Origin of the sequence: Nonomuraea endophytica, from assembly GCF_014203235.1 — a bacterium.
Taxonomy (GTDB): domain Bacteria; phylum Actinomycetota; class Actinomycetes; order Streptosporangiales; family Streptosporangiaceae; genus Nonomuraea; species Nonomuraea endophytica.
On sequence record NZ_JACHIN010000032.1, the window covers coordinates 1 to 45259 of the forward strand.

A 45259-nucleotide genomic window follows, 5' to 3' on the forward strand; every position below is an offset into this window, starting at 1 on the left:
CCTTGACGACCGCGTCGGTCGGCTCCTTCACGGCCGGGTCGGGCGCCTGCGCGACGCGGACGTCCCGCCTGCCGTGCCAGGTGACGGCTTTCACGATTGTCTCCTTCGCATAAGCGCTGCTCAGCCCTGGTGCGCTACACGGACGAGAAGGGCTAAACGTGACCGGCGCGGGTAGGGCAGGCGGCGAGCGGCGGTTTCGCCGTGAAGAGGGGGACAGATGCGCGTCGTCGTCATAGGAGCCACCGGCAACGTCGGCACGAGCGTGATCACTGCGCTCGCGGCCGACCCCGCCGTCACCTCTATTCTCGGCCTGGCCCGGCGCCTGCCCGGCCTGCAGGCGGACAAGACCACCTGGCGGGCCGTCGATGTGCGCGGCGATGATCTGCGCCAGCATCTCGACGGCGCCGACGCTGTTGTGCACCTCGCGTGGTTGTTCCAGCCGACGCGCGATCGCGTCGCCACGTGGAAGGCCAACACCCTTGGCAGCCTGCGGGTCTTCGAGGCGGTCGCCGCCTGCGGGGTGCCCGCGCTCGTGTACGCCTCCTCCGTCGGCGCGTACTCGCCCGGCCCCAAGGACCGGCGGGTGGGCGAGGACTGGCCGACCCACGGCTGGCCCGCCGCCGCGTACGGTCAGGAGAAGGCCTACGTCGAGCGCGCGCTCGACGTCTTCGAGCGCGACCATCCGGGCATCCGCGTGGTACGGCTGCGCCCCGGCTTCGTCTTCAAACGCGAGGCCGCGACCGAGCAACGCCGCCTGTTCGCCGGCCCCTTCCTACCGAACGCCCTGATCCGGCGCGGCCTGATCCCCATGGTGCCCGACCATCCGCTGCTGCGGCTCCAGGCCGTGCACGCCGCCGACGTCGGTCACGCCTACCGCCTCGCGCTCACCCGGCAGGTGACCGGCGCCTTCAACATCGCCGCCGACCCGGTGATCGAGCCGCGTACGCTGGCCGACCTCCTGGACGCCAAGGTGGTACGCGTACCGGCGGCGCTTCTGCGCGGCGCGTTGGCCGCCGCCTGGCGGATGCGCCTGGCTCCCGCCGCACCCGACCTCCTCGACATGGTCTTCCGGGTGCCTCTCATGGACACCACCCGCGCCCGCACCGAACTCGGCTGGACCCCGGAACACACCGCCGTCGACGCCGTCCGGGAACTCCTCGAAGGCATCAGGACCGGCGCCGACGCCGACACCCCGCCGCTGGCGGCCGAGACCAGTGGCCCGGCCAGGACACACGAGTTCAGCACCGGCATCGGCAAGCGCCCATGACCTTCTGTTTTGTCCGCCGCCTCGGGGGCAAGCGGCAGAGATGACAACCTCACGCTCAGGCATGCGCCGACGCGGTGAACGATCTCGCGCGCGGCATTGGTAGCGCCGCAGTTGCCGGGCGCGCACAGCAGGGCTCGACGTGCTGGTAACAGCACTGCCACACGCCCCAAACCAGGGTCCGCCACGACCGCGCTCTGCCGGTCGGCCAGGTCCCGCGCGGCGTGGGTGATCTGCTCGATCAGCGACCGCCCGTCCGGCGCTTCCTGCGGTGGCTCAGGCGGCGGGGTGAAGTACTCGGCGGGGAAGCTTCTCCAAGTTGATCGCGCCACACAGGTCCGCTGTGGTCGGTGTACCAGTGGTCGTTAACCGGTGCGGTGGAGTTGTGTGTGCAGCCAGGGGATCCATTGGCCGGGGCCGGCTGGTAGGTCGGTGTGTTGGGTGATGGTGCCGTCGGGGTGAGGACGACTTGTGGTGCGGACCGGTCCGATGAGGACCAGTTCGGGGCCGTCGAAGTGGCCGAGGTACTTGTTGCCGGTCTCGTCGTAGCCGCCGAGGTTGGTGAAGAAGTGTGAGCGATAGGCGTCAGTCTCGGGGATGTAGTCGTAGAACTCGTAGCCGATGTCTTGCACGAGGTGGCCGTCGAGGTGGAAGGTGCGTGACCAGTGGTGCACGAGGAAGAACCCGCCGGGGAGCCAGCGGAAGGTCGCGGTGCCGCGCAGCTCGGCGCCGGTCTCGCCGGTTGAGTCGAACTGGCCGGTGAGCGACCAGGTGCCGACCAGGAAGTCGAGTCGGCGCAGCGCTGGGTCTGGTCGCGGTGGGGTGAACTCATCGCCGGCGTGCACGGTCTCAGTGTGGACCCGCGGGTGTCTGGCTGGTATCCGTGGCGACCACGTGCTCGTCACGTGGTAGACACCTACCGGGGTGGTGGCATGATCGTGAGGATGTGGCGGTGAAGGTGTCTGTGCCGGTGTCAGCGCGTGAGAGTGAGGTGCTCGCGGCGCTTGGTGCGGGGTTGTCCAATGCTCAGATCGCCCGCCGGATGCAGATCTCGGTGCGCACGGTCGAGGGCCATGTGTCGTCGTTGCTGCGTAAGTACGGGGTTGCCGACCGGCAAGCGCTCGCCGCACGGGCCGGCGGTGTGGGTGCGGTGACCTTGCCCGGCGACATACCCGGGTTGCCGCGCTCGCGGACCAGCTTCGTCGGGCGTCGGGCCGAGGTCGAGGCGGTGCGGGCGGCGCTGGCGCGGGGTCGGTTGGTGACGCTGGTCGGGCCGGGTGGGGTCGGCAAGACCCGGCTCGCGGAGGTGGTCACGACCGCGGTGGCGGCAGAGTACCGGTATGGCGCGGCGTTCGTGGATCTGGTGCCGGTGCGCGACGGCCGGCTGGGGCATGCGGTGGCGGCGGTGTTGGAGGTGGCCGAGCACGCGGACGGGCAGGAGGCGGTCCTGGCCCGGTTGCGTCGTGGCCCGTCGGTGCTGGTGCTGGACAACTGTGAGCACCTACCCGACGCGGTCGCCGAGTTCGTCGAGCGAGTCCTGGCTGCGAGCCCGGCGACGATCCTCGCGACCAGCCGGGAGCGGCTCGGGCTGTCCGGTGAGTTGGTTCACCCGGTCGCGCCGCTGCCGTTGGGCTCGGACGCTGAGGAGTTGTTCCGCGACCGCGCGGAGCTGGCGCACCAGGCTGGGATGTGCGACGCCGCGACCGTTGCCGACCTGTGTGCGCGGCTGGACGGCCTGCCGCTCGCGATCGAGTTGGCCGCGGCGCGCAGCGCGTCGCTCGGCGCTACCGGGCTGTTGACCGGGTTGGGTGACTATCTGCGGCTCTTGGCTGGTGGGCGCGGTTCGGTGGTGCGGCACCGGTCGCTGCGCGGGGTGATCGGGTGGAGCCATGACCTGCTCACCGAGGACGAACGGGCGGTGTTTCGTCGGCTGTCGGTGTTCGTCGGCGACTTCGACCTGCCGGCGGTGGCCGCGGTCGTCGGGGTGGGCGCGGCCGAGGCCGCCGACGTGCTGGGGCGGCTGGTCGACAAGAGCTTGGTCCAGCACCGGGACGGCAGTTGGCGACTGCTGGACACGATCCGGGCGTTCGCCGCCGAGCGACTCGCGGACGAACCCGAGCACGCCGAGGTGCGGCGGCGGTACCTGCGCTGGGCAGCCGACCTGGCCACTGACCTGGCCGTCGCTCTCGCGGGGCGGGCCGGTGCGGCCGGGCACGGCGAGTTCGACGCGGTGGCGGGCGATCTTCGGGCCGCGCTGACCGGCCACGAGCAGCCCGACGCCGAGGCTCACCGGCTCGCTCGCACCCTCGGCCGGCTGACGTTCGCGCGCGGGTACCTGTGGCAGGCGCCCGATTGGTACGCCCAAGCCGCCCGGTGCGCGCCGGATGCGAGCGAGGCGGCTCGGGATCTGGCCAGCGCGGCGGACTGCGCGCAGGTCGGCAACGACGCCGATCGAGCGTTCGAGCTGCGGCTGGCCGCCGCCGACCGGGCGCGGGAGGCGGGCGCGGGCAACGCGCGCGCCATCGCGCTGGCGCAGGCCGTCGAGCTGACCGGCCGGTTCCCGATGGCCTTTCGCGACGAGATCCCGTTCGAGCGGCGCCGCGCGTTGCTCGCCGAGGCGACCGCGGCCGGGGATCCGGACGATCCGGCCGTCGCCGCCCGGCTCGCCTGCGCGGCGGTGTGGACCGCCCACCCGGACACCCTGCGGCCCGAGGCCGGGCTGGCCGCGGCTGCCGTCGCGGCCGCTCACGCGACCGGTGACCCGGTGCTGATCAGCGCAAGCCTGGACGCGGTGCGCGTGGCCGCGATCAACGACGGTCGCGTCGCGGAGTGGCACCGGATCGCCGCCGAGCGGCTCGAGCTGCTCGCCCCGCTCGACCCGCACCACCCGGAACACGCGGTCGAGATCAGCGACGCGCGTGGGCTGTCCTCGCTGACCGTGGTGGCCGCCGCCGACCTGCCGGCCGCCAGGTCGACCGCGCGGCTGATCTCTGACGCCGAGCTGTCCGGCGACAGCGTGTACCTGGCGGCCAGCAAGGCCGTTCCGGTGCTCGTCCTGTCCGGCGACCTCGACGACGCGGTGCAGCTCGCCGAGGACATGTGGGCGGGCTGGCAACGCGCCGGCCGACCCCGGGCGTTCTTCGTCTGGCTCACGATGCCGTTCGCCGTGCTGGCGCATGGCCTGCGCGGTGACCGGGAGCGCGTCGCGCAGTGGCGGGCCCGGGCCGCGGCGATGGGTGACCCGGCGAGCATGGGCTGGCCGGAGCTGGACCCGCTGATCACCTTGGTGGACGCCCGGCTCGCGCTGCGGCTCGGTGACCTCGACCAGGCCACCGAGTTGGCCCAGCGCGCCCGGCGACAGCCGGCCAGCTCCTGGTACCGGGTGCTCGCCCGCGCCGCCACCGTCGAGCTCGCGGTGGTCGCCGGCGCGCCGTCGGCCGAGGCCGATCTCGCCGCCGCACAGGCCGACAGCGCCGGCAACGACTGGGCCACCGCCACCCTGCTGCGGGCCGCCGGCCGGCTCCGGGGCGACGCCGACGCACTCGCCAGGTCAGCCGGACTGTGGCAACGGATGGGTGCCCGGTTCGAGCACGAGGTCACGGTAGAGCTGCTCGCCGGGTCGAAGCTGTCGTAGGTGGTGCTCGCGTGCCGGGCACGTGGTCACCACGCATGTGGGGGTCGCCCCACGACGGCGACGCTGTGCTGCATGGCCGACCAAGCCACAATGCCTGGTCGGGTTCTCGACAGCGAAGGAGACAACGCGATGGGCAAGGTCACCACTGGCGCCACGATATCGCTCGACGGCTACATCGCCGGACCCGGAGAAAGCGGGTTCGACCTGCTGTTCCAGTGGTACGGCAACGGCGAGGTCGAGATTCCGCCGCGGCTCCGCATCTCCGCGGCCAGCGCCGCGCTGGTCAAGCCCGAATGGGACGACACCGGCGCGCTGATCGTCGGCCGGCACCTCTTCGACATGACCAACGCCTGGGGCGGGCGCCACCCGATGGACGTGACCACAGTGGTGCTCACCCACCAGCGCCCCGACGACCGTCCGGACGACGATGACAACTTCGTCTTCGTCACCGACGGCATCGAGGCGGCGGTGGCCAAGGCCAAGGAATTGGCCGGCGACAAGAACGTCGCCGTCAACGGTGGACAAATGGCCCGGCAGTGCCTGGAGGCCGGTCTGCTCGACGAGGTCGGCGTCGAGTTGGTACCGGTCGTGCTGGGCGGCGGTAAGACGCTGTTCGGCGAGCTCGGCACCGCACCGGTGCAGTTCGACGGGCCCATCGCGGTCGTCGAAGGCACCGGCGTCACCCACCTGCGGTACCGGGTCAAGAAATAGGGACCCCGACAGCGGCCTCGCCCGCATCGGTGTTGCGCACCAGTGCTCCGTACCCGGACCACACTCCGGTGGGCTGTGGCGCGGCGCTCATCTCGTCTGGCTCACCGAGGTGTCCTTGCGGCTGCCCGCGGAGAACGCCCAGCCGACGACCCGATCGCCACCTGATTTCAGGAGAGTCCCGACATGCGACGTGATGAGATCCTTGCCTGGGTAAGGGCCGAACGACTCGGCCTGCGGGGTATGCGGCTGGGCGCCGCCGACTGCGACTGGTCCGCCGGCGAGGGGCCGGGCTGGGCGTCGAGCGGCTTGGGGGTGTGCGGTGACCGAGCATGCTGAACGGCTCGCCCGGTTGGCCCAGGGCTGGGACGAGGCCGCCGACGGGTACGAGGCATATTACGTTCCCCGCTTCGCCCCCTGGGTGGCCACCGCGGTGCGGGCTCTCACCCACGGGCCACTGCCCGAAGGGCCGGTCCTGGTCCCGTGCTGTGGGACCTTCCCGGAGCTGGACGCGCTGAGCGAGCACCTGCCCGGGCGCGAGACTGTCGGCATCGACCTGTCCGCCGGCATGGTCCGCCGGGCCCGCGAGCGCGCCGCCCGCCATCGGCAGGCGGCTGTCGTCCAGGGCGACGCCTCAACCCTCGACCCGCGGTGGTCGGGCACATGCGCGGCCGTGGTGTCGGTGTTCGGGCTTCAGCAGTTGCCCGAACCCGACCTCGCCATCCGATCGTGGGCCGCCGCGCTGTGCCCTGGCGGACGCCTGTCTGTCGTCTTCTGGCCCGACATCACCGAGGTCGACGGGCCGTTCGCGCTCCTTGCCGACGTCCTGCGAGCACGTGTGCCCGCCGGGGACAGCTCCTGGGAACGCCGGCTCCTGCCGGCGTCGAGCGCGCAAGGCCTCGTGATCGAGCGAGATGAGCATCTGTCCTACCCCATGTCCCACCCGGACGCGACGACGTTCTTCGACGCCCACACCCGATCCGGGCCGCTCCGGGCGCTCGCCGTGGCCCGCGGCGAGGCCTTCGTCAACCAACTGCGCGAGGAATTCCTCCGTCGCGCCCCGGCCGGTGAATGGCACCACCAACCGCGTGCCCGCCACATCGTCGCCCGCCGCTGATCGACAACCCGCCACGGCCCCGCGTAACCCACTCCGCGAGCTGTCGGCCCAGTTCGAGTGCGGTCGGTGCGCTTGAGAGCTGGGCCGTGGGGGAGGGTGGTGTCAGCGGGCGCCTTCCAGGGCCGTCTTGACGAACCACGTGATCGAGGGTGACCGGCTGTCGGCCGGCCAGAGGGCCAGGGTCCGGTACGGCGCCGCGTCGCGCACCGGGCGGTAGGTCACCTCGGGGCGCACGTTCCTGGCGGCCAGCGAAGCCGGCACCAGCGCGACGGCCTGGCCCAGGGCGATCACCTCCAGCAACTGGGCGGTGTCCCGCACGACAGGGCCGCCAGCCGGGAGATCCGCGACGATGTTCACGAAGCTCATGACCCTCGCCGCCGCGATCATCTGCTGGCCACGCCTCGTCCGATAGACCCTTTGTTAGGACCTCTAAGCCTCAGTCAACGGGGGTATCAAGCCAGGAGCCGTTGAGCATGAGGGTACGGCCGCTGAACTCTGCCAAAGAATTCCATGCGAGTATCCGCTTGGGGACGAGGCGGATGTACAAGAACATGTCCGGGGCATTGCGTGGGTCTGTCGATACCTTTGCGTACGTCTCGGCTGAGGCGACGTCGATGTTGGGCACGTCGAGCAGGATCGTGTAGGCATCGATCAGGACGACGTCGGCGGTGTCCCCGGTCGCCAGCCGCGCCGTTGGCCTCGCCCGCAGGTTTGAGACCGTGCGGCTGCGGCGGAAGGTCGCGGTAGTCAAGGTCGAGCCGTTCCAGACGTAGGCGACCGGGATCAGGTGTGCCCCGTGACCGTCGCTCCCAGTGGCCAGCCACATTTGGAATCCGCTGCCCAGGCGGTCAAGGGTGTCGGCTCGTCGCTGTGGGAGGTCACGTGCTGGCGGCAGGGTTGCCGAGGACATGGCTACTCCTTCATGAAGGCTCATATCCAGAAGACGAACGGGCGAGGGACAGATCCGACACTGCCCATGAACTGTGCGGTGCCGGGCTCGTCCTGCCCTCCGATGGGAGTAGCGCGCACGGACAACTTGGCTCCTCGCTCGGTTTCGCGCCACCAGCAGTAACAGTGGGCGAGCAGCACGATCTCGCTGAACGCCTATCTGCTGGGCCACGCCCATGCCGTGCTCGATGTGCTGCTGAGGGATTCAAGAACACGGTCGTCGTCCATGGCGCCGGGCTCGGGATCGACGTGGAGATCGTCACACGTAGCCCCGCCGACCAGGGGTTCATCCCCCAGCCCAAACGGTGGATCGTCGAGCAGACCTACGGCACCTTGATGCTGCACCGGTGCCTGGTCCGCGACTATGAGCACCTGCCGGCCAGCTCCGAATCGCGGGTGTATTGGGCGATGACCGATGTGATGTCCCGCCGGTTGACCCGCGCTCCCGCCCCGTCATCGCGCACGACATGAGCGGGCCAGAGGGGCGGGAGCCGGACCCCGGCACGCGGCTGCTGCACAAGATCGATGCACGCGAACAGGCCGTGACCTGCCAGGTCGAACAGACCCAGGCCGAGATCGACACCTTGATCACGCGGCTACGCGAGCTCGAAGAAGCAGCCGAGCACTTACGGATCACCCGCAAGACCCTGCTCTCTCTCGCCGACGAACCCGAAGCCGAACGCCTCACCGGCTCCAGCGCTCCCCGACCACCCCGCCTACCGGCAGATCCTGGGCATCTTCACCGACCTCGGCCACGCTCTACGGGCCCGCGACCTGTGCCAGGCACTGGACCTGCCCATCATCCCGAAGAACACCGAGAAGATCCGCGCCAAGCTCAAACGCCTGGTCAGCCAGGGCATCCTCGTCGAGACCGAACCCGGATTGTTCGCTCAGCCGCACCCATAGCCCCGACCGCGACGCTCCCGACCAGCCCGCCCTACCCAGCCAAGCGGTGAATGGGACGTCGACTGGCGCAACGCCTACTTAGAGGTGGTTCCGCTCGTGGATGCGGGGTGGACTCTCAAGTATGAATCTGCACTGGAAGTCCATTCTCGGTGCCGCGGCTGTGGTCGCGGCCGTCGTGACCATTCCCGCGACAGGAGCCCAGGCCGCCGGCTGCGGCGTCAACGGCAAGGGCGTGCTGTGGTGCGGCAATGAGGGCAACGCTCCGCTGTATGACAAGCCATCCACTTCCACCCCGGTCGGCTACGTCGTCGACAACCTGTGGACCACGAACAGCTGGTTCACCTGCTGGTCGGAAGGCCAGTACCACAAGGGCGGCAACACCACCTGGTACAAGACCCAGGGCGACAGGAAGGGCAAGTGGGGCTGGGTGCCCGCCGGCTACGTGTTCACTTCCGACGGCTTCGACGCCAACCCCAGCAGGCACGGCCTGCCCAAGTGCCAGTACGACTGGGACTAGAAAGGGTCGTGGCCCTCATCGACGTACGCATGCCGTTCCGTCAACGAAGAAGGGGATCTGGGCCACAGTGCCTGTGCAGCTCCGGTCAGGCCGTAGATGTCGTAGGGCGGGGAATCGGCGGGGGCGCCTGCGGATGCGAGGCAGTGACGCACGCCCCGGGCCTCGGAACCGATGGCGTAGGCCGGGGTGGCGCTGTGTGGGGCGGTTAGGGTCGCTGCGATGAGCAGGGCGGCCGCTGCCGCCTGTGGTACTCCCATGAGGTTCGTCTCCTCGATGCCGGAAGGACATTCCCGCGTCAGACGGGGTGGCGGGTGAGGGTGGGACTGGATGACGGTTCGACAGCGGTTGACCCACATGCCTGGACGGTAGACCGCGTCCGCGGGGCGGCAAGTCTTCAGGCCAGGCTGCTCAGGGCGCGGACCAGTTCACCTCGTTCTTCCGGTTCACGGTGACGAGCTGGCCGGTCTCGGTGAACCTCGCCGCCGTCACGTCGTCTCGTTGCCCGCTGACCTTGCCGTTCCGGTCAAGCAGTTCCAAGCGGCCGTGGCTCACCACGGCGATCGTCGCGCTGGTGGGGTCGGCGGTGACTCCTGCCTCGGCTTGGAGGTCACGGGACCAGGTCTGCCGCCCGAGCGCGTCGACTCCCCGGACCGAGGTGTGCGGTTTCCCTCGGCCATCCATCCAGCGGGAGATCAGCGCGCCGCCGTTCTTTCCGGCGACGCATTCACCCACCTGAGGAAGGTCGCTACGCAGGGGGATCGGCCCTGACTCGCTTAGTACGGCGCCTTTTCCTCCGGTCAGGAATGCGGGGCCGCCTTGTGCGCCCATACAGCCGCCCCAGTAACCGTTGGCGGGCCACCTGCTGTCCGCCGCACGCCAGCCTCCGGCGTCGCGGGTGAGGCGGAGCATGGTCGCGCCCGCCAGTTCGGGATCGGCGAAAAGCAGCAATGCCACCGACCGCTCGGGGTTTTCCACCCAGACCGCGTCTTCGGCGCTGGCGATCGGGTGCTTCTTGATGGAGCCGTCGGTACGGGAAACGACCAGCCGGTCACCCTTTCCGGAGTTCTCCACGATCACCGCATCGGAATCCGAACGAAGGCTGACCACCCGTTGACGGTCCGCCGCTGAGACCGAGACGTTCTCCACCTTCCCGCCGACGCGGGAGAACGGCGCCACGTAACTGCCGCGGGCGCCGGAGAAAACCGCGTCCGGGCACTGGACGGCACAGCGGACTTCGACGCCGGTACGCGATTCCGTCCACAGGCGGCGCCCGTCACGGGCGTACCCGGAAAACACCTCGGTGTTCGGGTCGTAAAGGAGGACCCCTGTGCTGGAGACGGCGAGAACGACCGGGGGGAGCGTGGGGGCCGTTTCCGGTCCGTTCGCCGAGCAGGCGGTGGCCATGATCATGAGCATGGCCACCACCGGCCGGCGCGACAGCCGAACTGCGCGATTCAACAATTCGGCCCGCCTAGACCCGACTGGTCTGCCCGTCGCAGTAAGGGTCGACGGCGCTCGCTTTGTGGAACTGCATGCCGAAGCCGAGGTACATCTTGTTGCTCAGCGAGGTACGACCGCTCACGGCCTTTTCCCCGAACCCCTTCTTCACGGTGAGGCTGTAGCCATTGGTGATGTCCGGGTCCGGCGCGTTGTTCTTGTCGACGTACACGCGGAAGTCGAGGTAGTTCGTGTTGCCGGCGTTTCCGCCGACGTGCCACGAGACCTTGGTGACCACGTGCTGCGTCGAGTCGTTGTAGTAGTGCACCCCGATGCCGAGCCGGTAGCCGTCGTCCGAGCAGCTGCTGCTGAGGTACTTGGGCGCGGCCGCCACGGCCGGGTGCGCGGCGACCATGATCCCGGCGGCGGCCACGGGGATCACGGCCATGGCGGCGAACCGCCTAAAGGTGCTTCGCATCTGCGAGTGTTCCCTCTCTCACGGTGAGTAGATCGGGACGGACTCTAGGGAAGCTCGGTATGTTCCGGGTATGGCGCTGGCCGCCGTCCTTGGCGTCAGATGATGGCTCAGAATCGGTAGTGGAGGATGCGGGCGCCCTGCCGGGACAGGCCGTCACTCAGAGCGGTCAGCCGGGTGATCGCGCGGAGCGGCTGGGGGAAGGAATCGACCTCGGGCACCCTGGTCAGGAAGATCTCTTCTACCAGCCGGAGGCCCGCGTTCCAGCGCTCGGGCTCTCTGGGGTCGTCGAAGCCTTCGCCGCCGCTGATGCCGAGCGTCTTCATGGCCGGGTGGAAGCGCATGGACCAGCCGGCGAACCGGGTGTACCCGTTCAGGACCAGCGCGCCGGACGCGAGGTGACTGGTGAGCCGGCGGGTGAGTCGCTGGAAGGTGTCGCCGGGCATGAAGGGCAGCACCCCTTCGGCCACGATCATCGCCGGGCGTTCAGACGGGATCTCATCCAGCCAGCCCTCTGTGGTGAGGTCCGCGGGGATGGGGTGCCCTCCCGGAAGCAGTCCGGTACGCAGGTCGATGACCTTGGCGTAGTCGACGTCGTACCAATCCACGCTGGGTGGAGGGCTACAGCGCAGCATGCGGGTGTCCAGGCCGCAGCCCAGGTCGAGGACGATGCCGTCGGGATGCTCCTTGCAGAACGCCCTTACCGTGTCGTCGATCTTCTTGCCGCGCAGCGCCGTTCCCGACACGACGCTGGGGGACGCCTTGAATCGTGTGAAGTCGTAGTCCAGCCGCTGGACCAGATCGCCGGACGCCTTGTCCTTGAGGATCGAGTTCGGCAGCCTGCTGTCACAGGCGCGGGCGTAAAGCGTGAGGTAGAGCGACTCCTGGATCGGATTCAGGACGGGGGCCATCAGCGCCTCATCTTCGCGATCGATTCGGCCGTCGGGACGGGGGTGGCGGTCGCGAGGGGGGTCTGGCGCAGGTACCGGTCGAACCACTCCACGGCGAGGGCCATCGCCTCCTCCAGGCCCGGCCCGGTGTACATGCCGAGTACGTCGTAGGGCAGGATCTCCAGCCGCTTGGGCTCGCCGGCCTTGTCGTACGCGCTCTGTGCCTCCTCCAGCGCGTGGTACGGGTCGTGGCCGCCGTTCGCGATCATCAGGAGCGGGGTCGGGGCGAGCCGGTGGATGAGGTCTTCCGGGGCGAAGGTGAGCAGGTGTTCGGCCGAGTCGAGGGTCTTCTCGTTGCGGTAGGTGGGGAAGATCTGCTCGGACATGTCCGGAGCGTCCTGGACGTTGTCGTGCTCGAGCGTCAGGTGCGGCACTCGGGCGCTTTCTCCGGTCTCGTATCTGCGCTGCCAGTCCGCGTCCAGCTGATCGCGTACGGCACGCACGCCCTCGCGGCCGAGGAGCCTTTCCATGGAGCGCCAGCCGTTCCAGATGCTGGGGCTCTGCACGACCACGGCGCCCACGCGGCGGTCGAGGGTCGCGGCCTGGGCGGCGACGGAGCCGCCGATGCTGACGCCCCACACCCCGATGCGTTCCGGCTGGACCTCCGGCCTGGTCTGGAGGTAGGAGATCGCGCTGCGGAAGTCCTCCACCTGCCGCTCGGGGTAGTCCTGCCCGCGCGGTTCGCCCTCGCTTGAGCCGACGGTGCGGTAGTCGATGGCGATTACGACGAACCCGGCGTCGACGAAGTAGGGCGCGAAGAACCCGAGCGCCTCCTTGACCATGACACCGCTGTGCCCGAGCACCAGCGCGGGAGCGGGGGTGGTGGCGGGGAGGTAGAGATCGCCGGCGCAACGGGTGCCGAGGCTGTTGAAGGTCACGTGTTCCGGCTGGAGAGCCATCAGTTCCGTCCTCCTATTTGCTAGCTGTTTCAGTTGTGCCTGAAATAACTATACATGGCAGGTATGGCTGTCGCCGAGGGGGTGGGCGGTGGCATTCCGGTTCCGGGGGCTATCTGGTGGTCCTGGATGCCGCAGATCTGTCGGCTGAGCCTGGGGCGCGGGTGTATCTGCCGGGTTGGGTGTGCCCCGTCTGAGAGGATTTGGGGAATCCGTGGCGGCCCGAAGGAGCAAGGTGAACGTTTTAACGCTTGGCCCCGAGGGACAGGAACGGGTCGTGCTCTTCGCCGCCGGTGCCGGTGGTGACCCCGAGCGTTACCGCCCGCTGCTGGAACATCTGGCCGATCACGGCTGCCAGGTCATCGCACCCCGATTTGAACGATTCAACGGCCGCGACGCGACCGCCGCGGAGTTGCTCGCCCGCCCGCGCGGGCTGAAGGACGCGCTCGACCGGTGGGCTTCTCCGGGGGCCTCCGTCGTGGCGGTGGGGCACTCGATCGGCGGGTGGGCCGCGCTCTGCCTCGCCGGTGCGACACCCTGGGGTGTGGACGGCCGGCCACTGGACGTGCCGCGCGAACCGCGGGTGGCACGGCTGGCCCTGTACGCGCCGGCCGCCGGATGGTTCGCCGCGCCGGGCGCACTGGACGCGGTGACCGCGCCCATGCTGGTGTACGCGGGCGAACTCGACACGGTCACGCCCGTCGAGCAGGCCATCCTGCTGAAGGGCGCGCCGGGCCCGGTCGACGTCCGCATCGTCCCCAAGGCGGGGCATTTCAGCTTCATGAACACGCCTCCGCCGGGGATGGCCGAGGACGACGCCTTTGACCGTGACCGGTTCCTCGCCGAGCTCGCACAGGCCACCCTGGAGTTCGCCACCGCCGCGCCGGACCCGCCGCGCTGAACGACGGCGAGCTCCATCGCGCCGACTGGTCAGGCGCTCGACCACCTCGGCGTCCAGCTCGACGAGCCCGGCCCCCCCGCCGAGCGCGTCGGACGCGCCCGCACCCCACTGTCTGGAGAAGTCGCGGCTGCGCGGGTATCGCCGTATGCGAAGTGGCCGGGTAAGGGTGATCTGGGTTTGGGGTGGTGGTGCGTCAGAGGTCGTGTCAGGGCGGCGGCGGTCCGGTATCAGGGTGGTCGGTGATCGTGGCTGCCATGAGCGATTCAGCGATAGCGGCCTCGGGGCCGTACAAGGCGCACAAGGACAAGATCGCGCACGACGGCGGCGGCCGGCGCCGTCGGCGGGTCTTCTCGCGGGTGGCGGTGACGGCGCTGGCGGCCGCGCTGCTGGCCGGGGTGGCCACCACGGGGACGGCCGTCGCGGACGACAACGACCTGCCGAAGGTCGCGGCCGGGCAGGATCGCCCGGAGCTGCAGAAGGCGATGCAGGCGCTGGTCGACGCCGGTTTCCTCGGCGTGCAGGTGCGGGTGAACGATCAAAACGGCGAGTGGGTCGGGAGCGCCGGGGTGCGCAAGCTGGGCAGCGCCGAGAAGCCGCCGACGAACGGGTCGTTCTGGACGGGCAGCGTCGTCAAGCCCTTCACCGCGACCATGGTCCTGCAGCTCGTGGCCGAGAAGAAGATCGGGCTGGACGCCTCGGTGGCCGACTACCTGCCCAAGCTCGGGCTGGACCCGCGGATCACCGTGCGGATGATCCTCCAGCACACCAGCGGCCTGTTCAACTACACCGGCGAGTACTTCCCCGACGGGACGATCAAGCCGGGAATCCCCGCCACCGGCAAGGAGTGGGTGGAAAATCGTTTCAAGAGCTACAAGCCCGAGGAGCTGGTACGGCTGGCGCTGTCCAAGGAGCCGAGGTTCGAGCCGGGCCAGGACGAGTGGAGCTACTCCAACACCAACTACACCGTGGCCCAGCTGCTGATCGAGAAGGTCACCGGCCACTCGTTCATGACCGAGATGCGGCGGCGGATCCTGCGGCCGCTCGACATGCGGCACACCATGGTGGGCGGCGACCGGACGCGGCTTCCCGGGCCGCACGCCCGCGGCTACTACCGCTACCCGGACACCGACGGGCAGTGGAAGGTGGCCGACGTCACTCGTCAGAACGTTTCACTGCTCGCCGGCGCCGGTGACCTGATCTCCACCACCGAGGACCTTCACAGGTTCTCCTCCGCGCTGCTGGGCGGCAGGCTCCTGCCGCCGAAGCTGATGGCCGAGATGCGCAAGCCGCACCCGAAGAGCGCCGGAATCTTCGGCAGCTACGGCCTCGGGCTGTACGTGCAGGACGCGGGCCCGAACTGCGGCGGCCCCGTCTACAACCACAACGGCAGCGCACCCGGCGGCTACAGCGCGCTGATGATCAGCTCGTCCGACGGCAAGAGGACGCTGACCGCCTCCATCAACTGGGGAGACGCCGCCATCGACCCGGCCCAGGTACCGACGACGCTGAACAACCTCGTCAAGGTGGCGTTCTGCGGCGGCCAGTCCGCGAGCTGACCAGACACCAAGCCCCACCTTCCGCCGGAAGTCGCTTACAGTTCCTCCGGGCGCGCAGGAGCCAGGGCGGCAAGGTGGGCACGTCGTTGACCGGCGCAAAATGTCGACGAGCCCAGCCTGCGGCCGAGATCCCTTGACGCCGCCTGATCGGGTGTCGGGTCGGCCGTTCCGGGAGTGCCGCGCTCGTGGGTGGCGGGGCTCAGGGACGGTCCGCCTCGTCGAGGGCGTCGACGAAGCGGGTGAGCAGCCGGGCGAAGGTCCGCTGGTCGTCGGCCGTCCAGTCGTCCATGGCGGCGGCGAAGCGCGCGGCGCGATGATCTCGTACGGCCCGCAGCACCGCCAGCCCCTCCTCGGTGAGGATGAGCGGCGAGCGCCGCCCGTCTCGCTGATCGGCGGAGCGCGTCAGCAGGTCCGCCGCGACGGCCTCGGCCCCCAGTTTGCTGGCCCGGGGCTGGTCGACGCCGAGCCGGTGGGCGAGCGTGCCCACGGTCGTTCCGTGGGGATGGTCGGGTTCAACGGCGTCGAGGACCCCGGCGAGCCGGTCGGGAACGGCGCCGGAGGAGAGCGCCCGCCGGGTCTGCCGCCGCCGGACCCGGACCATGGCCCGCTCCACCTGGCGCACCTCGTCATTGACCGTCATGCCTCAAAGGTACATGCTCATAGACATGAATATGTCAATGGACATGCGTAAACGGCCTATCGGTTACTGGGCCAAGCGGCTCGATGTGGCGATCGACGAGGCGGTCGACCGTGCTCTCGCCCGGCTGGGTGCCGACCGCCGTCAGTGGCAGATCCTCACCACCTTGCTCGACGGGCCCGCTGATCTCCTTGGTGCCCTATCTCCCTTCGGCGGGGTGCGCGAGGCTCTGACGGTGCTGTCCGCCCGGGGGTTGGTGGCCGAGCAGGGGGAACGGGTCGTGCTCACGGCCGAGGGGCGGAGGGTTCAGGCGAGTCTGGCGGAGGCGGTGGGGGAAGTGAGGGGCGTCGTCGGGCGCGGTGTCTCGGCGGAGGAGTACGCGGCGACGGTGGACGTGCTGGCGCGCATGGTGCACAACCTCGACCTTCTGACGTGCGGTGAAGTCGGCCCGAAGTCCGGATGAAGACGTCGCGAGGTTCGCTTGCGGCTCCAGCAACCCGCAAGAAGGAGCCAGCATGCGAAAGCTTTTCAAGCTCGCCACCGTGGCCATCGGGGTCGGCGTCCTCGCGCTCACCGGAACCTCGGCGGCCGCCGAAGTCCCGGCACGGGAGAAGGCCGCCGCGCTCGCCTGCGGCGGGAACGTTTTCCTCGACGGCATCCGGGCTCTCACGATCAGCGAGAACGGCCACGACGAGGTGTACATCACGAGCAATGGCGGGAAGATCTGGCCGTCCGGGCGCTATGTGTCGATGGCCGCGGGGCAGCGGGTCGAGGTCGACAAGTGTGTCCCCTTCAACGCGGTGATCCGTCTCATCGAGGTGGACGACACCGACCCCAACGACCAGCTCGGCCAGGTGACCCTGCAGGGGGACGTGACCAAGGACTACCGGCTCTGCTGTGGTGGCGGGGCCGAGTACCGGCTGGGGGCCGTCAAGTAGGCCGCAGGTCCGGAACGAAGCGGCCCGGCGCCAGGTAGTCCGTGGGGGCCGGGGCGAAGGAGCTCCGCCGTCAGGTAGTCCGTGGGCCTGGAACGAGGCAGCCCGGCGTCAGGTAGTCCGTGGGGGCCGGGGCGAAGGAGCTCCGCCGTCAAGCAATCCGCCTTTCCGGGCCCTCCTCCGGCTGGAGGAGAGCCCGGAACGAGGCAGCCTCGCCGTCAGGCAGGCCGCTGGCCTGGAACCAGGCAGTCTCGCCGTCAAGGAGGCCGCTGGCCTGGAACGAGGCAGCCTCGCCGTCAGGCAGGCCGCTGGCCTGGAACCAGGCAGTCTCGCCGTCAAGGAGGCCGCTGGCCTGGAACAAGGCAGCCTCGCTGTCAAGTAGCTCGTGGGCCCGGAACGTAACAGCCCCGCCGTCCTGGAGGACGGCGGGGTGCCGCGACCTACCTACCGGTCGGCAGCGTGGTCGCTGTGAGAAGACCTATCAAGAAGGACCCCCTCATCACCTCTACGAGGAAGCAGACGGACGTTGGAGGTGAGGAGGCGGGTCATTGTGTTCCAAGGCCGGAATCCCCGGCCGGCCTTACTTCTGAGCGCCGCGCGTTGTCGAGAGGCCGGCCCTACTTCTTGGCGCAGAGTGCGGTGTCGATCGCGGCGTTGACCTTTTCGCCGCCTGCCTCCGACGTGGGTAGCGCGGTCACGGTGACCGAGGCCGACCGGCCGTCCTCGGTGATGCCGTTGCGGGTCTCGTACCCCGGGATGTCGCCGCCGTGACCCCACGCGTACCCGCCGCAACTCAGCTTGATCTTCATCAGGCCCAGCCCGTACGACCACCCGGCAGGCAGACCGGGCGCCGCCACGGTCTTCTTCATCTCGTCCAACTGGGCGGGCTTGAGGAGTTTGCCGCCCAGCAGAGCGCCCAGGAAGCGGTTGACGTCGCGTGGGGTGCTGACGAGGTTGCCCGCCGTCCATCCCCACGAGGGGTCCATCCGGGTGAACTTCACCAGCTTCTTGTCCGGTTTAGCGTGATACCCCTCGGGGTGGACACCTCGGATCGTCTGCTCGCCGACACCGGGCCAGTACGTGTCGCGGAGCCCGAGCGGCTTGAGGATCCGGTTGGCGACCTCCTCACCCATCGGGCGGCCCGCCACCTTCTGCGCCAGCAGGCCGAGCAGGACGTAGCCGGTGTTGTTGTATCTCCACCCCTTGCCGGGCGCGAACGCCGGCTTGTTCGCCAGGGCCCGGTCAAGCAGTTGCCTGGGCTCGAAGTAGGTGTGCCGGATGTCGAAGAGCGACGGGAAGCCGGTGTACTCCGGCAGCCCCGCGGTGTGCTGCAGCAACTGCCGGGTCGTGATCTCACGGCCGCCCCGGACCAGGCCGGGCAGGTACTTCTCGATCGGCGCGTCCAGGTCGATCTTCCCCTCACCCGCCAGTTGCAGCACCACCACGGCGGCGAAGGTCTTGGTATGGCTGCCGATCCGGACCTTGCCGTTCACCGGGACCTTCTCCCGCGTCTCCAGATCGCCCACCCCGGCGGTGTAGTCGCGGACGCGGCCGTCGCGCCCCCGCACCGCCGCCACGACGCCGGGAAACTCGCCGGTGCGGACCAGCTCGTTCAGACTCGCCTGTACGGCGTCGCCGGAACGGCTCGTCGAGGCGGCGGCGACGCCCGGGGACACGCCCACACCGAGCGCAACGGCGCCCACAGCGGCCAGGGCCAGCAGGCCACGAAAACGATTCATCAGGGTGCTCCCCGCTTGGTTGCGTGATTGTGCGACGCCACCAAGCCTGTCGGCGGGAGCGGTCCCGGACGATCCCGCCCACTGCCCTCATGAGGTAGAGCCTGCTGGTCAGAGCGCCGTCAAGGTGCCAGGCTCTGCAGCCCGGTCACCCGCAGCAGGTCGAGCGCGGCGGCCTCGGCCGTTCCCGGCTCGGTGGAGTACACGAGGACGGTCTGGTTCGTGTCCGGCAGCAGCAGGGTGTCGCAATCGAGCGCGATCGGGCCGAGTTCGGGGTGATTGATGGTTTTGGTCGCGGCCCGCCAGGGAGACGAGCGGCCTTCCCGCCAGAGCTCTTCGAAGCGGGGGCTGCGGCGGCGGAGTTCCGCGATCATCTGGGCGAGGTCGGGGTCGCCGGGGTAGCGGGCCTGCGCGGCGCGCAGGGTGCCCACCGAGGCCCGTGCGGCCGCGTCGTCCTCGTCCGGGCCCTACGGCGGCGATGCACCGGCTGCTGCCGAGAAATCGCTGCCAGATGAGGTTGCGTTGCCGGCGCGGCCAGGCGGACATGTCTCCTTGGAGCGCGGCGGCGAGGGGGTTCCAGGCCAGCACGTCGCCCTTGGCCGAAAGCACCAGCACGGGCAGATCGGCCATGCGGTCCAGCAAGCGGAGCACGCTCGGCCGTACGACGGTGGAGACGTGCCCGGACTGTGGTGGTTCGTGGCCGGCGAGCCGGAACACCATGTCGCGGTCGTCATCGTTCAGGCGCAGGGCCTGGGCCAGCGCGGACAGAACCTGACCGGAGGGCCGTGGGCCGCGCCCCTGCTCCAGGCGGACGATGTAGTCGACGCTCATGCCGGCGAGCATCGCCACCTCCTCCCGGCGCAGGCCGGGCACCTGTCGGCGCGTACCGGACGGCAGCCCCACGTCCTGCGGCCGCACGCGGCCCCTGGCGGTGCGGAGGACGTCGGCGAGTTCGGCGCGGTTCATGCTTCGATCCTGGCGTACGGCTACCGCCCGCGGAGTGGTACCCCTGGTCCCACGCCCCAAGGGCTCCCACCCCCCGGTCCCGCGCCTCAGGCTCCGGTCTGCGGAGTGGTACCCCCGGTCCCATGGCTCGGCGGTCCTGGTGGGAGTGGGTGGGAGCCTCCACGATCGGGTCCATGACAGACACGGCGAAGACGGTGGCGCTGGTCACCGGAGCGAACAAGGGGCTGGGCCGGGAGACCGTGCGCCGGTTGGCGGGGGCGGGGTGGCGGGTCTTCCTGGCCGCCCGTGATCACGAGCGCGGCACGCGGGCCGCCGGCGAACTGGCGGGGGAGGGGCTCGACGTCGAGTTCGTCCAGCTCGACGTGACGTCGGACGACTCGGTGGCGGCGGCGCTGAAGGAGGTCGCCGGGCGCGTGGGTCACCTGGACGTGCTGATCAACAACGCCGGTGTCGGCGGGCCGAGGCTGGATCCGCCAGAAATGGGGGCCGACCTGCTGCGTACCCTGTACGAGGTCAATGTCTTCGGCCCGGTGCGGGTCACGCACGCGTTCATCCCGTTGCTGCGGGAGTCGGCGCGGCCCCGGATCGTCATGGTGTCCAGCGGCCTCGCCTCGCTCACGAACGCGAGCGACACCACCCGCCCCGAGTCGGCCTTCCTCGCGATGGACTACGCGTCGTCCAAGTCGGCGCTCAACATGATCATGTCCCAGTACGCCAGAGGCCTGCCCGGTTTCAAGGTCAACGCCGCCGACCCGGGCTTCCCCGCCACCGACATGAACCACCACACCGGCGTCCACACGGTCACCGAGGCATCGGACGTTATCATCCGCCTGGCTAGCCTGGACGAGGACGGCCCCACCGGCGGCTTCTTCACCGACGCCGGCCCGATTCCCTGGTAAGGAGACAGATGCCGAGAATTCTGACGATCGGGCTGCACCCCAGCGCCATCGATTTCACGAAATATCCGCACCTCGATGAGCAAACCCTCACCGAGCGGATCGCCCAGGGCGAGGCCGCTCTCCGGGCGGCAGGCCTGGACACGGTGTCGTGCCTGGTAGGCGCCGACCCGGACGAGGCGGAGAAGACCGTACGAGAAGCGCTGGACGGCGACTCGTTCGGCGTGGTCATGATCGGCGCCGGTGTACGCATGGCCCCCGAGCACACGATCCTGTTCGAACGCCTGACCAACGTGCTCGTCACCATGACACCCGGGATCCGCTTCTGCTTCAACACCTCGCCGGAGACGACCATCGACGCGATCCGCCGCTGGACCTGAGCCCGCGATAGCCTCCGCCCATGCCCATCCGGTACGCGCTGCCGCCCGACGCGGAGGCCATGGCCGAGGTCACCTGCGCCGCGTTCGCCAGGTTCCCGGACTTCGACGTCACCCCCGCCCAATCCGCCGCCAACTGGCGCAGGAACCTCGAAGCGGAGGCGGCAGAACGCCCTCGCCCCCACCACACCAGGATCGCCGAACTGCCGGACGGCACGGTCGTCGGCCTGGTCATGGGCGGCCCGGCGGACCCGAAGCTCGGCTGCGACGCCGAGATCTACGCCCTCGCGGTCCGCCCGGGTCACGAGGGCCGAGGCCACGGCCGTGCCCTGCTCAGGGCGTCGGCCGCCGACCTGGCCGCCGCCGGGTTCGGCTCGCTGGCGATCCGCGTCCGGGCCGGCAACGAACGCGCCCGCCGCTTCTACGAATCCCTCGGCGGAGTGGAAGCGGGCGAGGCGCCACCCGACGAGCTCGTCTACTCCTGGCCGGAGATAGGCGCGGCCGGCCGTCAGTAGGTCTCGAACTCGACGTCCACCGACGAGGCGCCCCGCAACGGCGCGACCTGCCCGGCCTCCTCCAGGATCGCCTTTCTGTCCCGAGCCGCCAGTGAGCCGAACGTTTTAACGGTGATGCTCAGCTTGCGGCCGCTCTTGCGCGGCCGCCAGATACCCGTGATCCGGCCGTTGACCAGGACCGTGCCCGGTTCGCCGACCGTCTTCCACACCTCCCGGTGGTGCTTCTTGTCGACCATCGTTTCGCGGTCGCGCATCTGGGTGTACGGGTCGCGAGGCGGCAGCAGGCGTACCCCCTGAGGCTTGGGAGCCGACCGCAGCGCGTCGAGGTCCTCGGCGAGAATCCACGACCTGCCGTTGAACTCGACCTGGGCCAGCTCGTCCTCGACCAGGCTCCACCAGGGATCGGTGTCACCGGCCTTGATCCCCAGCCACGCGGCGAAGTCCGCACGGGTGGACGGCCCGTAGCGGCGCAGGTAGCGGCGGAGCAGCTCGGCGCGCGCGACCTCGGGGTCGAGGTCCGGGATCGTACGGCCCAGCCACTCGCCGACCAGGACGAACGGCGCCTTGTTCCCGGCCCGCGGCGCGAAGCAGACGACACGCTGCAACGTGAGAATGCGGATGCAGAAATGCACGACGGCTTCACCGAGCGGCTGGCCGGCGGCGTAGGGGCCCTCCGCTTCCCAGCTGCCGCGTCGTTTCTTCGGCAGTTTGGGGGCGATCCGGGCGGCGAGTTCCGCGCCCAGCTCGTTGATGGCGAGCCGGCGCCCGGACAGCACGGCGTCGATCTCGGCGCCGGTCAGCTCGACCGCCTCGGTCAGGCTCATGCCGAGCTCGTCCAGCGCCTGCTCCACGCCGAGGATGAGATGAAGCTGTCCTTCCTCGGTCGGCGGCAGCACGCCGGTGGTGAACACCGGAGCGTCCGCGGTCGGGAAGTAGAACGGCGAGCCGCGCATGCACCAGCTCTGCAGCAGGCTCTTGTCCTCGGCGACCGCCTGCGTCACGTGCTCCGGCGTGAGGTTCTTCACCCTGGCGTGCAGGGCGAGCAGCGCCGACCCGGGCGGGCTGTTCTGGATCGCGCACCGGCCGGCCGCGTCGAGCAGCCCGTCTTCGGCCAGCCGTTCGGTGAGCAGGTGGGCGTGGAGGCGAAACGCGATGACGTCGTCTTTCGAGACCTTGTCAGCCACTGCCGCACACTATCGCGGCGGCTGGGGGATGCCGAGCCGGCTGTGGTCGCGCCGGTCGGGGCCGTGCCGGTCGGGGGTCGGGCCGCGATACTCAGTTGCCGCAGAGCGCGTTGTCGATCAGGCGGGCGGTGGCCTTGCTCTGCTCCGGCGTGCCCGGGTAGGTGGTGCGGGAGACGATCACGGTGGTGCGGCCGTCCTCGGTGGTCGCGTTGTCGGTGATGAACCCGGGTGTGCCGCCGGGGTGCGACCAGGCCGTGATCCCGCAGCTCAGCTTCTGCTTGGCCATGCCCAGGCCGAACTCCCTGCCCGGCGCGCCGACCGGGACCGTGGTGGTCATCTTCTTCAGCTGCCCGGGCGACAGCAGCCGGCCGCCCAGCAGCCCGCGCCAGAACCTGCTCAGGTCGGCGGTGGTGGTGATGGCCTCGCCGGCCGGGCCGGCCCAGCCGAGGCTGAGCTCGGTGGCGCGGAACGGGCGGGCGGTCTTGGCGTCGTCGGTGTAGCTCTGCGCGTGCGGCTTGGGCAGGCGCGGGGAGTCGCCGGGCAGGGTGGTGTTCCGCAGCCCCAGCGGGGTGATGATCCGGCGCTTCACCTCCTTGCGCCAGGAGTTCCCGGTGGCCCGCTCGATGATCTGCCCGGCCAGCACGTAGTTGATGTTGGAGTAGCTCCAGCGGGCGCCGGGCGCGAAGAGCGGGCGATGGCCGACGCTGAGGGCCACCAGCTTCCGCGGGCTCACGCGCAGGAACCGGTAGGCGCGGTAGCCCCGCTCGGTGCGCATCTTCATCTCGATGTCGCCCACGGAGTCGTGCAGGCCGCTGGTGTGCTGGAGCAGGTGTCTGACGGTGATCGCGTTTCCGTCGTTGCCGTTGCCGCGCACCTGCCCGGGAAGCCATCGCTCGACGCTGTCGCCGAGGGACAGGCGGCCCTCCGCCTCCAGTTGCAGGATCACGGCGGCGACGAAGGTCTTGGTGTTGCTGCCCATCCGGAAGTGGGCGTCGGTCGGGATCGGCACGTTACGGCCACGCACCGCCGTACCGGCGGCTGCGGCCAGGTCGCCGCGGGGTGAGACCACCCGGGCCTGCACGCCCAGCGTGCCGGCGGCGCGGATCGTGTCCAGATCCGCCTGCAGGGCGGTCCGGCCGTATCCGGGGGCCGCGTCGGCCTGACCCGCCGCGGTCGCGGCCAGGGCGACCAACGCCACGATCGCACTCTTCATCATCATCGGTTGCCTCCCGGCAGTTGGTTTCGGGCTGACCGGTCGCCGGCCCGAGCTTCGGTAGATAGGGGCCACCAGACGGCCCGGCCGAGCAGCGCGGCCAGTGCGGGGACCAGCACCAGCGACACGACGAGCGCGGAGAGCAGGATGCCGAGCGTCATCGCGAACGCGATCTGCTCGTTGCCCGGTGACGTGACGAGGCCGGCGAACGAGGCGGCCAGGACCAGGCCGGCCGTCGCGATGGCCGGTGTGGTGTGCCGTACGGCGCGGGCCACGGCGGCGCGAGCCGTACCGGATCGCCGCATCTCCTCGCGGATGCGGTCGGCGATCAGGATGTTGTAGTCGGTCCCCAGCGCCACCACGAACAGGAACAGCACCAGCGGCAGCGTGAAGCTGACGCCCGGCTCGCCCAGCACGTGCTGGAACAGCAGGGTGGCGGCGCCGAGGGTGGCGGCGAAGCCGAGCCCGACCGAGAGCATCAGGATCAGCGGCGCGAGCAGGCTGCGCAGGAGCAGCAGCAGGATCAGCGCGATCAGCGCCGCCGCGACCGGGAACACGATCGTGAGGTCGTGGTCGACGGCGGTCGAGATGTCAGCGACGATGGCCGGCGTTCCGCCGACGTGCGCTGTCACTCCGGCGGGGTTGTGCTCGGCGACCGTGGCCCGGATCGGTCCCGAGGCCAGGTCGCGGGCCTGCCTGCTCTGGGGGTCGGCGGTCGGGTAGAGGTCGATCCTGGCGGCGCTGCGGTCCTTGTTCAGGACGGTCGGTGCGGCCTGGCCCACGCCCTTGACCTCGGTGAGCGCGCGGGCGAGGCCGTCGAGCCGGTCGGCGGTGAGGGCGCGGCCGTCCTGGGCGGCGACGTAGACGGTGGTCGGGTCGGACACGCCGGCGGGCAGCGTACGGGAGATCTCGGCGGCGGTGGCCGCGGCGGGGGTCTGGGCACCGGAGCCGGCCTGGCCGTAGTCCATGTGGATGCCGATCAGCCCGGCGGCCAGGGCTGCGAGCAGGGCGAACGAGGCGGCCAGCATCGTCAGCGGCCGTCGCGTGACCAGCTCGCCCAGGCGGGCGGCCCGGCCTTCGCCCGGTTCGGGGCGCAGGGCCGTACGGGAGGGCCAGAACATCTTGCGCCCGGCGGCGGCGAGCAGGGCCGGCAGCAGGGTGAGGCTGCCGATCATCATCACCAGGACCGCGACGGCGATCGCCGGACCCATCGAGCGGAACTGCCCGAACGTCGCCAGGCCCAGCGTGGCGAACGCGGCCACGATGGTCAGCGCCGCCGAGGTGATCGCGCCGCCCACCCGGGCGGAGACCTGCGCGGCCGCCTCGCGGGCCGGCTGCTCCGGCCTGGCCCGCAGGTGCTCGCGGTAGCGGAACAACAGGAACAGCAGGTAGTCGATGCCGATGCCGAGCAGGACCACGTTGATCAGGCCAGGGGTGCTCGCGTCGAGCTTGAGCCCGGTGAGCATCGCGGCCCCCGCGACCGCCCCCGCCGCCACGAAGCCGATCAGGGCGACCGCGAGCAGCGGCAGCAGGGCCGCCAGCACGCTGCGGAACACCAGCACGTTGAGCAGGATGATCAGCCCCATGATGATGCCGCTGCCGACCGTGGTGACGAGCTTGCGGGAGTCGACGGTGTCGACGGTGTCGGCGAGCGCCCCGGTGAATCCGGTACGCATCCCCGCCTCGGCGAACCGTGTCTTGGCGGCGTCGCGGAAGGTCCGGTAGACGCCCTGGACGCCCTTGTCGGCGCGGTTGCCGACCAGTTCGACGGTGAGCAGGTGGAAGCTCCGGTCGGGTGCCGTCATCGCCGGGGCGATCCGCGGGGTCTGGGAGCGGTCGGGGATTAGGAACTGCTGCGGGCCGTCGTCCTCCCTGGGCATGGTCACCCGGTGCTTGGCCAGCTTCGCCGCCTCGGCCTCGACCCGCTGCTGGTCGGCGGCGGTCAGAGCCTTGCCGTCGGACCGGGCGACCAGCACGGTCACCGTGGTGGCGTCGGGATTCACCCCGAACCGCTCCTTGGCGATGTGCAGTGCGGCGGCGGAGTCGTAACCGCGGGGAAGGAAGTCCCCGGCCTGGTTCTGCGTGACGCGGTCGAACAGCGTCGGAGTCAGCGCGCTCAGCGCGACACCCAGCACCGCCCAGAGGGCGATGACCTTCCATGGGTGTTTGGTGGAGTACCCGGTCAGGGCGCGGATCACGATGTCCTCCGGCGGACGGAATGCGGATGTCTACCGGGGGCTCCCGGCCTGTATCCAGACCATCAGCAGGAGGGGCGCGGAACCTCGTGGCAGCGGATGATCCTGATCGGGGCCCAGGGGCCTTCCCGCCGCCCGCGACCAGGACCGTGGTCCTGGTCATCGCCGCCGCTGTGTAACCCTGGTCCGGGGACGGGACACAGGGGGAACACATGCTCAGGAGCCTGCGGGCCGGCGACGCCGAGCCGCCGTGGACGCGTAACGACGCGCTCGTGGCCGGCGGGGCCTGCGTGATGAACCTGCTCAGCTACGCGTTCTTCAACGCCCCCGACGGCCGGCACGCCGTCAGCGTGGCCGGGTTCCTCTTCGTCGCCCTGGCGGCCCTGCCGCTGCTCGCCCGCCGCAGCCACCCGGTGGCCGCGCTCACCGCCATCCTGGTGCTCGACTCGGCGGCCACCCTGATCGTGCCGCTGCCCAGGCACTTCGGCGCCGTCCTGGTGGTCGCCCTGTACTCGGTCGCCAGGGCCCGCCCCGGCCGGGTGACGGCGATCGCCGCCGTCGCGACGGTGGCGCTGACGCTGGCGACCCAGAGCGTCGCCCACCTTCCGACCTGGCAGGACGCCGTCGTCCCGCCGCTCACTACCTTGCTCGTCGTCGGCACCGCCATGGCGGTCAACCGCTGGCAGGCGGAGGTGGCGGCCAACCGCAGGCTCCTCGCCGACCGCGCCGTGGCCGACGAACGCCGCCGCATCGCACGGGAACTGCACGACATCGTGGCCCACCACATCACCACCATGCAGCTGATGTCCGGCGGTGCCCGCGCGAACCTCGCCGAACCGGAGGTGGTCAGGGACGCGCTGGTCACGCTGGAGGCGTCCGGGCGGCTGGCGCTGCGCGAGATGCGCCAGCTCCTCGCCGTGCTGCGCGACGGCGACGAACCGGAGGCCACGCCGTCGGCGCCCCAGCCGGGCGCCGACGACCTCGCCCGCCTGGTGGAGGAGTCGTGCCTGGCCGGACTGCCGACCGAGCTGAGCGTCCACGGGCCGCGGCGCACGTTGCCGCCGACCGTCGGCCTCACGGTGTTCAGGATCGCCCAGGAGGCCCTCACCAACGCCCGCAAGCACGCCGGTCCCGCCCGCGCGTCCGTCCAGCTGACCTACGACCGCGACCAGGTCACCGTCGAGGTGCGGGACGACGGCGGGGGAGCGCCGCCGCAGGAGGACCCGCCAGTCGGCGGATACGGCCTGATCGGCATGCGTGAGCGCGTCGCCCTGCACGGCGGCACCCTCAGCGCGGGCCCGCAGCCCGACGGCGGGTTCGCCGTGGTGGCCCGCCTGCCGCTGACCACGGACGAGTCCGACGAGGCGGCCGTCCAGCACGAGGAGGCGCGCCGATGATCCGGGTCATGATCGTGGACGACCAGTTGCTGGTACGGCGCGGCCTGTCGCTGATCCTGTCCCCGGACCCGTCGTTCGACGTGGTGGGCGAGGCCGAGGACGGCGCGCAGGCCGTCACCCTCGCTCAGCGGCTCCGCCCCGACGTCGTGGTGATGGACATCCGGATGCCCGTCCTGGACGGGGTGGCCGCGACCAAGGAACTCGCCGCCACCGTGCCCGGCAGCCGGGTCCTGGCCCTCAGCACCTTCGACATGGACGAGTACCTGGTGGGCGCCCTGCGCGCCGGAGCCTACGGCTTCCTCCCCAAGGACAGCTCCCCGGAGGAACTGAGCGCGGCGATCCGCACCGTCCACGCCGGCGAGGCCGCCGTCGCGCCGCGCCTGCTCACCCGGCTGATCGCCACCTACGTACGGGCGCCCCACGGCACCCGGCCGGCCACCAGGGGCCTGGGTGAGCTCACGCCCCGCGAGGTCGAGGTGTGGCGCCTGATGGCCACCGGCCTCGACAACACCGAGATCTCCGGGGTCCTCGACATCAGCCTGTCGACCGTCAAGAACTACATCACCAGCATCTTCGACAAGCTCTCCGTCCGCGACCGCGCCCAGGCGGTCATCGTGGCCTACGAATCGGGCTTGGTGACCGCCGGCGAGGAACACAAGCCATAAGAGCGGTCAGAGCGCCGCGCGCAGCAGGCCGGTGACCAGTGGGTGCGGGGCCTCGGGGCGGGAGCGGTTCTGCGGCACGAACAGCGTGGCCACGTAGTAGGGATGGCCGGGCAGCTCCAGCACGCGGGCCTCGCCGTCGCCGTCCACGCCGGTGACCCTGAAGCCGCCGTCGTGCAGGGTCGCCTGCCGGGCGGGGTCGATGCCGAAGTTGCAGTAATACTGCTCCTCCGCCTCGGTACGCCCGTACAGCGTGGCCACCTGGGAGCCGGGAGTCAGGGTGACCGACATCGTCTTGCCCACCAGGGAACATGCCAGCTCGGAGACGAACAGCGTGGAGGCGTACGGGTCGTACTCGGCGTGGTGGGCGTCGGCGTAGCCGAGCACGTTCCTGGCGTACTCGATGACCATGTGCTGGCTGCCCCCGCACGTGCCCAGGGTGGGCACGCCGTGCTCACGGCCGTGCCGCAGCGCGCCGAGCGCGCCCGCCAGGCTCTTGTACGGGCTGCCAGGCGCGCACCACAGCACGTCGGCCGCCTCGACCCCGGCCAGATCGGTTTCGAGCGGCTCGGTGGCCACCCACCGGATGTCCACCCCGACGCCGAGGTACGCGGCCGCGTGCTCCAGCGCGCCATTGGTGGCCTGGTGCGGCGGGAAGCTCGGATCGAGGTCGCCGATGATCGCGATGCGGAGAGGTCGGGTCATGGCCCCACTATGCGGGGCGCCGGGCCATGAGTGCCAATGTCAGACCGGCCATGGGGGATGAGCGCTCATTCATGGTCGTCCTGCTCCAGGAGGCTGCGCCAGCGGTTTGCGGACGCGATCGTGTCCTTGCTGACCTGTTCCAGGAACGCCCCCGTCTTGGCCAGCCGTCGTCCCACGGGGCTGTCGAGTCCGCAGGCCTCGGCCATGGCCATGGTGGCGCGCATGGTCGCGAGTGTCTGATGCCCGCTGGTCACGACCGCGTGGTACCAGGCGTCGTCGTCGATCACGTAGATGTCGCGGCGCCGTTGCGGGTCGCGCTCGCGCCGGACGAACCCGTTGTCGACCAGGGAGTTCACCGCCACGGACACCGAGGCCGGGCTGATCCGGAGCCTGCGGGTCAGCTCGGCGGCGGTGCGCCTGCCGTCCTCGGACAGCACCAGGTCGACGTGCACGCGCGCGGTCATCCGCGGCAGCCCCGCCCTGACCGCCATCTCGATGATCTCCTGTTCCAGCGCGCCGTCCGGTGCTCCCGTCGCGCGCGGGGGCGCGGGTGTGCCGCGCCTGGCCCGCTCGGCCGTCGCCTGGTGCGCCTGCTTGGGGCGGTAGCCGCCGGGGCCGCCGTTGCGCCCGACCTCCCGGCTGATCGTCGAGGTGGGGCGGTCGAGCCGCTTGGCGATCTGGGCGTAGGAGAGCCCGTCGGCGAGTCCGGTCGCGATGCGCTCGCGGTCCTGCTGGGTCAACCGTCCTCCTGGCATGCCGCCAGTATTGCCTTCGCGGCCATCCATTGCAACGTTCATTGCATTCGAGCGCAGCGTCATTGCACCGAAAATTCGGCATATGTCTGGGTAAAGACCACCGTATGGATTGACAGATCGTCTGAATGCAACGTAGCTTTCGAAGCATGGCAAACACGTACTATCGCGAGAAAGGGGACGAGCTGTGAGTGAAGCCGTCTACACCCTCCCGGCGATGCCGGCGGCGCGTCAGCCCGGCTGTCCCTTCGATCCGCCCAAGGAGCTGGTCGAGGCCCGCGACCATGGTCCGATCAGCCGCTTCACCTTCCCCGACGGGCACGAGGGCTGGCTGGTCACCGGCTACGACCTGGTCCGCGCGGTGCTGGCCGATCCTCGGTTCAGCTCGCGCAAGGAGCTCATGCGCCACCATCCGCTGATCGACTTCGGCGACGTCGAGGTGCCGCCCGCGCCGCCGGGTGAGTTCCTGCTGATGGACGATCCGCAGCACAGCAGGTATCGCAAGCCCCTTGCCGGCAAGTTCACGGTACGGCGGATGCGCCTGCTGACCGAGCGGATCGAGCAGGTCACCGCCGAGCACCTGGACGCCATGGAGAAGGCCGGATCGCCGACCGATCTGGTGACCGCGTTCGCCAAGCCCATCCCCGCTGTCATGATCTGCGAGCTGCTCGGCGTGCCTTATGCGGATCGGGGTTCTTTCCAGGGGAACGTCGAGAAGTTCCTGGACGGGGAGACTCCGGACGACGAGCTGATCGCGGCCTACACGGCTGTGCAGACGTATCTCGCCGAGCTGGTGGCGGCCAAGCGGGCCAACCCGACCGACGACGTCCTCAGCGACCTGCTCGACGGCGATCTGACCGATGAGGAGCTGCGGGGCGTCGCCCTGATCCTGCTGGTCGCCGGGCTGGACACGACCGCGAACATGCTCGCGCTGGGCACGTTCGCGCTGCTGCGGAACCCGGCCCAGCTCGCGGCGCTGCGGGCCGATCCCGCGCTGACCGAGCCGGCCGTGGAGGAACTGCTGCGGTATCTGACCGTGGGCAAGACGTTCATGCGGACGGCGCTGGAAGACGTCGAGCTGGGCGGGCACACCATCCCGGCGGGTTCCATGATGATCTGCTCCTATCACACGGCCAACCGCGACCCGGAGCGGTTCTCCGACCCGCACGTTCTGGATCTGCGCAGGCAGGATGGCGGACATCTGGCCTTCGGGCATGGGATCCACCAGTGCCTGGGGCAGCAACTGGCTCGGATTGAGATGCGGGTCGCGTTCGCCGCGCTGGTCAGGCGGTTCCCGACGTTGCGGCTGGCCGTACCGGCTGAGGAGGTTGCTCTGCGGCCGGAGACGGCCGATATCTTCGGGGTCAAGAGCCTCCCGGTCGCCTGGGACTAGCGACTTCCGGGGGGCGTGAATACAAAACGGGGGTACGGCGAAGTAGGCGTGTCCACGGAGTTTCTCCGAAAGGCAGGCATGCCACCTCCCCTTCCGTCGTCGGCTCCGCCAACCACCGAGACCGACGCACAGCTCATCGAGGCGTCGCTGAGCCGCCCCGAGCGGTTCGGCGCGCTGTTCGACCGATATCACCAGGCCATTCACCGCTACGCGCAGTTCCGTCTGGGCGAATCCGCGGCGGACGACCTCGCCGCGGAGACGTTCCTGCGCGCCTTCCACGGGCGCACGCGCTATGACCTCTCCCACCCCGACGCACGAGCCTGGCTGTACGGCATCGCCTCCAACCTGATCGCCGGCCACCGCCGGGCCGAGGCGCGCAGATATCGCGCCCTGGCCAGGAGCGCCGAGGTCACCGACGTGGTGAACCACGACGAGCACGTGGTCCAGCGGGTCTCGGCCGCCGTCATGCGGCCGAGCCTGGCCGCCGGGCTGGCGGCGCTCTCGCCCGCTGACCGGACCGTGCTTCTGCTGGTCGCCGGGGCCCAGCTCAGCTATGAGGAGATCGCCGAGGCGCTCGGCATCCCGCGGGGCACCGTCGGCTCGCGGCTCAACCGGGCACGCAGAAAGCTCCGCTCGTACGTCGGCATCGAGGAGTTGTCATGACGCAGGACCTGCAGGAGATCAAGTCGTCGTACGACGCGCTGCCCGGCCCCTCGGCCACGGCCACCGCCAGGGCGAGGGACCTGCTCACGGCGGGGCGCAAGCCGCGTACCGGCTATGCCAAGCACGCGCTCAGGGCGGGCACGGTCGGGCTGGCGGCGACCGTCGCCGCGGTCGCCTTCATGATCGGCCCCAACGGCGGCGCCACCCCCGCCAACGCGGCGGAGCTGCTCCAGCACGCGGCCACCGCGGCCGCCGGGCAGCCCGCGCCGCGGACCGGCCAGTTCGTCTATGTCAAGCGCCTGGAGCAGAACTGGATCCTCACGCTGAGCGAGACCGAGGGCACGGGCGAGCACACCCAGGAGGTCATCCGGGAGGCCTGGGTCTCCGCCACCGACCCCGGCAACGCGCTGACCCGCTCCACCTACGGCAAGCGGAGCATCCACAAGGGCCAGGTCCCCGCCGCGATGCCGACCCCGGGCACGGTCGACTACCAGACCGGGCGATGCGCGGCTGACGTGCTCCCGGAGGAGAACCTGCCCACCGACCCGGACGAACTCCTCGCCCGGGTACGCGCGGACGCCGAGACCTCCGTCAGGAACGAACGGCCGAAGCCCAGCGAGGACCAGGTCGGCCCACGAGTCGAGGTCACGGTGGCCTTCCGCCTGGTCAGCCTGGCCCAGAACCCCTTCCCCGGCGTCGGCATGCGCGAGGCGGTGTTCGGCGCGATGTCCAAGCTGCCGACCGCCACCATGCGCACCGATCTCACCGACCCGGCCGGGAGGCAGGGAATCGGCGCCTCGCTCAGGTATGACGGCCCGGACGGCTGGGAACGCACCGAATTGATCTTCGAGCCCGGCACCTATCGTTTCCTCGGCTGGCGGAATCTGACCGAGGCGCGGGACGGTGGCCCGGAGGTGCTGCGCGTGGCCACCGCGATGCTGGAAAGCAAGATCGTCGACACGATGCCGCACGCCCCGGAGGCGAGGGCCTGCTGACGCCCGAGGTCAGTCCTGGTCGAACGTGGCCCGGATGGCGGGCAGCCGGTCCAGCAACGTACGCACACCCAGCCGGTCGGCCGTGGCGGAGGCGTACACGAACTGCACGTCGACCCGCCACCCGCCGAACCCCAGCGGCAGGAGCGCCAGGTCACCGTCGCGCACCGACCGCGCCGCGACGAACCGGGGCACCACCGCGACGAACGCCGCGTCGAGCGCCATCCGCAGCGCGGTCGACGGCAGCCCGGTCGTGTGGATCGGGGCGTCGAGGCCGCGCCCGGGATGTTCGAGGGAGGCGGCGAGTTCCTGGGCGTCGCGGCCCCAGCGGTAGACGATGACGCCGGTCCTGGCGAGGTCGTCGATGCGCAGGCGGCGGCGACCGGCGAGCGGGTGGCCGGGACGGCAGACCGCGACCAGCGGGGACCGGCTGATCGGCTCGGAGCGCAACGCGCGCAGCGGCACCTTCGGCATCACGAATCCGGCGTGCACGCTGCCGTCGGCCAGGCGGCCGACGACCTCGCCGCTGTGCGCGACCCGGCAGTGCACGGTGATCGGCTTGCCGGCGACCGCCGCGAGCGCGGCGGGGAAGACGACGTCGCCGAGGCTCGCGGGCGCGGCGAGCACGAGCCGCTGGGTCTCGTGCGCCGTCACCGCGATGGCGGCCTCGTCGAGGAGGTCGAGGCAGCGCTGGGCGTAGTCGTTCAGGCGCTCGCCGGCTGGGGTGGTCGTGCTGCCGCGGGCGCTCCGGACGAGCAGCGGGGCGCCGAGCTTGCGTTCCAGGGCGGCGATCCGGACGCTGACCGACGGCATCGACAGCCGCAGTTCGGTGGCGGCGGCGCCGAGGCTTCCGGTGCGGACGACCGTGGTGAACACGACGAGATCCATCGTCTCGACCTTGTGTCCTGTGCCGTCGAAGCCAGGGAGGGGCATAGGCACAGACTAACCCTGGACCTCGACATTTCCGGTCTACCTATATAATTGGGTCATCGTCAATAGTTCAGGACATGTCTGAGACGCTGTCGGCCGTTTCGCCGGACGAGGATCTGCGCCTGCGGCGCGGCCTCGGCACCACGTCCCTCGCCCTGATCACCTTCTCCAGCGTCATCGGTTCCGGCTGGCTGCTCGCGCCGTACACCGCGGCCAAGGCGGCCGGACCCGCCGCCTTCCTGTCCTGGACGATCGCCTCGGTCGCCACCGCGCTGGTGTCGCTGGCCTTCATCGACCTCGCCTTCCGCCATCCGATGTCCGGCGGCAACGTCCGCTGGCCGCAACTGGCCTCGGGCCCGCTGGTCGGCGCCGTGGTCGGCTGGGCCGTGTTCCTGCAGGCGGTCAGTGCGGGCCCGAGCGAGTCGACGGCGGTCGTGCAGTACGCGGCCAAGTGGCTGCCGTGGGTGATGTCCGGCGAGTCGCTGAGCTGGCCGGGACGGCTGATCGCCGCCGGGCTGCTGGTGTTCTTCTGCGCGATCAACCTGTTCGGCATCAAACTGCTCGCCCGGGTCAACAACGTCGTCGCCACCATCAAGGTGGTGATCCCGGCGCTGACCGTGATCCTCTTACTGGCCAGCGGCTTCGACACGACCAACGTGGCGACCGGCGGCGGCGTCGCGCCCTACGGCGTCTCCGCGGCGCTCACCGCCGTGGTCGGCGGCGGCTTGGTCTACTCCTTCACCGGCATCAACGCCGCCGCGGTCATGTCCGGCGAGGCCAAGGACCCGCGCCGCACCGTGCCGAGGGCCACGCTGATCGTGCTGGCCGGCACGATCGTGCTCTACATGGGCCTGCAGGCCGTGATGATCTTCTCGCTGCCCAGCGGCCTGCTCGGCAGCGGCTGGCACGGGATCAACCTCAACTCGCCGCTCGCCTCGCTGGCGACCCTGCTCGGCCTGTCGTGGTTCGCCACCGTGCTGCTCGCCGACGCGATCTTCTCGCCCTCGGGCAGCCTGCTGATCGGCATCGGCGTCAAGGGCCGCTACACCTACGGCGCCGCGCAGAACGGGCTGCTGCCCGCCGCGCTGGCCAAGGTGGACGCGCGGTTCGGCATCCCGCGGCGCGCGCTGCTGCTCAACGTCGGCATCGGCTCGGTCATCGTGCTCACGTTCGGGAACTGGAAGTCCATCGCCAGCTCGCTCAGCTTCTACTACGGGCTCAGCTACGCGGCCGTCTCGGTCGCGGTGACCGTGCTGGCCGCCTCGACGCCGATGGAGAAGGGCTGGCTGCGCCGGTGGGCGATCCCGGTGGGATTCGCGTCGTTCGTCCTGTCCGGGCTCATCCTCTACTGGTCGACGTGGGAGAAGATCCGGGTGGCCGTGCCGTTGCTGCTGATCGGGTTCCTCATCTACCTGGTGCGGACCTCGAAACTGCGGGCGGTAGGTGGCTGGCTGGTGGGTTTCCTGGTCATGCTCGGCCTCCTGTCCGCGCTCGGCTCGTTCGGCGGGGCCGGTGTCGTCGCGGCGCCGTACGACTCGGTGCTCGTGGGTGTGCTCAGCGCGGGAATCTGGTGGCTCGCGCACCGATCGGGCCTGCGCCACCAGCGATCCCTGACCCCGCAAGAAGCTAGGAGCATGGTGTGACCGACCTCGACTGGGACGTTGAGCGATCCCGTGCGCGCCGGAACAAGCGCTGGTCGCAGTACGACCGGGACGTCATCGACCTCACCGTCGCCGAGATGGACCTGCCGGTCGCCGCGCCCATCCTCGCCGCCGTCCAGGACGACGTGCGGCGGCAGGCCTTCGGCTATCCGCTCGCCGACGAGCTGAGCGACGTCCCCCAGGCGGCCGGTGAGTGGCTCGCCGAGGAGCACGGGCTCACCGTCGCTCCCGACCGGGTACGGCTGCTGCCGGAGCTGATGCGCGGCATCATCATGTCGATCACCCATCTGACGAGGGCGGATTCGCCGGTGGTCGTGCCGACACCGGTCTACGGCCGGTTCTTCGACGCCATCCGGGTGGCCGGGCGCGAAGCCGTACAGGTGCCGATGTCCATGGGAGAGCGCGGCTACGAGCTCGACCTCGACGGCATCGAGCGGGCCCTGCGCGCGGGCGCGGGCAGCGTGCTGCTCTGCCACCCCGGCAACCCGACCGGCCGAATCCTCGACGTCGGGCCGCTGCGCGCGCTGGCCGCGCTCGCCGCGCGGCACGGCGCGAAGGTGATCAGCGACGAGATCCACGCGCCACTGCGCTACCAGCCCGGTTTCATCCCGTACGGCGCGCTCGACGCCAACGCCATCACCCTGATCAGCGCCACCAAGGCGTGGAACTTCCCCGGCCTGCGCTGCGGACTGATCGTCTTCGGCGACCCGGCCGACGCCCGCGTCTGGGCCGGGCTGCCGAGGGCGGCGGTCGGCGGCATGAGCCCGCTCGGCATGACGGCCACCGTCGCCGCGTTCCGCGAAGGGCGGCCGTGGCTACGCGAGGCCGTCCGCTTCCTGGACGGCAACCGCAAGCTCGTCACCGACGCGCTCGCCGATCTCGACATCGGCTACGTCGAACCGCAGGCGAGCTATCTCGCCTGGCTCGACCTGCGCCGATTCGGCCTCGCCGACCCCGCCGCCCACCTGCTGCGGGAGACCGGCGTCGCCACCGCCTCCGGCGCCGACCACGGATCGGCGGGCGACGGCTTCGTCCGCCTCAACTTCGCCACCCCGCCCGACGTGCTCACCGACGCCCTCGACCGGATCATCGCCCGTCTGCTTTAGGATGCCTATAACATCGGGATTTTATGAACATCCGAGAAGGGATCCGAGATGGCGACCCGGCACATCTACGCGGTGCGGCACGGCGCGGCCGACCCCTTCGGCGCACTGACCGACGTCGGCAGGCGGCAGACGGAGCTGCTGGCCGACCGGCTGGCCCGCCTGCCCATCGACGCCGTCTGGCATTCACCCCTGTCCAGGGCGGTGAGCTCGGCGGAGATCATCGGTGCGCGCCTGCCCGGGGTGCCGGTGGCGGAGGCGGAGGAGCTGGTGGACCACGTCCCCCACGTCCCGGCCGAGATGCCGCCCGCGTGGCGGGGGTTCTTCGACGGATACGACGCGAAGGAGGCGGCCGAGGGCGCGCGGCTCGCCGGCGCCCTGACCGGCCGGTTCGCCCACCCTTCCGCGGCCGAGACCCACGAGGTCCTGATCACGCACGCCTACCAGGTGGCCTGGCTGGTGCGCGACGCCCTCGACGCGCCGCCCGTGCGATGGCTGGGCCTGACCTGCGGCAACACGGCGCTCACCACGATCGAGTATCGCGACGGCGTGGGGCCGTCGGTGCTGTTGTACAACGACATGGGCCACCTCCCCGACGACCTGCGCTGGACCGGGTTCGGGCCCGGCGTCCGGCCCTGAGACCTAGGGGTCACGCAGCGCGGCGTGGGCGGCGATGAGGCGCCGGGCCTCGTCGCGCTCGGAACGCTCGCCCGACGCGTCATCCGCCCAGGCGAGCAGCCGGCGCAGGTGGGCGTCGGCCGTGTCCGTGGCGATGCGCGGGCTGCCGAGGGCGACCTCGCCGCCGGTCCCGTCGATGGTGACCAGCGCGCCCTCGCCGACGGTGCGGCCACCGGCGCTCAGTGAGCTGCCGTCGACGACCAGGTCGGCGATGCCGACGACGGCGGGTTTGCCCATTGCCCGCGCGACGACCGCTGCGTGGCTGGCCGGACCGCCGCGCGCGGTGACGATGCCCGCGGCGGCGGCGAGGCCGCGCATGTCGTTCGGGGACGTCTCCGGACGGACCAGGATGACCGGGCCGTCGGCGGCCATGCGCACCGCCGCGTCGGTCGTGGTCGCCACCTTGCCGACCGCGACGCCGGGGCAGGCTCCCACGCCTCTGGCCAGGATGTCGGCCTGCGCCGGTGCGGCGATGCGGGGGGTGCGTACGTGCTGGAGGTGTTGGGGTGAGACCCGCAGCAGCGCCTCGCCGCGGGTGATCAGCCGCGTGTCGGCGAGCTCGGTCGCGACGCGAACGGCGGCGCCGCCCACGAACCGGCCCGGCCGGACCTGCAGCAACCAGAGCTCACCGGCCTGGAAGGTGAACTCGACGTAGCACGCGTCGCGGTAGTGCCCCTCGACCCGGCGCAGCGCCTCGGTGAGCGCCGCCCAGACGGCCGGTTCGCGCTCGGCGAGTTCGCGCAGGGGCCGGGTCGGCGACCGGCCCGAGACGACGTCCTCGCCCTGGTGCCCGAACAGGACATCGCCGAACGGGACGTTCTCCCCGGTGTTGGGGTCGCGGCTGAAGGCGACTCCGGTGCCGCTGTGGTCGTCGCGGTTTCCGTACACCATCGCCTGGACGATCACGGCCGTGCCGAGATCGTGGGGGATGTCGTGCAGTTCACGGTACGTGCGTGCGCGCGGCGTCTCCCACGAGGAGAAGACGGTCTCGACCGCCAGCTCCAACTGCAGCGCCGCGTCGTCGGGGACGGCCCGCGCGGCGGCGAAGCCGGACAGGAACCGCTGCCGCGAGTCCTCAGCGAACCGGGCGTCGCCGGTCTCGGCGGCCAGTCCGGCCGCGGCCTCGGTCGTGAGGCCGAGGTTCAGGATCGTGGTCATCATGCCGGGCATCGACACGCTCGCCCCGGAACGCACCGACACGGCCAGCGGTGCCCGCGCCCCGCCGAACCTGCGCCCCGTCGCGGCCTCCAGGCCGGTCATGGCGTGCGCGAGCTCCCCGGCCAGCCCGTCGGGAAGACGGCCTTCGCGAAGATGGGCCCGGCAGGCGTCGGTGGTGACGACGAACCCGGGGGGCACCGGCAGGCCCAGGCGATGCAGCACCACGAGACCTCGCGCCTTGGCCCCCACGTCCCGCGCGCTCTCCTCGCTCCGCGCGGACAGCGGCCGGACCCATCTCACCATCGGGTGATCCCGAGCGTCGCGAGCAGGTCTTCGTGCAGCTCGGCCCAGACGGTGTGGTACGACGTGGTGTGGTCGGCCAGGTACTCCAGCTCGCCCGCCCTGGCGCGGCCGAGTGTCTCCCTGAGGCGCACGCGGTAGCGGCCGAAGCGCGGCAGCGCCGCGGTCAGCTCGGCGCAGACCGCAGCGGCGCGCTGGTCCAGGTCGGAGAACCGGTCGAGGACCCGGGCGTCGTACGACTGGTCGCGATGGTCGTTGACGGCCAGGACGCCGTCCACGGGGCGCATCTGCCAGGCCGTGCAGAGGTCGAGCAGCTCCGGATTGAGCACCAGGAAACGCTCGAAGGCCGCGGCGATCGCGGGGCGGGCGCCGCCGGACTCCAGCTCATCGGTGATCCACTCGGCGTCGGTGGCCCGGCCGGCCTCGGTCAGGCCCCACGCGCCCATCGAATGCGTGACGAGCCCGGCGACCGCGAGGTCGATCAGCTCGGACTCGACCGCGGCCTCGTCCAGGCCGGTCGCCGCGGACACCCGCGCGAGACCGGAATGTCCGCCGCAGCGCAAGGTGTGAAGCACCAGCAGGTCGGTGCGGATCATGTCGTGGCCTTTCGCGACGTGGGGTGGTCGGCGGCCGCGTGGGCGGCGCCCCGCCCAGCGGCGCGGGCGACGATCAGGCCGTCCCGGACGCGGACGGCGGCTTCGGTGTCGAGGCCGGTCTCGGCCAGCCCGACGGCGGCCGCGACGGTCCCGTCGTCGACGACCACCCGCAGGCGCGCCCAGGCGGCGGGCGGGAAGACGCGCCGCAGGCAGCCGGCGAGGTCGCTGATCCTGAGCCGCACGAGCGCACCGGTCTCGGCGAGGTCGCCGGGGACGACCGCCACCGTGACCCGCTCGCCCGGCCCCGCCGCCCGGACGGCCTCCTCGGCCGCGGACACGCGGTGCGCCCCCAGCACGGCCACCACACCGTCGGCGCCGAGGTCGACACGGTCACCGGTGATCAGATCCGGCAACCCCTCCGGCGGGGTCCAAGCGTCCCGGCACGGTACGGCCGGCGTCACGAACGGCAGATGCGGCGGCGCCCAGGTGTCGGCCAGGTCGAGCCCGGCCAGATGCTCACAGGCCCGCGCCCGGTCGAAGGGGTCGCCGAATCCCGGGGCCATCTCGGCGAGGAGACCGGCGCCGCCCAGCAACGTCAGCACGAGCTCGGCCAGCCGTACCTGCCGGGACGGGGAGCAGGTCTCCAGCCCCATGGCCAGCAGCAACGCCTCCAACTGGGCGAGCTGCGCCAGCGTGGTACGGCTCCGCTCGTCCTCGACGATGCCGGCCAGCGAGCGCAGTTGCAGCCGCCCGCCCGACGCGGTGTCGTCGACCAGCGGCAGCCGTTCCAGCCAGGTCCTGGCGAACGTGCCCAGCGCCTCGGCCGCCGACTCCGGCGGCTCGGCGGGCTCGGCCGTTTCCGCCTTCTCCACCATCTCGCCGAGCACGGCCAGATACAGGGCCCGTTTGCTGGGGAAGTTCGAGTACACAGCGCCCCGGGTGAGCTCCGCCCGCTCGGCGATCCGGTCGACGTTGGCCAGGACGTAGCCCTGCTCGATGAACTCCTGCCTCGCCGCCGTCAGCACCGATGCCCGTGTACGCGCCTGCTGCTGGACCCGCGTCAGCCGCACCATCGCCGCTCCTTCTCTCCGTGGTGCAGCCAGGATACTCACAAAATCCGGATGACGTCGCCATCTGAATTCTGTGTGATAGGTACTTCGGCATGGAGTTCTTCTGTTATCACCGGGATCGCGCAGACTCAGGCGCGCTGCGCGACGAACTGCTGGAAGCGCACTGGTCCTACATGGACGGGTACGAGAAGGAACTGATCGCCCGTGGCCCGACCTTCGTCAGCGGCACCGAGACGGCCAGCGGCAGCGTCCACATCGTCGACCTGCCGGACACCGCGGCCGCGCGGGCGTTCGCCTTCGACGAGCCCAACTACCAGGCCGGTGTGTACCGCGACGTGATGGTGCGCCGGTGGCGCAACGTGCTGGGGCGCACCATGTGGGAGTTTCCCGGCGGCCGGGAAGGCGGCAACCGGTACCTGGTGATCGGTCTCGGCTCCGGGGAGCCCGCCGACCTGGCCCCTTCCGGCCTCGACGAGCTGATCGCCTACGGGCCGCTGCTGTCAGACGACGGCGCCACCTGGGTGGGTACGGCGCTGCTGATCCGGGCGGCGGACCCGGATGCGGCGGGCGCCGTACTGACCCGGGAGCGGTACGCCGACGTCGAGGTCCACGAGTGGGAGCCCGGCGGCCGGCGGTAGCCGCTACGGGCGCACGTTGTGGTTGCCCGCGAACAGGTTGCCGGGGTCGTGGTCCCGCTTGACCGCCGCCAGCCGCTCGTACGTCTCCTTCGGGTAGATCGCGGCGACGTCCTCCTCGGTGGCGGAGGCGAGGAAGTTGGCGTACGCGCCGCTGACGTGCGGAGCGAGCCGCTCCCAGATCGCGTCCCAGGCGGGACGGCCGGCGTCGAGGACCGGCTTGGGGCCGCCGGTGAGGGTCACGAACATCAGCTCCGCCCGGCGGTGCGCGTAGGCGGTGGCGTCGTCGGCCACGCGCGCCACCGCGCCGCCGACGGCGCGCACGACGATGAGCGGCGAGCCCTGCGACGTCCCGGCCTCGGTCAGGATCCGCAGGGCCGCGGGCACCGACTCCTTCTCGACGAACGCGCCGCGGGTGACGAGCTGGATGCCGGGCGGCGGGGTCCCGCCGTCCACCAGGACGTCCGCGTAGGGCATCAGCGCGACGGTGTCGCCGATCACCGTGCCGAGCCGCCGGATCGGGTCGATCGCCGCCGCGGCGAGGTCCGGGTCGTCGCCGTCGAAGGCGACGGAGACCTCGACCGGCGCCTCGTGGCCACCGGTGCCCGGATTGGCCATGCTCACGAGGGACGTGAGCTCCTCGGGCGCGTCACGGAGATAGTCCGCCCAGCCCTGGAGCACGGCGGCGGCCTCCGCGGCGGGGAAGGAGATCGCGCCGAAGAACACCTCCGTCGTCCGGTGCGCCGCGAACTCGAAGGCGGTCACGATCCCGAAGTTGCCGCCGCCGCCGCGCAGCGCCCAGAACAGCTCCGGGTTCTCCAGCTCACTGGCCCGCACGATCTCGCCTGCGGCCGTGACCAGCTCGGCGGCGACCAGGTTGTCCAGGGCCAGGCCGTACTTCCTGACCTTCCAGCCGATGCCGCCGGTCAGCGTCAGCCCGCCGACCCCCACGCTCTTGGTGTCGCCCGAGGAGATCGCCAGGTGGTGCGGGGCCAGCGTCGCCGCGGCCTGGCCCCAGGTGGCGCCGCCGCCGATCCGGACGAGGTGGCGATCGGGGTCGATGATCTCCACGTCGGCCAGCATGCTCAGGTCGATCACGACGCCGCCGTCGTTGGTGCCGAAGCCCGCGAAGCTGTGGCCGCCGCCGCGTACGGACAGGGTGAGGCCCTTGCCCGCGGCGAACCTCACGCCGGCCTGCACGTCCGCGACGCTCTTGGGCCGCAGCACGTAAGCCGGACTGCCCGCGGCCAGTAGTGAGCGGCCTGCCGACTCGTACTCCGGCGCGCCCGGCTCGATGATGTCGCCGCCGAAATCCAGCACTGAACTCATGACGTTCTCCTGCGTTTGGGTGGGTTACGCACTGTATGACCAAAAGATGCCGCCAATTCGCATTCTGTGACGGCATGGGTGTGTGACATACGCCATACGGGCTCAGCGCCGCAGGCTGGTCTCCTGCTCCAGGTGGGAGAGCTTCTCGGGGTTACGGACGGCGTACAGGCCGGTGATGAGACCGTCGTCGATGCGGAGCGCGAGGACGGTGTCGATCTCGCCGTTCATGCGGAAGATGAGCGCCGGGTGGCCGTTGACCTGCGACGGCCGCAACGCCGCGACATCGCCGAACCTGCTCGCCCCGGCCAGCAGGGCGGCCACGTTCTCGGCGCCCACGACCGGCTCCAGCACGGCCTGGACGACTCCGCCGCCGTCGCCCAGCAGCACGACGTCCGGCGCGAGGACGTCGAGCAGGCGTTGCAGGTCGCCGGTCGCGACCGCCCGCTGGAACGCCTTGAGCGCGTCCTGGGTCTCGGCCGGGGAGACCCGTCCCCTCGGCCGCCGGGCCGCCACGTGGGTCCGCGCCCGGTGGGCGATCTGGCGGACCGCCACCTGGGTCTTGTCGACGGCCTCGGCGATCTCGTCGTAGTCCAGGCCGAACACCTCGCGCAGCACGAACACCGCGCGCTCGGTCGGCGTCAGCGTCTCCAGCACCAGCAGCATCGCCATCGAGACGCTGTCGGCCAGTTCGACGTCCTCGGCCACGTCGGGCGCGGTCAGCAGCGGCTCCGGCAGCCACTGCCCGACGTAGGACTCCCGGCGCCGGCCGAGCGCGCGCAGCCGGGTGAGCGCCTGGCGCGTGGTGATCCGCACCAGGTACGCCCGCCGGTCCCGGACCTCGTCAAGGTCGACTCCTGCCCACTTGAGCCAGGTCTCCTGCAGCACGTCCTCGGCGTCGGCGGCGGAGCCGAGCATCTCGTAGGCGACGGTGAACAGCAGATTGCGGTGCGTCACGAACGCCTCGGTCGCCGCTTCACTCATGACTGCCCCCACCTGTTCTTTCCCGGCCATCCGTACGTGCACAAGACGCCCGTGCCCACTCACTTGTGACGTGGCGTACGTCACACCTGTCCGCCGACCTGGCCCGCTAGGGTCGGCCACGTGCCCCTGATCTCCATCGTCACGCCCAGCTACAACCCGGTACCCGACCATCTCCTCGCGGCCTACGAGTCCGTCCGTTCGCAACGCCTGCCGGACGGCTGGGACCTCGAATGGGTCATCCAGGAGGACGGCTCCACGGGCGCGGCGATGGAGATCCTGCCACCCGACCCCATCGTCACGTTCGCGACGGGACGGCGGGGCGGGGTCGCGCTGACGCGCAATCTCGCGCTCGCCCGGTCCGGGGGCGAGCTGATCAAGAACCTCGACCATGACGACGTGCTCATGCCGGACGTGCTGATGAGGGACATCGGCGTGCTGGCGGCGGACCCGCTCGTGCAATGGACGACCTCCCGGGTCCTGGACTTACTTCCCGACGGTTCCACGGTCGCGTTCGCCAGCGATCCGCCCGGCGGGCGGCTGGAGCCCGGCTTCGTCTACGACCACTGGCGCGCCAACAACTACCGGCTCCCCGTGCACCCCACGACGATCTGCGTCCGGCGCGAACTGGCGGTCGCCCTGGGCGGGTGGATGGGCATCCCCGGCTCCGACGACACCGGCCTGCTGGTGCCGGCCAGCGTGATCAGCCACGGCTGGTTCCACAGCGAGGTCGGCCTGCTCTACCGCAAGTGGCCGGGACAGGAGACCGCGCGGACGGAACATTACGCGGCGCTCGAATGGGACCTGCGCATGCGCCTGGTCGCCGAACGCGCCGAGGCGGTACGCGCCCTGTGGCCCCAGGTCACCACCTGATCAGCGGCTCCCGAGCCCGGAACGGAGACGTCCCGGCTGGGTGGCGATCCAGTTCAGGGCTCTGAGGCCGGGCATGAAGAGGTATTCGCCACCTCGCACCGTGACGAAGCGCGGCAGGCCGGTGAGGCGTCTGCGTAGCGGGTGGGCGGGGATGGTGTGGATGCCGGTTCCGTCGTTGGCGCCGACCAGTGGGTCCTTCTCCTGGCCCAGGCCGGTGAAGTCGCCGTTGTTGATCCATACCTGCTGGATGAACTCGAACTGCCGGGTCAGGCTGGCGCCCATGAAGATGAAGATCAGGCCGCGTTCGACGCCGTCGTCGCCGTTCTCGCCCTCGGGGAGGGGCGGGCCGTAGAGGGCGCCGCGCCGTACCATGCGGTGGATTTGGGCGTCGACGATCGTGCCGGTCAGGGAGTCGCGGGGGTTCACGCGGCGGATGTGGGCGCCCCGGGGGACGCGCAGGCCGTCGGGGTCGGTGGCGTTGTAGGTGAAGTCGTTGTTGCGGTGGGGGTCGGCGCCCAGGGCGGGGTCGTCGTGGTCGGGGGTCAGGGCAAGGGGGGCGCCGCTGCGCCAGCGGCCGACGATTTTCGCGGCCAGCAACTCCTCGTCCTCCGGTGAGCGGGCGTGCTCCTTCAGGTAGCGACGGAACTCCGCCACGTGCGTGGCGCACTGGCGGAGGGCGACGAAGGTGCCGTTGCGGGTGAGGATCTCCGGCTCGGGCAGCGGGGACACCTGGCCGGACTCGTCCCGGTAGCCGAGGATGAACTCGCCGGGCATCACGTGGTCCTGGCCGGGCAGGGCGTCGATGCCACTGCCGATGATGTACGGCCCGCCGATCCCCTCCCGGAACCCGAAGTGCTCCTTGCCGTCCGGCGGCAGGTGGACGTCGCGCCGGTACACCTGAGAGACGCCCTTGAAGTCGCCCGCCAGCGCGAGCGGTCGTTCGAGGTCCGCCTCTTCCGCGGCGATGATCACGATGCCGATGTGCACGTCGCCGGTCCCCCAGGGGGATTCCCAGCGCGTGGGGTCGCTGTCGCCCACGTCGCCCAGGACGTCCTTGCGCGCGGCCATGCCCTCCCGGAACTCCTGGGGGAAGGACTCGTGGGGCACGCCCAGCGTCTCCAGCCCGGTGCGGGTGAAGGCGATGTTGAAGGTGAAGGGGCGCGGCAGGTCCATGTGCGCGGCCGAGGTCACCGAGCCGAGTACGTCGCGGAGCGCCTGCTTGGCCGCCGCCGCGTCGTCGATCCTGAACAGCAGGAACGCCCCCAGGTACGCGGCCGGTCCCGGCCTCAGCACCGTTCCCTGGATGTCGCCGAGTTCGAGCCGGATCTCGCTCACTGGTGCACCATCCTCTTGTCGGTAGCCGTGAGGCTGCTGATGCACCCGAGGTGCCGCCGGGTCATCGCCCCGCTCGCTCGACGCGT

At 70.8% G+C, this 45259-nt stretch carries 45 protein-coding genes and 1 pseudogene; 23 read left to right on the forward strand and 23 right to left on the reverse strand.

Translation table 11 applies throughout. From position 1 onward, the window contains the following. Positions 1–217 precede the first annotated feature (217 nt). Positions 218–1267: an NAD-dependent epimerase/dehydratase family protein gene (locus HNR40_RS52570; protein ID WP_184976327.1), complete on the forward strand. Its 1050-nt coding sequence runs from the start codon at positions 218–220 to the stop codon at positions 1265–1267. 362 nt (positions 1268–1629) lie between these two features. Here HNR40_RS52570 and HNR40_RS52575 read toward each other — a convergent pair whose 3' ends face one another. Continuing rightward, positions 1630–2109: a DUF1579 domain-containing protein gene (locus HNR40_RS52575; protein ID WP_184976329.1), complete on the reverse strand. Its 480-nt coding sequence runs from the start codon at positions 2107–2109 to the stop codon at positions 1630–1632. Positions 2110–2234: 125 nt separating this feature from the next. Here HNR40_RS52575 and HNR40_RS52580 point away from each other — a divergent pair, with 125 nt between their 5' ends. The 3 genes from HNR40_RS52580 to HNR40_RS52590 all read left to right on the forward strand — a co-directional run bounded on the left by HNR40_RS52580 (position 2235) and on the right by HNR40_RS52590 (position 6723). Next, entirely contained in the window at positions 2235–4898 is a 2664-nt protein-coding gene (locus HNR40_RS52580; protein WP_184976331.1) for an ATP-binding protein, read from the forward strand. Between the two features lie 129 nt (positions 4899–5027). Continuing rightward, the gene (locus HNR40_RS52585; protein ID WP_184976333.1) at positions 5028–5609 is read left to right on the forward strand and encodes a dihydrofolate reductase family protein; all 582 of its coding nucleotides are present in this window, start codon (positions 5028–5030) and stop codon (positions 5607–5609) included. Positions 5610–5928: 319 nt separating this feature from the next. Beyond that, positions 5929–6723, forward strand: coding sequence for a class I SAM-dependent methyltransferase (locus HNR40_RS52590; RefSeq protein WP_184976335.1), 795 nt, complete (start codon positions 5929–5931; stop codon positions 6721–6723). Between the two features lie 102 nt (positions 6724–6825). Here HNR40_RS52590 and HNR40_RS52595 read toward each other — a convergent pair whose 3' ends face one another. Together HNR40_RS52595 and HNR40_RS52600 are read right to left on the reverse strand one after the other, a co-directional pair. After that, on the reverse strand, positions 6826–7089 hold the full coding sequence (locus HNR40_RS52595; RefSeq protein WP_221341911.1) for a LysR substrate-binding domain-containing protein: 264 nt from the start codon (positions 7087–7089) through the stop codon (positions 6826–6828). 70 nt (positions 7090–7159) lie between these two features. Further along, on the reverse strand, positions 7160–7633 hold the full coding sequence (locus tag HNR40_RS52600; protein ID WP_221341912.1) for a hypothetical protein: 474 nt from the start codon (positions 7631–7633) through the stop codon (positions 7160–7162). A gap of 287 nt (positions 7634–7920) precedes the next feature. On the opposite strand from HNR40_RS52600, the gene HNR40_RS52605 reads away from it, so the two are divergent. Both HNR40_RS52605 and HNR40_RS52610 read left to right on the forward strand, forming a co-directional pair. Next, the gene (locus HNR40_RS52605; RefSeq protein ID WP_221341913.1) at positions 7921–8142 is read left to right on the forward strand and encodes a transposase; all 222 of its coding nucleotides are present in this window, start codon (positions 7921–7923) and stop codon (positions 8140–8142) included. A 556-nt stretch (positions 8143–8698) separates the two neighbouring features. Then, entirely contained in the window at positions 8699–9094 is a 396-nt protein-coding gene (locus tag HNR40_RS52610; protein WP_184976337.1) for a hypothetical protein, read from the forward strand. 408 nt (positions 9095–9502) lie between these two features. Here the strand turns inward: HNR40_RS52610 and HNR40_RS52615 are convergent, their stop codons facing one another. The 4 genes from HNR40_RS52615 to HNR40_RS52630 all read right to left on the reverse strand — a co-directional run bounded on the left by HNR40_RS52615 (position 9503) and on the right by HNR40_RS52630 (position 12855). Then, positions 9503–10510, reverse strand: a complete 1008-nt coding sequence (locus tag HNR40_RS52615; protein WP_184976339.1) for a hypothetical protein — start codon at positions 10508–10510, stop codon at positions 9503–9505. Positions 10511–10565: 55 nt separating this feature from the next. Then, positions 10566–11009: a hypothetical protein gene (locus tag HNR40_RS52620; RefSeq protein ID WP_184976341.1), complete on the reverse strand. Its 444-nt coding sequence runs from the start codon at positions 11007–11009 to the stop codon at positions 10566–10568. A gap of 107 nt (positions 11010–11116) precedes the next feature. After that, entirely contained in the window at positions 11117–11917 is an 801-nt protein-coding gene (locus HNR40_RS52625) for a class I SAM-dependent methyltransferase (protein WP_184976343.1), read from the reverse strand. Next, on the reverse strand, positions 11917–12855 hold the full coding sequence (locus tag HNR40_RS52630) for an alpha/beta hydrolase (RefSeq protein ID WP_184976344.1): 939 nt from the start codon (positions 12853–12855) through the stop codon (positions 11917–11919). The genes HNR40_RS52625 and HNR40_RS52630 overlap by 1 nt, the downstream gene beginning before the upstream one ends. Positions 12856–13087: 232 nt before the next feature. On the opposite strand from HNR40_RS52630, the gene HNR40_RS52635 reads away from it, so the two are divergent. Continuing rightward, the gene (locus HNR40_RS52635) at positions 13088–13753 is read left to right on the forward strand and encodes an alpha/beta hydrolase family protein (protein WP_184976346.1); all 666 of its coding nucleotides are present in this window, start codon (positions 13088–13090) and stop codon (positions 13751–13753) included. 254 nt (positions 13754–14007) lie between these two features. Then, positions 14008–15309, forward strand: a complete 1302-nt coding sequence (locus HNR40_RS52640; RefSeq protein ID WP_184976348.1) for a serine hydrolase domain-containing protein — start codon at positions 14008–14010, stop codon at positions 15307–15309. 199 nt (positions 15310–15508) lie between these two features. Here the strand turns inward: HNR40_RS52640 and HNR40_RS52645 are convergent, their stop codons facing one another. Continuing rightward, positions 15509–15949 carry a MarR family winged helix-turn-helix transcriptional regulator gene (locus tag HNR40_RS52645; protein ID WP_184976349.1) on the reverse strand — a complete coding sequence of 147 codons (441 nt, stop codon included), beginning with the start codon at positions 15947–15949 and terminating at the stop codon, positions 15509–15511. 37 nt (positions 15950–15986) lie between these two features. On the opposite strand from HNR40_RS52645, the gene HNR40_RS52650 reads away from it, so the two are divergent. Together HNR40_RS52650 and HNR40_RS52655 are read left to right on the forward strand one after the other, a co-directional pair. Then, complete coding sequence (locus HNR40_RS52650; protein WP_184976351.1) at positions 15987–16409, forward strand: winged helix DNA-binding protein; 423 nt, start codon at positions 15987–15989, stop codon at positions 16407–16409. Between the two features lie 52 nt (positions 16410–16461). Then, positions 16462–16884 carry a hypothetical protein gene (locus tag HNR40_RS52655; protein ID WP_184976353.1) on the forward strand — a complete coding sequence of 141 codons (423 nt, stop codon included), beginning with the start codon at positions 16462–16464 and terminating at the stop codon, positions 16882–16884. A 614-nt stretch (positions 16885–17498) separates the two neighbouring features. Here HNR40_RS52655 and HNR40_RS52660 read toward each other — a convergent pair. The 3 genes and pseudogenes from HNR40_RS52660 to HNR40_RS57000 form a co-directional block, all read right to left on the reverse strand. Beyond that, positions 17499–18620: a serine hydrolase domain-containing protein gene (locus tag HNR40_RS52660; RefSeq protein WP_184976355.1), complete on the reverse strand. Its 1122-nt coding sequence runs from the start codon at positions 18618–18620 to the stop codon at positions 17499–17501. A 119-nt stretch (positions 18621–18739) separates the two neighbouring features. After that, on the reverse strand, positions 18740–19048 hold the full coding sequence (locus HNR40_RS56995; protein WP_312896875.1) for an MmyB family transcriptional regulator: 309 nt from the start codon (positions 19046–19048) through the stop codon (positions 18740–18742). A gap of 124 nt (positions 19049–19172) precedes the next feature. Then, positions 19173–19583: pseudogene (locus HNR40_RS57000) on the reverse strand (helix-turn-helix domain-containing protein); the annotation flags it as partial. 173 nt (positions 19584–19756) lie between these two features. Between HNR40_RS57000 and HNR40_RS52670 the strand changes: the two are divergent. From HNR40_RS52670 to HNR40_RS52680, 3 genes are read left to right on the forward strand one after another with little or no spacing between them, the layout of a single operon-like run. Beyond that, a complete protein-coding gene (locus HNR40_RS52670) occupies positions 19757–20482 on the forward strand; it encodes an SDR family oxidoreductase (protein WP_184976357.1) in 726 nt (241 codons plus the stop codon). 8 nt (positions 20483–20490) lie between these two features. Further along, entirely contained in the window at positions 20491–20859 is a 369-nt protein-coding gene (locus HNR40_RS52675; protein ID WP_184976359.1) for a hypothetical protein, read from the forward strand. Positions 20860–20879: 20 nt separating this feature from the next. Next, positions 20880–21371, forward strand: a complete 492-nt coding sequence (locus HNR40_RS52680; RefSeq protein WP_184976361.1) for a GNAT family N-acetyltransferase — start codon at positions 20880–20882, stop codon at positions 21369–21371. Here HNR40_RS52680 and HNR40_RS52685 read toward each other — a convergent pair. The 3 genes from HNR40_RS52685 to HNR40_RS52695 form a co-directional block, all read right to left on the reverse strand. After that, positions 21365–22555 carry a winged helix DNA-binding domain-containing protein gene (locus HNR40_RS52685; RefSeq protein ID WP_184976363.1) on the reverse strand — a complete coding sequence of 397 codons (1191 nt, stop codon included), beginning with the start codon at positions 22553–22555 and terminating at the stop codon, positions 21365–21367. The genes HNR40_RS52680 and HNR40_RS52685 overlap by 7 nt on opposite strands. A gap of 91 nt (positions 22556–22646) precedes the next feature. Then, positions 22647–23774, reverse strand: coding sequence for a serine hydrolase domain-containing protein (locus tag HNR40_RS52690; RefSeq protein WP_184976365.1), 1128 nt, complete (start codon positions 23772–23774; stop codon positions 22647–22649). After that, positions 23771–25966, reverse strand: a complete 2196-nt coding sequence (locus tag HNR40_RS52695; protein WP_184976367.1) for an MMPL family transporter — start codon at positions 25964–25966, stop codon at positions 23771–23773. The genes HNR40_RS52690 and HNR40_RS52695 overlap by 4 nt, the downstream gene beginning before the upstream one ends. Before the next feature lie 209 nt (positions 25967–26175). On the opposite strand from HNR40_RS52695, the gene HNR40_RS52700 reads away from it, so the two are divergent. Together HNR40_RS52700 and HNR40_RS52705 are read left to right on the forward strand one after the other, a co-directional pair. Then, positions 26176–27360 carry a sensor histidine kinase gene (locus tag HNR40_RS52700; RefSeq protein WP_184976369.1) on the forward strand — a complete coding sequence of 395 codons (1185 nt, stop codon included), beginning with the start codon at positions 26176–26178 and terminating at the stop codon, positions 27358–27360. Next, entirely contained in the window at positions 27357–28025 is a 669-nt protein-coding gene (locus HNR40_RS52705) for a response regulator (RefSeq protein WP_184976371.1), read from the forward strand. Before HNR40_RS52700 ends, HNR40_RS52705 begins: the two co-directional genes overlap by 4 nt. 6 nt (positions 28026–28031) lie before the next feature. Here HNR40_RS52705 and HNR40_RS52710 read toward each other — a convergent pair whose 3' ends face one another. After that, the gene (locus HNR40_RS52710) at positions 28032–28727 is read right to left on the reverse strand and encodes a CTP synthase C-terminal region-related (seleno)protein (protein WP_184976373.1); all 696 of its coding nucleotides are present in this window, start codon (positions 28725–28727) and stop codon (positions 28032–28034) included. Between the two features lie 65 nt (positions 28728–28792). Next, positions 28793–29467 carry a GbsR/MarR family transcriptional regulator gene (locus HNR40_RS58095; protein ID WP_184976375.1) on the reverse strand — a complete coding sequence of 225 codons (675 nt, stop codon included), beginning with the start codon at positions 29465–29467 and terminating at the stop codon, positions 28793–28795. 229 nt (positions 29468–29696) lie between these two features. Between HNR40_RS58095 and HNR40_RS52720 the strand changes: the two genes are divergently transcribed. The 3 genes from HNR40_RS52720 to HNR40_RS52730 all read left to right on the forward strand — a co-directional run bounded on the left by HNR40_RS52720 (position 29697) and on the right by HNR40_RS52730 (position 32530). Continuing rightward, positions 29697–30872 (forward strand): cytochrome P450, encoded by a 1176-nt coding sequence (locus tag HNR40_RS52720; RefSeq protein ID WP_221341918.1) that lies wholly within the window; start codon positions 29697–29699, stop codon positions 30870–30872. A gap of 78 nt (positions 30873–30950) precedes the next feature. Beyond that, on the forward strand, positions 30951–31535 hold the full coding sequence (locus HNR40_RS52725; protein WP_184976379.1) for an RNA polymerase sigma factor: 585 nt from the start codon (positions 30951–30953) through the stop codon (positions 31533–31535). Continuing rightward, positions 31532–32530 (forward strand): CU044_5270 family protein, encoded by a 999-nt coding sequence (locus HNR40_RS52730; protein ID WP_184976381.1) that lies wholly within the window; start codon positions 31532–31534, stop codon positions 32528–32530. Before HNR40_RS52725 ends, HNR40_RS52730 begins: the two co-directional genes overlap by 4 nt. Before the next feature lie 9 nt (positions 32531–32539). On the opposite strand, the gene HNR40_RS52735 is transcribed toward HNR40_RS52730, so the two are convergent. After that, positions 32540–33460 (reverse strand): LysR family transcriptional regulator, encoded by a 921-nt coding sequence (locus HNR40_RS52735; RefSeq protein ID WP_184976383.1) that lies wholly within the window; start codon positions 33458–33460, stop codon positions 32540–32542. A gap of 74 nt (positions 33461–33534) precedes the next feature. Between HNR40_RS52735 and HNR40_RS52740 the strand changes: the two genes are divergently transcribed. From HNR40_RS52740 to HNR40_RS52750, 3 genes are read left to right on the forward strand one after another with little or no spacing between them, the layout of a single operon-like run. Then, on the forward strand, positions 33535–35100 hold the full coding sequence (locus HNR40_RS52740; RefSeq protein WP_184976385.1) for an APC family permease: 1566 nt from the start codon (positions 33535–33537) through the stop codon (positions 35098–35100). Continuing rightward, positions 35097–36224, forward strand: coding sequence for a MalY/PatB family protein (locus HNR40_RS52745; protein WP_184976387.1), 1128 nt, complete (start codon positions 35097–35099; stop codon positions 36222–36224). Before HNR40_RS52740 ends, HNR40_RS52745 begins: the two co-directional genes overlap by 4 nt. Positions 36225–36272: 48 nt before the next feature. Next, positions 36273–36860 (forward strand): histidine phosphatase family protein, encoded by a 588-nt coding sequence (locus HNR40_RS52750; protein WP_184976389.1) that lies wholly within the window; start codon positions 36273–36275, stop codon positions 36858–36860. A gap of 3 nt (positions 36861–36863) precedes the next feature. Here HNR40_RS52750 and HNR40_RS52755 read toward each other — a convergent pair whose 3' ends face one another. From HNR40_RS52755 to HNR40_RS52765, 3 genes are read right to left on the reverse strand one after another with little or no spacing between them, the layout of a single operon-like run. After that, on the reverse strand, positions 36864–38360 hold the full coding sequence (locus HNR40_RS52755) for a pyruvate, phosphate dikinase (protein WP_184976391.1): 1497 nt from the start codon (positions 38358–38360) through the stop codon (positions 36864–36866). Continuing rightward, entirely contained in the window at positions 38354–38953 is a 600-nt protein-coding gene (locus HNR40_RS52760) for a transcriptional regulator (RefSeq protein ID WP_184976393.1), read from the reverse strand. Before HNR40_RS52760 ends, HNR40_RS52755 begins: the two co-directional genes overlap by 7 nt. Continuing rightward, positions 38950–40026, reverse strand: coding sequence for a TetR/AcrR family transcriptional regulator (locus HNR40_RS52765; RefSeq protein ID WP_184976395.1), 1077 nt, complete (start codon positions 40024–40026; stop codon positions 38950–38952). Before HNR40_RS52765 ends, HNR40_RS52760 begins: the two co-directional genes overlap by 4 nt. An 89-nt stretch (positions 40027–40115) precedes the next feature. Between HNR40_RS52765 and HNR40_RS52770 the strand changes: the two genes are divergently transcribed. Further along, entirely contained in the window at positions 40116–40661 is a 546-nt protein-coding gene (locus HNR40_RS52770) for a YciI family protein (RefSeq protein WP_184976397.1), read from the forward strand. A gap of 3 nt (positions 40662–40664) precedes the next feature. Here the strand turns inward: HNR40_RS52770 and HNR40_RS52775 are convergent, their stop codons facing one another. Together HNR40_RS52775 and HNR40_RS52780 are read right to left on the reverse strand one after the other, a co-directional pair. Then, positions 40665–41987 (reverse strand): FAD-binding oxidoreductase, encoded by a 1323-nt coding sequence (locus tag HNR40_RS52775; RefSeq protein WP_184976399.1) that lies wholly within the window; start codon positions 41985–41987, stop codon positions 40665–40667. Positions 41988–42089: 102 nt separating this feature from the next. Next, complete coding sequence (locus HNR40_RS52780; RefSeq protein WP_246510900.1) at positions 42090–42968, reverse strand: RNA polymerase sigma-70 factor; 879 nt, start codon at positions 42966–42968, stop codon at positions 42090–42092. A gap of 120 nt (positions 42969–43088) precedes the next feature. Here HNR40_RS52780 and HNR40_RS52785 point away from each other — a divergent pair, with 120 nt between their 5' ends. After that, positions 43089–43838, forward strand: coding sequence for a glycosyltransferase family 2 protein (locus HNR40_RS52785; RefSeq protein WP_184976403.1), 750 nt, complete (start codon positions 43089–43091; stop codon positions 43836–43838). Here the strand turns inward: HNR40_RS52785 and HNR40_RS52790 are convergent, their stop codons facing one another. Then, a complete protein-coding gene (locus HNR40_RS52790; protein ID WP_184976405.1) occupies positions 43839–45173 on the reverse strand; it encodes a Dyp-type peroxidase in 1335 nt (444 codons plus the stop codon). Positions 45174–45259: the final 86 nt, after the last annotated feature.

What these genes read in the sequence shown, in the direction of transcription:
- HNR40_RS52570 (WP_184976327.1), top strand. Translation starts at nt 218, where the DNA reads ATGCGCGTCGTCGTCATAGGAGCCACCGGCAACGTCGGCACGAGCGTG.
- HNR40_RS52585 (WP_184976333.1), top strand. Translation starts at nt 5,028, where the DNA reads ATGGGCAAGGTCACCACTGGCGCCACGATATCGCTCGACGGCTACATC.
- HNR40_RS52595 (WP_221341911.1), bottom strand. Translation starts at nt 7,089, where the DNA reads ATGAGCTTCGTGAACATCGTCGCGGATCTCCCGGCTGGCGGCCCTGTC.
- HNR40_RS52600 (WP_221341912.1), bottom strand. Translation starts at nt 7,633, where the DNA reads ATGTCCTCGGCAACCCTGCCGCCAGCACGTGACCTCCCACAGCGACGA.
- HNR40_RS52610 (WP_184976337.1), top strand. Translation starts at nt 8,699, where the DNA reads ATGAATCTGCACTGGAAGTCCATTCTCGGTGCCGCGGCTGTGGTCGCG.
- HNR40_RS52615 (WP_184976339.1), bottom strand. Translation starts at nt 10,510, where the DNA reads ATGCTCATGATCATGGCCACCGCCTGCTCGGCGAACGGACCGGAAACG.
- HNR40_RS52620 (WP_184976341.1), bottom strand. Translation starts at nt 11,009, where the DNA reads ATGCGAAGCACCTTTAGGCGGTTCGCCGCCATGGCCGTGATCCCCGTG.
- HNR40_RS52625 (WP_184976343.1), bottom strand. Translation starts at nt 11,917, where the DNA reads ATGGCCCCCGTCCTGAATCCGATCCAGGAGTCGCTCTACCTCACGCTT.
- HNR40_RS52630 (WP_184976344.1), bottom strand. Translation starts at nt 12,855, where the DNA reads ATGGCTCTCCAGCCGGAACACGTGACCTTCAACAGCCTCGGCACCCGT.
- HNR40_RS52640 (WP_184976348.1), top strand. Translation starts at nt 14,008, where the DNA reads ATGAGCGATTCAGCGATAGCGGCCTCGGGGCCGTACAAGGCGCACAAG.
- HNR40_RS52645 (WP_184976349.1), bottom strand. Translation starts at nt 15,949, where the DNA reads ATGACGGTCAATGACGAGGTGCGCCAGGTGGAGCGGGCCATGGTCCGG.
- HNR40_RS52650 (WP_184976351.1), top strand. Translation starts at nt 15,987, where the DNA reads ATGGACATGCGTAAACGGCCTATCGGTTACTGGGCCAAGCGGCTCGAT.
- HNR40_RS52655 (WP_184976353.1), top strand. Translation starts at nt 16,462, where the DNA reads ATGCGAAAGCTTTTCAAGCTCGCCACCGTGGCCATCGGGGTCGGCGTC.
- HNR40_RS52660 (WP_184976355.1), bottom strand. Translation starts at nt 18,620, where the DNA reads ATGAATCGTTTTCGTGGCCTGCTGGCCCTGGCCGCTGTGGGCGCCGTT.
- HNR40_RS52670 (WP_184976357.1), top strand. Translation starts at nt 19,757, where the DNA reads ATGACAGACACGGCGAAGACGGTGGCGCTGGTCACCGGAGCGAACAAG.
- HNR40_RS52675 (WP_184976359.1), top strand. Translation starts at nt 20,491, where the DNA reads ATGCCGAGAATTCTGACGATCGGGCTGCACCCCAGCGCCATCGATTTC.
- HNR40_RS52680 (WP_184976361.1), top strand. Translation starts at nt 20,880, where the DNA reads ATGCCCATCCGGTACGCGCTGCCGCCCGACGCGGAGGCCATGGCCGAG.
- HNR40_RS52690 (WP_184976365.1), bottom strand. Translation starts at nt 23,774, where the DNA reads ATGATGATGAAGAGTGCGATCGTGGCGTTGGTCGCCCTGGCCGCGACC.
- HNR40_RS52700 (WP_184976369.1), top strand. Translation starts at nt 26,176, where the DNA reads ATGCTCAGGAGCCTGCGGGCCGGCGACGCCGAGCCGCCGTGGACGCGT.
- HNR40_RS52705 (WP_184976371.1), top strand. Translation starts at nt 27,357, where the DNA reads ATGATCCGGGTCATGATCGTGGACGACCAGTTGCTGGTACGGCGCGGC.
- HNR40_RS52710 (WP_184976373.1), bottom strand. Translation starts at nt 28,727, where the DNA reads ATGACCCGACCTCTCCGCATCGCGATCATCGGCGACCTCGATCCGAGC.
- HNR40_RS52720 (WP_221341918.1), top strand. Translation starts at nt 29,697, where the DNA reads ATGCCGGCGGCGCGTCAGCCCGGCTGTCCCTTCGATCCGCCCAAGGAG.
- HNR40_RS52725 (WP_184976379.1), top strand. Translation starts at nt 30,951, where the DNA reads ATGCCACCTCCCCTTCCGTCGTCGGCTCCGCCAACCACCGAGACCGAC.
- HNR40_RS52730 (WP_184976381.1), top strand. Translation starts at nt 31,532, where the DNA reads ATGACGCAGGACCTGCAGGAGATCAAGTCGTCGTACGACGCGCTGCCC.
- HNR40_RS52735 (WP_184976383.1), bottom strand. Translation starts at nt 33,460, where the DNA reads ATGCCCCTCCCTGGCTTCGACGGCACAGGACACAAGGTCGAGACGATG.
- HNR40_RS52740 (WP_184976385.1), top strand. Translation starts at nt 33,535, where the DNA reads ATGTCTGAGACGCTGTCGGCCGTTTCGCCGGACGAGGATCTGCGCCTG.
- HNR40_RS52750 (WP_184976389.1), top strand. Translation starts at nt 36,273, where the DNA reads ATGGCGACCCGGCACATCTACGCGGTGCGGCACGGCGCGGCCGACCCC.
- HNR40_RS52755 (WP_184976391.1), bottom strand. Translation starts at nt 38,360, where the DNA reads ATGGTGAGATGGGTCCGGCCGCTGTCCGCGCGGAGCGAGGAGAGCGCG.
- HNR40_RS52760 (WP_184976393.1), bottom strand. Translation starts at nt 38,953, where the DNA reads ATGATCCGCACCGACCTGCTGGTGCTTCACACCTTGCGCTGCGGCGGA.
- HNR40_RS52765 (WP_184976395.1), bottom strand. Translation starts at nt 40,026, where the DNA reads ATGGTGCGGCTGACGCGGGTCCAGCAGCAGGCGCGTACACGGGCATCG.
- HNR40_RS52770 (WP_184976397.1), top strand. Translation starts at nt 40,116, where the DNA reads ATGGAGTTCTTCTGTTATCACCGGGATCGCGCAGACTCAGGCGCGCTG.
- HNR40_RS52775 (WP_184976399.1), bottom strand. Translation starts at nt 41,987, where the DNA reads ATGAGTTCAGTGCTGGATTTCGGCGGCGACATCATCGAGCCGGGCGCG.
- HNR40_RS52780 (WP_246510900.1), bottom strand. Translation starts at nt 42,968, where the DNA reads ATGAGTGAAGCGGCGACCGAGGCGTTCGTGACGCACCGCAATCTGCTG.